This window comes from Caballeronia humi, from assembly GCF_001544475.1.
In the GTDB taxonomy this organism is placed as follows: domain Bacteria; phylum Pseudomonadota; class Gammaproteobacteria; order Burkholderiales; family Burkholderiaceae; genus Caballeronia; species Caballeronia humi.
In genome coordinates, this window is sequence record NZ_FCNW02000002.1 from 223221 (window position 1) to 279101 (window position 55881).

Genomic DNA, 55881 nt, shown 5'->3' on the forward strand with positions numbered 1-55881 from the left:
ATCGTCGATACATCCGCGACCCAACTTGCCGCCGACGATAGCCCATTCGAATGGGACGGTCCTCCTGCGCCGGACGAAAAAGCGCTGACGGTCCACGTGTGGACGCCTGTCGGCTCGGCTCGGACGCAGGCGCAGCGCTCGCTGATCGTCGACCGCTACATCGCGGCCGTCGATGCAAACGGCGTCATTTCGACCGGTCACGCCGCGCTGGAATCTCCGGAGGGCGTCTACATCAGCCTCTATCCGGGCGTGGAAATCGACCGCTCGCCCGACGAATTCGGCCGTATCCTGCGCGCGACCCGCGAAAACGACGTGCCCGGCGTGTTCCAGCGGGACTACGCGACGGAATCGAAAGCGTGGTGCGAATCGACGACGAAAGTCCGCATCCGTAACTACAGTCCCGAGCGTTTGGGCGAATTCTGGGGCGCGTATCGGCAGAACCTGACGTACAACCTGACGTATCGCAACTGTTCGAGCACGGTGTCGAACGCGCTCGAAGCCGCGCTGGAAGGCGCGGTCGGCCGATTTCACGGACGCGATACCGGCTGGCGCGCATTCTGGCGCCTGCTCGTCACGCCCGAGCTGTGGGTCGCGGCGCAAATCCGCAAGCGCGCCGCGACGATGGCCTGGACGCCCGGCCTCACGCTCGACTATGCGCGGGCGCTCAGCATGCTCGCCGACCCGCGCCCGTTCGGCTGGCTCAAGATGGCGCGGCTCGCGCTGCGCCGGATGATGCGCTCGCGGCGCGGCTGGCGGCAGGAAGCCGTCGATGCGGCGGATGCGCGGGCGGGGCGGGTTTAGGCGCTTCGAGCTACGCAGCGCCGCGCGCCGGCCGGCCGCGGCGCGCGTACGCCGCAGCTACGCGCGCAGAGGGCGGTTTGGCTGCCACCAGACCTGACGTTGCACCGAAATCACGGGTGCGAGCGGCCGTGAGCACCCGTCCACCGCTTACGCCAGATCCAGCGCCCCCGTCAAATCCCCCAACGGCGCTTCCCCATTTGCCGCAAACGCCCGATCCCGCGCGACGACACCATCGAGCGGCGGCAAATCATGCACCCGCGAGATAAACCGCAGGATCGAGTTCGTGTCGTACACCGTGTGATCGACGTAACCCTTCTTCGCGAGCGGCGAGATCACGAGCGCGGGAATCCGCGAGCCCGGCCCCCAGCGATCGCCCTTCGGCGGCGAGACGTGATCCCACCAGCCGCCGTTTTCATCGACGGTGACGACCACGACCGTGTTCTCCCACTGCGGCCCGCGCTGAATCCGCTCGATCACGTTCGCGATGTGCCGGTCGCCCGATTCAACGTCCGCGTACCCGGCGTGCATGTTCAGGTTGCCCTGCGGCTTGTAGAACGTGACGGCGGGCAGGCGCCCCGCGTCGATGTCGGCCATCAGCTTGTTGGTCGACGGATCGTCTCCGAGGCCGGCGTCGCGCAGATGCTGCGCCCGCGCCTGCGTGCCCGGCGCGAAGCTGCGGAAATAGTTGAACGGCTGATGGTGATACTGGAAATCGGGGACCATGCCCGTATCAGCGTGTTCGAGCGCGTACTGCCACGCCCCGCTATACCACGCCCAGTCGACGCCCTTCGCCGAGAGCCTGTCTCCGATCGTCGCGTAATCCTGCGGCGGAAGCACGCGCGGATTCGACAGGTCCGCGAGCGACGGATCGCCATGCTCGGCAGGGCGCACGTTGCTCGGCTGATAGGGCGGCGCCATTGTGTTGACCGCGTAACCGTCGGCGGTGAGCGCGCCGTCGCGCACGAACTTGGGCGGCCCTTCCAGCGCCGATTTCGGCGAATCCGGCGCGAGTTTCAGGCGCGTGCCAGTGAGGTCGTCGCCTTCCACGACCGACGTGAGCTTCGCCGCCGGCCCGCTGCTCACGTTCGGATAGAACGGCGCCTGCGCGGAAATCAGGAAGATGTGATTCAGCCACGAGCCGCCGAACGCCGACATGAAGAAGTTGTCGCAAAGCGTGTACTGGCTCGCGAGACCCCAGAGACGCAGCGTATCGGCGGAATTGCGGTAGTGCCCCATCACGAGGCCGCCCGAGTCGCCCCACGCGGCGAACTGGTTGTTGCGCCCCGCATTGATCTGCATCTGGTTCTGATAAAAACGGTGCACGAGATCGCGCGTGATGACGCCGTTCGGCAGCGGCTGGCCCTGCGCGTCTGTCAGGCGGAACGGCGTGTTTGCGAGGCCGGTGATCTGGTTCTCGGCAATGGCATAGCGTTTGCCGTTCACTTCCTGCGCCTGCGGCACGAGCCCGCCCCAGATGGCGGGCAACTTGGCGAGCTGCGTGTTGCCGTCGCGATCGAGCTGAAGATAGCGCGACGCCGGCACGGAATCGAGCGGATACTGGACCCCGGGAAAATTGCCGTACAAATTGGTGAAGCTGCGGTTTTCCGCGTAGATCACTACGATGCGCTTGATTTTTGCCTGCAGCGTGCGGTCAAGCGCGAGATCGGCGGCGGTCTTGGGTGTCGCGGATTTCTGATCGAACAGGTTGCAGCCGCCGAGCGACAGGCCCGCGAGACCGACGCCCGCAGCGAGCAGACGCCGCCGGGCGGGATCGGTTGGCGCATCGCTTGCGGAAGAAGTGGGAAGGTCGTCACGCGGATCGTCGGTCTGGCTCATCGCTCTGGCTCCTTTGGGTCGCTTAGCGGCTTACTCTGGTCCGATGCTTCGATGCGCGGCGGCGCGCGCCAAGCATTATCGTCAATGACGTGGCGCGCGCCAACCTTTCGGAACCGGGGGCTTACCCGCGTCGCGCGCCGCTCTTCGAGTGCATCGGAACTGCATGTTGCCTGCAACGGAACGTCGCGAGAAGTCGGCCGAATGGCATAGGCCTAACTCACAATCGGGCAAAAACGCGCACGCCTGTGCGAAAGCCCTATGCCTTTTGGCTGACTGGAATCCATCACGGCGCGCGACTACTATCAACGCATCGACAGTCAGCTCAGGACCAGCTTGATGCCTACGAGGACGAGGGTAGCCGCGAGCAGGTTGCGCAGGAGCGCCTCCGGTGCCTTGGCCGACAGCATGCTGCCGAGCACGATGCCCGGCAGCGAGCCGACGAGCAGCGAGACGAGCAGCGACCAGTCGACCGAGCCGAGGAGCCAGTGGCCCGTCCCGGCGATCAGCGTGAGCGGCACGGCGTGGGCGATGTCCGAGCCGACGATGCGCGCGGTCGCGAGCCGCGGGTAGAGCAAAAGCAGGACAGTCACGCCGATCGCGCCCGCGCCGACCGAAGTGATCGAAACGAGCGTGCCGAGGATCGCGCCGGTGAGTACGGTCCACAAGACAGTGCGCTGCGGATTGTCCGGCCGGTTGCGCCCTTTGTTATAGGCGAGCCGCGCGAGCTGAGGCCGGAATACGAGCGAAACTGCCGTGATCAGGAGGGCCGAGCCGAGAATCATCTGGATCAGTCTGGCCGTGCCCGGCGCGTGCAGGCCGTAGCGGTTGAGCAGCACGAGCGTGACCGCGGCCGCCGGCACGCTGCCCAAGGCGAGCCGCCCGGTGATGCGCCAGTCGACGGAGCCCTTGATCCCGTGGACGAGCGTTCCGGCCGTCTTGGTTGCGGCGGCGTAGAGCAGGTCGGTGCCGACGGCGGTCGCCGGATGGATGCCGAACAGGAGCACGAGCAGCGGCGTCATGAGGGACCCGCCGCCGACGCCCGTCAGGCCCACGAGGAAGCCGACGGCCAGTCCGGATGCAGAATAAAGTAAGTCGATATGCGGAAATGACATTCGCGCGGAGAACCCGTTAGGCGTGAGACGGTCGAAAAACCGTCGATGATAGCCGGTCGGCGGCGCTGCCGTCCTGCTGGCTTCTTTTGCCCCAGCCATCGCGAGGCCGGAGGCGCGCATGCGGCGCGGTGAAAACCGTCAGCATGCACGACCCGGCGCTCACTCAAGTCAATCCAGGAAGGTGCAAATGGAAACGAAGCAACCGAAACCCCCGCGCCCCGACGACGCATTCATCCCGAACGAGCACGCGAACATCGCGAGCGAGCAGCAGTTCGTGCTCAAGTCCGGCAACACGTTCGCCGTCAACGACGCGAACGGGGACATTCGCGGCCACGACGACGGCCTCTTCGTCAACGATACGCGCGTGCTCTCCGAACTGGTGCTGACCTTCGGCGGCCGGGCGCCGTCGCTCCTGTCGGGCAGCGTGTCGAGCGATAACGCCGTCTTTACGGCCCACCTGACCAACAAGCCGCTGCCGCCGATCGGCGGGGCGCGCACGCCCGAGGGCGTGATCCACGTCGAGCGCAAACGCGTGCTGTCGGGTCATGTGCTGCACGAAAGTATCGTGCTCACCAATTACGGGACGGAACCGGCCACTGTGCCGCTGTCGATTTCGTTCGCCGCCGACTTCCTCGACATGTTCGAAGTGCGCGGCAGCACGCGCGCAAAGCGGGGCACGATGCGCCCGCCAATGGTGGAAAACGGCGAAGTCGTGCTGCGCTACACCGGTCTCGACGAAGTGGAGCGCACGGCGCGCATCCAGTTCACGCCCGCGCCCGATTCGCTCACGCCGAGCCGCGCTGATTACGCGCTCAACATCCAGTCGGAAACGGCGATTTCGATCTACCTGTCGGTCACGGCCACGACGCACGCCCTGAGCGACGCGAGCGAGCAGAGCAAGCGCGATGCGTCCGAAGCGGCCGAATGCGCGCCCGAATCGGGGCGCCCGGCGATCCGCGAGGCGCTCGTGGAAGCGCACCGGCGCATGCGCGAGCGGCGCCGCGCGACGGCGCGCGTGCGTTCGAGCAATCCGCTGTTCAGCGAATGGATCGACCGCTCGCTCGCTGATCTGGGCCTGCTCACCACCGATCTCGAAACCGGCCCGTATCCGTACGCCGGCATTCCGTGGTTCTCCACGGCGTTCGGCCGCGACGCCATCATCACGTCGCTTCAGATGCTGTGGCTGCAGCCGACGCTCGCGCGCGGCGTGCTGCGCTTTCTCGCGGCGCATCAGGCGCGCGAGGATTCGGCGTTCCGCGACGCCGAGGTCGGCAAGATCATGCACGAGACGCGCAAGAGCGAAATGGCCGCCACCGGAGAAGTCCCGTTCGCGATGTACTACGGCGGCGTGGACAGCACGCCGCTCTTCGTCGTGCTCGCGGGCGCCTACGTGGAACGCACCGGCGACCGCGCGCTGATCGACGAACTGTGGCCGAACCTGCAACTCGCCACGCAATGGATCGCGCGTCATTGCGACAAGAACGCCTGGGGCCTGCTCGACTATCAGCGCGCGTCCGAGCACGGCCTCGCCAATCAAGGCTGGAAGGACAGCCAGGACTCCGTGTTCCACGCGGACGGCCGCTTCCCCGACGGCCCGATCGCGCTCGTCGAAGTGCAGGCGTACGCATCGACGGCATTCGCGACAATGGCGCGCCTCGCCCGCAAGCGCGGCGCGAAGGAAGAGGCGCTCGATTACGAACGGCGCGCGCAGAACATCCGCGACCGCGTCGAGGCGATGTTCTGGATGCCGGATTCGGAGTTCTACGGCATAGCGCTCGACGGCCACGGCGCGTTGTGCAGCGTGCTCGCGTCGAATGCGGGGCATCTGCTCGCGTTCGATCTCGTCGAGCGGGAGCGCGGCGAAGCGGTCGCGCGGCAACTCGAATCCACGCTCTTTCACACCGGCTGGGGCGTGCGCACGCTCGCGGCGGGGCAGCCGCGCTTCAATCCGATGTCGTATCACAACGGCTCGGTGTGGCCGCACGACACCGCGATGTGCGCGCGCGGCCTTGCGCGCTACGGCGATCGCGGCGGTGCGGTGCGTCTGTTACAGGCGCTGTTCGAGGCGGCCGTGACTTTCGACATGCGTTTGCCGGAGCTGTTCTGCGGCTTCACGCGGCAGCGCGGCGAAAAGCCGATCGCGTATCCGGTCGCGTGTCTGCCGCAAGCGTGGGCGGCGGGGGCGCCGTTCATGATTCTGGAAGCGTGTCTCGGCGTCACGATCGATGCCGAGCGCGACGAAGTGCGGATCGACCGGCCGCAGTTGCCGGATGGTATCGACTGGCTGGAGATCGGCGATTTGCGGGTCGGCCAGCAGAGCGTGTCGATTACGTTCCGGCGTGTCGGCGGGCAGGTGGTGCCGTCGGTGGAAGGGGACGTGCGTGTAGTGGCGGTGCTGTAGGTTCGGATGGCTCCGGCAGTCAGTAGATAGCGACGCGGAAAGCCGCAAAAAAGAAAAGGTCCAATCGGCGCAAGCCGAATTGGACCGTTCCGGTCAGTCTGATTTCAACGCCAGGCGAGAGCCTCGCGTCGAGGCGAAGCTCAAACCGCGACGCTCCCCACATAGTTCTCCGCAAGCGCCGTCGCGGCGGCGCGCGAAGTCGTCACGTGTTCAAGTTCCGCGACCTGCAGGCGCTGCTCGAACGGCGAGGTGTCGTCGAGCTTGTGCAGCATGCGCGTCATCCACCATGAGAAGTGCTCCGCGCGCCAGACGCGCTTGAGCGCCGTCTCGGTGTAGCTCGCGAGCTTGTCGTTCGCGCCTTCCTTATAGAACGCGGTGAGCGCGGCCGTCAGCACCTTCACGTCCGATACCGCGAGGTTCAGTCCCTTCGCGCCGGTCGGCGGCACGATGTGCGCGGCGTCGCCGGCCAGGAAGAGCTTGCCGCACTGCATCGGCGTGGACACGAAGCTGCGCATCCCGACGATGTTCTTCTGGAAGATCTTGCCTTCGGTGATCTGCCAGCCGTCGGCGGTATCGACGCGGGCGTGCAGTTCAGCCCAGATGCGGTCGTCGGACCATGCATCGGCGGTGTCTTTCGGGTCGCACTGGAAGTACATGCGCTGGACGCCCGGCGAGCGCGTGCTGATCAGCGCGAAGCCGCGATCGTGGCGCGCGTAGATGAGTTCGTCCGACGAGGGCGGCGCCTCGACCAGGATGCCGAACCAGCCGAACGGATAGACCTTCTGGTAATCCTGGCGCAGCGCCGCCGGAATCGAGCCGCGCGCAACGCCCTGCGAGCCGTCGCAGCCGATGATGAAGTCGCATTCCAGCTCTTCGTCGCGGTCTTCATGGCGGTACTTGATGCGCGGCTTCGCGTCGGCGGAGGCGTCGAAGTCGTGCAGGGAGACGTTCGAGACGTCGAACTTCAGCGCGCCGTCGGCGGCGATGCGCGCCGCGACCAGATCCTTGATCACTTCGTGCTGGGCGTAGACGGTAATCGCATGGCCGGTCAGCTCGGTGAGCGCGATGCGGCGGCGCTGGCCTTCGAACGCCAGCTCGAAGCCGTGGTGCAGCGCGCCTTCGGCCTGCATCCGCGCGCCCAGACCAGCTTCGTTCAAGAGGTCCATCGTGCCCTGTTCGAGCACGCCGGCGCGGATCGTCGATTCGATGTCGTTCTGGCTGCGCGCTTCGAGCACGACCGAGTCGATGCCACGCAGATGAAGGAGGTGGGAAAGCAGAAGGCCAGCCGGGCCCGCGCCAATGATGCCGACTTGAGTACGCATGATGTCTCCGTGAAAGCGTTGATGTTGTGGAAACAGTGTCGTGCTGAGCCGCCTTATCGCGCAACGCGATACGACGGATAGCGCGTATGCATTATCGAGATAGAGGCGAATGTGCCGAGATGAAACGAATCATCGGATCGAGCGGCGGGAATTCGGCCGTTCCTTCATGCGCATGGGTTTCGAGGCGGTCCGCGCGATGCGCGTGCAGTTCCAGCAGGTCGATATGGGAGGCGGCGCTGCCATCGTCGTCCGGGAAATCCCTGATCGCGAGGAGCGGGCAGCGCAAGCCGTGCAACTCGCCTTCGATTGTCCATTCGTGGTGCGCCGCATGGCAGGCGAAGCGCTCGCGGAGCTTGGCCGGTTCGAAGGCCGCACGCGCGCGTAGCAGATGCGCTACCTGCGGCGACTGCGAAAACATCCGGGGCGCGATCAAGATAGCGCCCGCCAGGCCGCGCGGATGCTCAGCAGCGTAGAGCAGCGCAATCGTCGCGCCCTCGCGATAACCGACGATCCACATGCGGGGATCGATGTCGAGCGCTTCGAACAGGGCGGGCAGGATGTCGCGCGCCTGATCGCGCAAGGACAAACCGCCGGCTAGTCCGCAGACCAGCCCGCGAAGACCAAGCGTGCGCACGAGCCTCGCCGGCCAGTCGCTGGACGGATCGATCGTGCCCTTCGCGAGAAACACGATCGCCGGCGCACCGCCGCATTTGCCGCCGAGCCACTCGCATTCGAGCGCGACGGCGCCGCGCGACGCGTTCGCACAAAGCGTGACGATTTCGATCATGCGTCGAGTCCGAACGATGTCCGCTGATCGAAGTCTAGGCGTTCCGTGCGCGCGACGGGTCCGTCGCTTGCTGCGAAAGCGAATCGATCCAGCCAGCGGAGAACCCACATGACGCAAATTTCGTATCCGAAGCCGCCGTTCCCCGATCAGCAGCAGGACCGCCAGCCCGGCCTGACCGCGCCGCTCGATCCGCAGCCGGACCACGGCGAGAAAAGCTACAAGGGCAGCGGACGCCTCGCGGGCAAGGTCGCGCTGATCACCGGCGGCGACAGCGGCATCGGTCGGGCGGTCGCGATCGCGTATGCGCGCGAGGGCGCGGACGTCGCGATCTCCTATCTCGACGAGGACGAAGACGCACAGGAAACCGCGCGCTGGGTCGAGGAAGCGGGCCGCCGTCCGCTGCTCCTGCCCGGCGACATCACTGACCGCGCGCATTGCCGCGAACTGGTCGCGAAAACGGTCGATATGTTCGGGCGCATCGACGTGATCGTGAACAACGCGGCCTACCAGATGACCTACGACGGCCTGGACGACATCAGCGACGACGAGTGGGACAAGACCTTCTCAACGAACATCGGCGCGATGTTCCGCATCGTCAAGGCGGCGCTGCCGCACATGAAACCCGGCAGCGCGATCGTCAACACGAGTTCGGTGAACGCCGACGCGCCGAATCCGGGCCTGATCGCGTACGCGACCACCAAAGGCGCGATCCAGAATTTCACTGGCGGTCTGGCGCAATTGCTGGCGGAAAAGGGCATTCGCGCGAATTGCGTCGCGCCGGGGCCGATCTGGACGCCCCTGATTCCCTCGACGATGCCGCCCGAAAAGGTCAAGAATTTTGGCTCGCAAGTGCCGATGAAGCGCGCCGGCCAGCCTGCGGAACTCGCCTCGGCCTACGTGATGCTCGCCTCGGACGAATCGAGCTACACGTCGGGCGCGACCATCGCGGTGACGGGTGGCATGCCGATCATCTAGCGGGATATGATGATCGGCTCGATTTCCCGATACCGCTCACCATGCAAATCCTCGTCGATGCCGACGCCTGCCCCGCCATAGTCAAGGACATCCTGTTTCGGGCGGGGCCGCGCGTCGAAGTCTGCGTGACGCTCGTCGCGAACCAGTACCTGCGCACGCCGCCGTCGCCGTTCATCAAATCGGTGCAGGTGCCGGCGGGCTTCGATGTCGCCGACGCACGCATCGTCGAACTGGCCGTGGCGGGCGACCTGATCATCACGGCAGACATTCCGCTCGCGGCGGGCGTGCTGAAGAAGGGCGCGCATGCGCTCGATCCGCGCGGAGAGTGGTTCAGCGCGGAAAACATCGAGGAGCGGCTGACGATCCGCTCGATGATGGATCAGTTGCGCAGCACGGGCGTCGATACGGGCGGGCCGTCGCCGTATAGCCCTCGCGATGGCAAGAACTTCGCCGCGCAACTGGACCGGTTTCTGGCCAAATACCGCGCGTCGAGGACGAAATGAACGTGCGCCGACTCACGACCGCCGACGCCACCGACTATCGTGACATTCGTCTGGAAGGATTGCGTCTACATCCAGACGGCTTCGGGGCGTCCTATGAAGACGAAAAATCCGAGCCGCTCGCGTGGTTCGAAACGCGCATCGCGAACCACGCGGTGTTCGGCGGCTGGCTCGCCGACGGCACGCTCGGCGGCGTCGCGGGCCTTCTCGTTCCCATCGGCGCTAAGCTGAAACACAAAGGCGTGCTCTGGGGCATGTACGTGCGGCCGGCCGCGCGCGGCACGGGGCTCGCCGCCGCGCTCGTCGAAAAGGTGCTGGACCACGCGCGCGGCGTCGTCGAGGAAGTGCAGCTCGTCGTCGCGCCGGACAACGAGGCGGCGATCCGCCTCTATCGCGCGGCGGGCTTCGAGCAGTTCGCCCGCGAGCCGCGCGCGCTCAAGATCGACGGTGTCTATCACGACTCGCTCTTGATGACGAAGCCGCTTCAGTAATCCGCCGCTTCCTTCAACTGCTTGCGACGATATTCGCCTACGCGCGCGAGCATCCACCCTGGATATTCGGCCGGCAACTGGCTGACTTCATCGAGTGCGGCGAGCTCGTCGTCGTTCAGGCGCACGTTGGTCGCGGCGATGTTGTCGTCGAGCTGCTCGACGCGCTTCGCCCCGATGATCACGCTCGTCACCGGTTTCTGGTGCAGGAGCCACGCGAGCGCGATCTGCGCGACCGAGACGCCCTTCGCTTCGGCCATGCTGCGCATCGCGTCGATGCAGTCGTACGCGCGCTCGACGTTCACCGGCGGGAAATCGAACTTCGTGCGGCGGCTGCCTTCTTCCTTGCCGCCTTCGCGCGTGTATTTACCGGACAGCAACCCGCCCGCGAGCGGACTCCACACCAGCAAGCCGACGTTCTCGCTCTGCAACAGCGGCACGAGTTCGCGCTCCAGATCGCGCCCTGCGATCGTGTAATACGCCTGCAGCGACTCGAAGCGCGCGAGCCCGAGCCGCTCGGAAATCCCGAGCGCCTTCGCGATCTGCCACGCCGCCCAGTTCGACACACCGATATAGCGCACGTGGCCGTGCTGAACGAGGGTGTCGAGCGCGCGCAGCGTCTCTTCGATCGGCGTCGCGGGGTCGAAACCGTGGATCTGGTACAGATCGACGTGATCGAGTTGCAGGCGCTTCAAACTCGCCTTCACGCCGTCGATGATGTGAAAGCGCGAACCACCGCGCGAATTCACGCTTTTCGTGCCCGTTTCGCCGTGAATCTTCGTTGCGACGACAACGTTCTCGCGCGGCACCTTCAGGTTTTTCAGCGCCTGCCCAGTGATGATTTCCGACTGGCCGTCGGCGTAGACGTCGGCGGTGTCGATGAAATTGATGCCCGCTTCCAGCGAGCGGCCCACGAGCCGGTCGGCGTCCGCCTGTTGCAGCGTGCCGATGTTGTCCCAGATACCGCCGCCCCCGCCGCCGAACGTCATCGTGCCGAGACAGAGTTCCGAGACGAACAGGCCGGTATTGCCGAATTTTCTGTAGCGCATTGATTGCTCCTTCAAAGCGTGGCAGTTGCAGTCCGGCCATGAACGCCGCCCGCCAAGGTGCGAGTAAGCGCAGGCCGTGCTGCTGCTCGTGCAGTATCTTCCCGGCCGCTCTGCGACCCATAGCCTGATCCTGTCGAATCATTGCCCGTTCCTGCAAACGGCGCGGGGTGCCATGAGCGAATTCGCGTGCGCGCGAGTAAGCTAGGTGCACTCCCTTTCTGAAGTGAAATCATGGCCCTGAACGAGACGGCGGACTCCGCCAACGACTTCTCGCATGTTCCGAACGACCCGCCGCGCACGCCCGATCCTTCGCTCGATGGTGCGCGGCTCGACCTCGTGGCGCTCCTCGACCGCTTCACCATCGGCTGCGAGGGCACCATCGAAACACCCGTGCCCGGCTTCTACCTGCATCGCGTGATGAATCCCGGCGGACCGAAGCACGGCATCCAGACGCCCGCGCTCGCCTTGATCGCGCAGGGCTCGAAACGCGTGATGGTCGGCGACGATGTGTATGTCTACGATCCACTGCATTACCTCGTTTCGTCGGTGGATTTGCCGGTGATGGGGCAGGTGACGGTCGCAAGCGAAACCGAGCCGTATCTCGGGCTGCGGCTCGATCTCGACGTGGAAGCGATCACCGAGCTGATCCGCGACGAAAAGCTGCCGCCCGCCACGCATTCGGACGCCGCGCGCGGACTCTACGTGAACCGGCTCGGCGCGCCGATGCTCGACGCCGTGCTGCGCCTGCTTCGTCTGATCGATACGCCCGAGGACATTCCGATCCTCGCGCCGCTGGTCAAGCGCGAGATTCTGTATCGGCTGCTGATGAACGGGCCGGGCGCGCGGCTGCGCCAGATCGCGCTCACCGACAGCCAGACGCAGCGCATCGCGAAGGCGATCCTGCTTCTGCGACAGAACTTCGACCAGCCGCTGCGCGTCGAGGCGATCGCGCGCGACGTGCACATGAGCGTGTCGTCGCTGCATCATCACTTCAAAGCCGTCACCGCGATGAGCCCGCTGCAATACCAGAAGCAGTTGCGCCTGCAGGAAGCGCGCCGGCTGATGCTGCTCGATATCGCCGATGCCGCGACCGCCGCGCATCGCGTAGGGTATGAGAGCGCGTCGCAGTTTAGCCGCGAGTACAGCCGCCTGTTCGGCGCGCCGCCGTTGCGCGACACGAGGCGCTGGCGCGAAGAAGCAGGCGCGTGAGTCACGCTTCGATGTCAAACAACTGAAAGCACGAACTGCGACCCAATCCGGCGAAGCATCTTTTTTTTCGTCACTCGCGGAATAGTTTGGCGCCGCCAATCGTTCTACGGGTACTTCACAGGAGGAGATGAAATGAAGAAGCAATTCCTGATGGCCGCAGCCGCTGGCTTGCTGTGCGCGTCGGTGAGCGTGCTGGCGGCGCCACCGAAGGTCGCGAACGGCATGGCCGTCGACGAGAACGGCATGACGCTCTATACGTTCGACAAGGACACGGCGGGCAGTCCGAGCGCCTGCACGGGTGGCTGCGCGCAAGCGTGGCCCGCCGCGGCGGCGACCGACGCCGACCAGCCCTCCGGCGCATGGACCACGGTCGCGGCCGAAGGCGGCAAGCAGTGGGCCTACAACGGCAAGCGGGTCTACCGCTTCGCCAAGGACACCAAGCCGGGCGACAAGAACGGCGACAACTTCCGCGACGTCTGGCACGTCGTGAAGCCCTGAGGCGGTGAACCGGACATGCTGCCGCCATCGAGCGTCCTTGCGCGGCGCCATCGGCGGCAGGCTCCGATCAACGACTTGATCAACCACGCTTCAATCGGCGACGCGCCTTGACCTTCGAGACCGAACTGCTCACGCACCTGCCGCAGTTGCGCCGTTATGCGCGCGCACTGACGGGCGACCGTGCCTGGGCCGACGACCTCGTCCAGGACGCGACCGAGCGCGCGCTCGGCCGCTCGAAGGCGTATCAGGCTGGCAGCAACCTGCGCGCGTGGCTGTTCACGATCATGCGCAATCTTTATATCGATCAATTGCGCGGCCGCCGCGACATCGCCGTCGACGACGAAACCGCGCCATGGCGGCAAATGGCGGCGCCGGTCGGCGAAGTCGACGGGCTCGTGCTGCGCGACGTCCAGCGGGCGCTTTATTGCCTGCCGGTCGAACAGCGCGAAGTGATGCTGCTCGTGTGCGTCGAGGAAATGAGTTATCAGGAGGCATCCGTGGTGCTGAACGTGCCGGCCGGGACCGTGATGTCGCGCCTCTCGCGAGCGCGCGAACACATGCGGGTCCTGCTCGGTGAAGAGCCGGGACGCAAGGCGTCGGCGTCGTCGCTGAAAGTGGTGAACCGCACATGACGCATCCTGACCGTCCCGATCAAGCGCACGACCCGCGCGATCCCCGTGATCCACGCGACCCGCCGGATGTGCAGTCGCTATCGGCGTATGTCGACGACGAACTTGGCGATGCGGAGCGCGCGGTCACCGCCGATCGCATCGCGCGCGATCCCGCGAGCGCCGCGACCGTGGCCGCGTACCACGCGCAGGACAACGCCCTGCGCGCGCTCTTCGCAGCGGAGGCCGAACCGCAGGTCGTGGTGATGCGTCCGCGTGCCCGCGAGCGATATCTGATGGCGGCGTGCTGGCTCGTTGTCGGCGTGGCTTGCGGCTATTTGTTACACATGCTCGTGCCTGCGCTCGGCAACAACCGGCCGCCGTTCGCCGAGCGTGCCGACATCGCGTACGCGGTCTATGCGCCCGAGCAGCGACATGCGGTGGAAGTAGCGGCGGCGCAGCAGGATCATCTCGTCAACTGGCTGTCGAAGCGGCTGAACCGCACGCTGACGATTCCGTCGCTCGCGGAGTACGGGTTCCAGTTGGTGGGCGGGAGACTCTTGCCGGGCGAAGAAGGACCGGCCGCGCAGTTCATGTATCAGAACGCCGCGGGCGAGCGCCTCACGCTCTACACGACGACGGTCACGCGCGCGCAAGGCAAGATCCGCATGCTGCGCGATGGGCCGCGCACCACGTATTACTGGGCGGGGAATGGCGCGGGCTATGCGCTTTCAGGGCAAATCGGCGAGGAGAAGCTGCAGGCGATCGCCTACGACACCTGCAAGGAACTCGGCGGCGATCCGAAGAGCTGGTAGCGGCGCTTCGTCTGACAAAAAAAGCCGGGACGTGTCCCGGCTTTTCGATGCATTGGATGAGTATCAGTAGTAGTGATGCACCGGCGGCGCGTGATGGTACTTCACCGGATGACGGCGTTCCCATTCGCTGCGCGCCCAGTACCTATGGCCGTCGTAATAGCGGTCGCCGTGCCAGCCCCGTTCTACGGTGTGAACGTATTGCGGACGATGATCGTCAGCCGATGCGACGTTCATCAGGCCCATGCCGAGCGAGGCAGCGAGTGATACGAGCAGCAGTGTCTTCTTGGTCTTGTTCATGATCGTGTTTCTCCGATAGCGGTAGTCGTGCAGGTCTTGGTGCAAGCAAGTGGTTCAGTACCGGTAGTAGTCGCGGTGATGGTGGTATCCCCCGTCGCCCGGGACGATGATGCAGCCGCCGAGCGACGTGCCCAGCAAGGCAGCCAGGGCTGCGAGGATCGCTATTTTTTTCATCGGTTTCTCCGTGTGAATCCGTGAAATCAATTTAGCGAATCGGCAAATGACAAGCCGTATGCGTTTGTAAGTAAAAGTTTGGTTTGAAATATATGGATCGTCGGCTTGGACGGTCTGCTTGTTCGTTGCGATTGATTCCAAGCGATTCATACGGAGTGAACATGTCGCACATCAGCACGGGCGTGGAGTACGCGTTGCACTGCATGCTCTATTTGACGGAACAGCCGCACGGCGTACGCGATGCAAGCGTGCGCGATCTTTCGGACCTGCAGGGCGTGCCGGTCGATTACGTCGCGAAGCTCTTCACGAAGCTGCACAAGGCGGGGCTCGTCGTTGCCACTGAAGGCGCGAAGGGCGGCTTTGCGCTCGCGCGTCCGCCGGAGCAGATCAGCGTGCTCGATGTGGTCGATGCGATCGACGGCGAAAAGCCGATCTTCGAATGTAGAGAGATTCGCTCGCGCTGCGCGGTGTTCGACGCGGACCCGCCACCGTGGTCGACGAGCGGCGTGTGCGCGGTCCACGCCGTCATGCGCAACGCGGAGAAGCGCATGCGGGAGGCATTGGCCGGCGATTGCCTTGCCGATCTCGCTGCGCGTGTAGTGGCGAAGGCGCCGCGTGGTTACGGGCCGCAAGTGGTGAAGTGGCTCGACGATCGCACGACGAACCGGCGCGTCGCGCGCGCCGAGCGGCATGAAGAGGAACCCTCGGAGTCGTGACGCTTATCGAACGATGGCTGGCTTTATATTCGGCGTCAGCGAAACCCCCACGACATTCCCATCGCGCACGCCGCACTTGCTGTCGACGCGCGTCCATTGCGACTTGCCGCGCGACTTCGCGAACGCACGCATTACGATGATCTTGTCGACGGGAATCGGGTTGCCGACGCTGAAGATCGGCGAATCGCTCTCGATCTTCGCGGAGAGCACACGCCGATCCGGCACGATGAACGTGTCGTACTTCGGCGCAAGCTCGACGAAGTGATCGAACGCGGCTACGCATTTGATGACGGTGCTCGGTACGTGCATGCGCGTCAGGTAGTCATAATCCTTCGAGGGATCGGGCGTTTCCTGCGCGTGTACTATCTGGTACACGCAGCCCGTGAACAGCAGCGCGATGAGCGCGAAGGGAGCTTTCATGCGATGGGAGGGATCGTGTGAATGAAGCGTGACTCGGATGTGAAGTATACAGTGTGATCATTACGACTGACACGCTCTCTTCGAAATAGTGCCTGTTTCAAGGCACTTTTCTTCTTCGCTTGAAGTGTGGCGTTCGCGAGTTGTATGCTTAAAGCTAACGTAAAGGCGAGGCGCGCGATGAGGCCGGTGCGATGGACGTCGGAGGAACACGGAGGTCTCGAACACCTCGAACTGGATGCAAGCGATCAGGGCGTGGTCGCCGAAAGCGTGCTGATCGGTGGCGAGGGCGGCTTTATGTATCGCATCGAATGCGACTCGCACTGGCGCGTCACGCGCGTGGCGATCCGGCGGGCGGGTGGCGCTACGCTCGATCTGCTGAGCAATGCGCAAGGCAACTGGACCGATGCAAGCGGCCGGTCGCGTATCGATCTCGAAGGCTGCATCGATATCGATATATCGGCGACGCCTTTCACCAATACGCTGCCCATCCGGCGACTCAAGCTAAAGCAGGACGAGCGGCGCATCATTCGCGTCGTCTATATCGCGTTGCCCGAGATGACCGCAGAGCCTGTCGAGCAGGCGTATAAGCGTCTCGAAGAGCGCACGTTTCGCTACGAGGGCATCACGTCGCACTACACGGCGGAGTTGCCCGTCGATGATGACGGTCTCGTGATCGACTATCCGGAACTGTTCCGGCGCGTGCAAAGCGGATAGAAGACGGCGCGACGCGCGAGCGGCCATAATACGGCACTAACCGCAACGAGCCGAACGCACCACGATGACCGACACCACGCGAAACTCCGCATCCACTCCACGCTTGACGAGCCTGTCGCATGGCGGCGGCTGCGGCTGCAAGATCGCGCCGGGCGTGCTCGCCGATCTCCTGAAGCGCAGCGTCCCTTTGCCGGCGTTCCCGAACCTCCTGGTCGGCAACGACACCGCCGACGACGCCGCCGTCTATCAACTCAACGACGAGCAGGCGATCGTTGCAACGACCGACTTCTTCATGCCGATCGTCGACGACCCGTTCGACTTCGGCCGCATCGCCGCGACCAATGCGCTCTCCGACGTCTACGCGATGGGCGGCAAGCCGATCCTGGCCCTCGCGCTCGTCGGCATGCCGATCAACGTGCTTCCTCATGAAGTGATTGCAGAGATCCTGAAGGGCGGCGAGTCGGTGTGCGCGGAGGCCGGCATTCCGGTCGCGGGCGGCCATTCGATCGATTCGGTCGAACCGATCTACGGGCTTGCCGCGCTCGGCATCGTGCATCCGAAACTGGTGAAGCGCAATGCGGCCGCGCGCGCGGGCGATGTGCTGATCCTCGGCAAGCCGCTCGGTGTGGGCGTGCTGTCGGCGGCGCTGAAGAAAGAGAAACTCGATGCCGCCGGCTACGCCGCGATGATCGCGGCAACGACCAAACTCAATCGCCCGGGCGCGGACCTCGCGCAACTCGACGGCGTCCACGCGCTGACCGACGTGACCGGCTTCGGCCTCCTCGGCCACACGCTCGAACTGAGCCGCGGCGCGGGGCTTACGGCACGCATCCGCTATGCGGCGTTGCCGTGGCTGCCGGGCGTCGAGGCGTTTGCGAAGGCCGGCGTGTTCACGGGTGCGTCGGGCCGCAACTGGAGCGCTTACGGCACCGATACCGCGCTCGCCGCCACGCTCGACGACGTGGCACGCGTCCTGCTGACCGACCCGCAGACATCAGGCGGTCTGCTGGTTTCGTGCGCGCCAGAAGCGGTCGATGACGTCCTCGCGATCTTCCGCGCCGACGGCTTCGCGGACGCTGCGGTCATCGGCGAAATGGTTGATGGTGCGAGCCGCGTCGAGGTGTCCTGAGCCTTTCAGCCCTTTCTAATAAAACGATATGAACGAAGAATCGCCGAAGGCCATCTTTTATGCGCTTGCCGCCAACTTCGGCATCGCGGTGTGCAAGTTCGGCGCGGCCGCGTACACCGGCTCCGGCTCGATGTTCGCCGAGGCGATTCATTCCACCGCCGACTGCGGTAACCAGCTTCTGCTGCTATTCGGCATGAAGCGCGCGCAGCAACCGGCCAATGCGTTGCATCCGCTCGGCTCGGGGCGCGAGATCTATTTCTATGCACTGATTGTGGCGCTGCTGCTGTTTTTCGTCGGCGGCGCGTTCTCGGTGTACGAGGGCGTGCATCGCATGTTGCATCACGAGCCGTTGAGCAACCCGGTCGTCGCTCTCGTGATTCTCGGGATCTCGGTCGTGCTCGAAGCGTTTTCGCTCTGGGGCGCGTTGCGCGAGATTCGCAAGGGCGCGCCCAACAAGACGCTCTGGCGATGGTTTCGCGAGACGCGCGAGTCGGAGCTGCTGGTCGTCGCGGGCGAGGATGTGGCAGCGCTCGCAGGTCTTGCCATCGCGTTCTGCGCCGTGCTGATGACGATGCTTACCGGCAATCCGATGTGGGACGCGGGCGGTTCGATCGGCGTGGGTGTTTTGCTGATGGTGGTCGCATATGTCGTGGCGCGCGAGGTGAAGTCGATGATCGTCGGCGAATCGGCGAGCCCGGAAGTGCGCAAGGCGATCGACGCGCATCTGCGCGCACGGCCCGAAATCCTGCGCATCATCAGCCTGATTACGCTGCAGTGGGGCAAGCATGTGGTCGTCGCCGTGCAGGCCGAGATGATCGATTACGCGAGCGGCCGCGCGCTGATCGACGCGATCAATATCGTCGAGGACGACTTGCAGCGCACATTTCCGCAAGTCCGCTGGGTCTTTTTCGAGCCCGATATCGCGCGCGACAAGGCGCAGCCGGAGCAAATGTACTGAGTTTCGTGCCGCTTCGTTCCTGCGGGCGGGCGCGAGATGTGCTACCAATGAGCGTTCACGGTTTCGTGCCGTGCACCGACGCAAGAACCCGTACCTGTCCATCGTCGATCGAAGCCGGTTAGCACGATCCGTTCCGGCGCGCATCGATCGACACCTTACGTCGAGTCCCTGAATCCCTCAGTTCCTCAACGGCCTATGTGTAAATTCCTGCTCGTTTTTCTTCTGTTTGCCCTAAGCGCGGTCGCGAGTGCCGCGTCTCCGAATCCCGCCCCGGTCTCTCTCACGCCGCAGCAAGCCCGCGATGCCCTCGCGGTCCTGAACGATCCCGCGCGCCGCGCGCAAGTCGCGGACACGCTGCGCGCCGTCGCGGCTGCGGGCGCGCTCGCGACGCCGCCGCAAAGCGCATCGGCAACGGCGGCGGCGTCGGGTGCTTCGTCTGCGGCGGCTGCAAGCGGTGCATCGAGCGTGCTCGCGAAATCGCTGACGAGCAACGGCCTCGCTTCGCAGATTTCGCATCAGGCCGGCCACTGGCTCGTGCTGATTGGCGCGGGGCTGCGCCATTCGATGTCGGCGCTGCTCGACTACGGCTCGGTGCTCGAATGGTGGCGTGAACGCACTTCGACGGATGCGGGGCGTCAGTTGATCGAGCACGTCGGCATGACGGTGCTGCTGTCGCTCGTGCCCGCGCTTCTGCTCGAATTCCTGTGTGCTCGATTGTTGCGCCGTCCGCGCGCGAAGATCGCGGCGCGCGGCATCGTCGATGTCGACGAGACCCAGCCGGAACTCGCACGTGAGGAACGCGCGGCGGTTCGCAACGAGGCTGTGGCCGAACGCAGCGGCGACGAAACCGCGCTGCACGTCGCGGAGAAAAAGACCGACACGGTGCGCGGCAAACGTCACGCGGCGCGTCACTGGACGCTGCTGCAACGTCTGCCGAGCGCGTTGCTCTATACGTTCTTGTCGGCCGTGCCGCTCGCCGTCTTCATCGCGGCGGCGACGCTCCTCATGTCGATCTTCATCGACGACAACACGACCGAAGCCCACGTCGCGGGCGCATTGATCGACGTGTATCTGGTATGCCGCCTGATCCAGATCGTGAGCGGCTTTTTCCTCGCGCCAGAAGCGGCCGGTCTGCGTCTGCTGCAAATGCGCGATGCTTACGCTACGTTCACGTATACATGGGTGCTGCGCATAGTCTGCGTGGCGGGCGCGGGCGTGGCGCTGGCGAACGGCGCGGAGCCGCTGGGCCTCTCCGATGACGCGCGCATCGCGATCCTGAAGGCGGTCACGTTCGTCGTGCATGTGATGATCTGCTACGTGATCTTCGCGTGCAGAACGCCGGTTGCCGATCGTATCCGCGAAGGCGCAGAAGGGCATCGCTCGGTGACGCTCGTCGGCAACTGGGTGGCCGATGTCTGGGCGGCCGTCGCGATCTTCTTCGTGCTCGCGCTGTGGTTCGTCTGGGCGCTCGACGTGCAGAACGGCTACCGGACGCTGTTCCATCTCGGCGGCGTCTCGGTGGTCGTGCTAATCGCCGCGCGCGTGGCTGCGATTGTCGCGTTCGGTGCGCTCGGCCGCATCTTCAGCAGCGAAGCGGAAGACGACCTCGCTAGCCAGTCGATCGTGCATCGTCATGCGTATCGCTACTATCCGGCGCTGCGGCGCATCGTGCAGACGGTGATCGTCATCGCGACGGTCATCGCGTTGTTCGAAGTGTGGGGCGTGCACATCCTCGCGTTCTTCACATCGGGCGGTGTTGGCAACCGGCTCGCGTCGGCGCTGCTGACGATCGCGGTCGCGGCCGCGTTCGCGGTGGTCGTGTGGGAAGCGGCGAACGTAATGGTGGAACAGCGCCTCGAAGAGTGGACGACGACCGGTGAGCGCTTGCGCGCGGCGCGCCTGCGCACGCTCCTGCCGATGATGCGCTCCGCGCTTTTCATCGTGATCGCGATGGTGGTCGTGCTGACGGGCTTGAGCCAGATTGGCGTGAACACGGCGCCGCTGCTCGCGAGCGCGAGCATCTTCGGCGTGGCGCTCGGTTTCGGTTCGCAAAAGCTCGTGCAGGATTTGATCACCGGCATCTTCCTCTTGATGGAGAACGCGATGCAGGTCGGCGACTGGGTGACGCTCGCGGGCGTATCGGGCACGGTGGAGTATTTGTCGATCCGCACGGTGCGCCTGCGTGCTGGCGACGGGTCGCTGCACACCGTGCCGTTCAGTTCGGTATCGACGGTGAACAACACGAATCGCGGCATCGGCAACGCGGCGGTGCGCGTGAGCATTGCACTGGGTCAGGACGTGGATCTCGCGATTTCGACGCTGAAGGAAATCGGCGCGGCGCTGCGCGAAGACGATGCGTTCAAGGACGGCATCCTGTCGGACTTCAGCTTCTGGGGCGTCGATGCGGTCGATGGTTCGACGGTGACGCTCGCGGGCCAGATCCAGTGCCGCGACAGCGCGCGCTGGCCGGTGCAGCGCGAGATGAACCGGCGCATTCTGAACGAGTTCACCGCACGCGGGATCGAGATCGCGAATCCGCAGCGTAATTTCGTGGTGGTCAGTAATGGGGAGCCGGCTGTGCGCGATGAAGCGCAGACGTCGGCGGAACAGCGCGCGGAGCCTTCGAAGGCTGCGCAGCATCCGGCGGCTTGATCAGCGCGGCGAGCGCACGAGCACCGGCGAGCCTTCGAACTCGCCGCCGCTGCGCTCGAAGCCGAGGCGCTCGTAAAACGCTTCGAGTGCGGCGGCATCGGGCTTGTGCCGGTCTACCGGGCCTTCGCCTTTTGGTTCGAGCGGGCGCGGCACTAAAGTAAGCAGCACGCGATGCCGGTCCGCGAGACCGATGAGCCGCTCCATCGCAATACGCGCATGGCCGCGATGGTGCGCGCCTTCCGACCAGATCGCTTCGAGCGCGACCGCGCAGTCGCCGGTTTCTTCCAGCCACATCTCGACTTGCTGTTCGTCCTCGATGCGCGTGCGATGAAACGCGTCGATCATCGCAGCCGCGGCGGTGGTGAGAGTTGTCATCGATAAGCCCCGCAGGCGTCAATCCGCACTATATCCGCTTTAGCGATTTCGATTGGACAATCGCTTCGTAGACCATTGACGATTCGCCTTCTATGATGGCCTTCACTTGAATTGGCAGCCATGTTGCTTGGGACGTGAAGGCGGTGAATCGTCTGCATTCGCGCTGTCGGCGTTCGTCCGGCAGCTAGCTGTTTTCTTCATCTTTCCGCTTCACTCGCGCGTTGTCGAAATGCGCGCGCTCATCGTTTTCCTTTGAACGAGTCGATCATGACCTTTATCAAATCCGCACTCGGCGGCGTGCGCGCCGCTGCGCTTTTTCTCGTAACCGCCGCGTCGCTTTCTTATGCGTCCACCTCGTTCGCCGATAACGCGACGCTGAAAATCGGCACAGCGACGAGCCCGCAAATCGATGCCCTGAAAGTCGCCGTGCGCGAGGCCAAAGAACAAGGCCTGGACGTCAAGCTGATCGAATTCACCGACTGGAATACACCCAACGCCGCGCTCGCGAACAAGGACATCGACGTCAATTACTTCCAGCACATACCGTTCCTCGAAAACGCGAAAAAACAGGGCGGCTACAACTTCGTGGCCATCGCGCCGGGCACGATCATGAAAATCGGCCTCTATTCGAAGAAAGTGAAGAGCTTCGACCAGTTGAAGGACGGCGCGACGGTCGCGATCGCAAACGATCCGGTGAACGGCGGCCGCGGCCTCTTGCTCCTGCAACGCGCGGGGCTCATCAAGCTAAAACCCGGCGCGGACTATCGCGCGACGACGCTCGATATCGTCGACAACCCGAAGCACCTGAAGATCGTGCAGCTCGAAGCATCGCAACTCGCGCGCTCGCTCGATGATGTAGATCTCGCGCAAGGCTATCCGAGCTTCATCAAGCTCGCGGGCACGGCCGATCCGAATAGCGCGCTGTTATTCGACGGCGTCGAGAACAAGCTCTTTGCGATCCAGTGGGTTGTGCGTCCGGAGAGCGTGAACGATCCGCGCATCCGCAAGTTCATCACGATCTACCAGCAGTCGCCCGCCGTGCGCGCCGCGCTCGACAAGGCGTTCGGCACGCTCTACGCGGTCGCGTGGTAACTCTCGACATCGAGCGGAGGCTGCATCATGGCGGACCTGATCATCGATGAACCGCGCTTGAGCGACACGAGTCTCGCCGCCGATCGCAACGATGCGAAGAGCGTCGTATTCGAGGGCATCGGCAAGCTGTTCGGTGACGCGGCGGCGCTGAAAAACGTCGATTTGTCGGTGGCGCGCGGCGAAGTGTTCGGCATCATCGGGCGTAGTGGGGCGGGCAAGTCCACGCTGTTGCGGCTCGTGAACGGCCTCGAAAAGCCGTCGAGCGGGGAAGTGCGCGTGAATGGCGTTTCCGTCGGCGGGCTTGACGAACGCGGGCTCGTCGCGTTGCGGCGGCGTATCGGCATGGTGTTTCAGCATTTCAACCTGCTCTCGGCGAAGACGGTGCGCGAGAACATCGCATTGCCGCTGAAGATCGCTGGCGTGAACAAGCGTGACATCGACGCGAAGGTCGATGCGCTGCTCGAACTCGTCGGCTTGTCGGCGAAACGCGATGCGTATCCGCGCAGTCTCTCGGGCGGACAGAAGCAGCGCGTGGGCATCGCGCGGGCGCTGGTTCACGACCCCGATCTGCTGCTTTGCGACGAAGCGACTTCCGCACTCGACCCCGAAACCACGCAGCAAATCCTTGCGCTGTTACGCGACATCAATCGTCGGCTTGGGCTGACGGTTCTGCTCATCACGCACGAAATGGCCGTGATTCGCGAGGTCTGCGATTCGGTCGCGGTGATCGAGGCGGGCGAGGTCGTGGAGACGGGGCCCGTGTGGCGCGTGTTCGGCGATCCGCATCATGCAGCGACGCAGGCGCTTTTGCGCACGCCCGTGCACGATTTGCCCCCCGATCTTGCGGCCAGGCTCGCTGCCGCGCCGCAAGACAACGCGGACGTGCTGCTCGACGTGCGCTACACCGGCGAGTCGAAGCAGGAGCCGGATCTCGGCGCGCTCGCGGTGGCACTCGGCGCGCTGGGCGGGCGCGTGAACTTCGTGCACGGCGGCATCGACCGGATACAGGGCCATGCGCAAGGGCGGCTCGTCGTCTCGGCGCAATTGCGTGCGAGCGGCTCGAACGGGGCTGGTTTGCGCGCGCACGTCGAGGCGCTCGTCGCGGGCGCGCGCCGTCACGCGGACAAAGTGGAGGTGCTCGGCTATGTTTGAAATCTGGCTACCCGAATTCATCGACGCCATCCGCGATACCGTCGTGATGGTCGGCGTCTCGGCGCTCGTCGCGCTGCTCGCCGGCATTCCGCTTGCGCTCGTGCTCGTCACGACGACGCGCGGCGGCATCTTCGAGCGTCCCGCCGTCAACTCGACGCTCGGCTCGCTCGTCAACGTGTTCCGCTCGACGCCGTTCATCATCCTGCTCGTCGCGCTTCTGCCGTTGACGCGTCTCATCGTCGGCACGACGATCGGCGTGTGGGCCGCGATCGTGCCGCTGTCGATCGCCGCGATCCCGTTCTTCGCGCGCATCGCGGAGGTGAGCCTGCGCGAAGTCGATCGCGGGCTGATCGAAGCGGCGCAGGCGATGGGCGCCGAGCGACGGCATATCATCTGGCATGTGCTCTTGCCTGAAGCCCTGCCCGGCATCCTGGGTGGCTTCACGATCACGGTCGTCGCGATGATCGGGTCGTCGGCGATGGCGGGCGCGGTTGGTGCGGGCGGCTTGGGCGATCTCGCGATACGCTATGGTTATCAGCGCTTCGACACGACCGTGATGGTCACCGTGATCGTGCTCTTGATCGTGCTCGTCAGCGCCGTGCAATGGGGCGGCGACCGTCTCGTGCGCCGCATCACGCAACGCACCGGATAAAACAACAGATGTATCGTATCGACATCGGAGAACGCATGAACGCGCCTCACCAGCCCGCGAAACTCGAATTGGCCGACGTGGTCGCGGCGTTGCGCGAAACCGCCGAACAGCGCGATCGCGAAGGCGGACACGCGGCGCGCGAGAAACAACTGATCGCCGATGCGGGGCTCTTGACGATCGCCGTTCCGCGCGAATACGGCGGCGAGGGCGCGCGCTGGCCTGACGTGTATGAAACGATCCGCGCGATCGCCCGCGTCGACAGTGCGCTCGCGCATCTGCTCGGCTTCACCTGCCTGCAGGTGGTGAGCGTGACGGTGTGGGGAAACGAGGCGCAGCGCGAGCGTTATCTGCGCGGGACGGTCGAGAACCGCTGGTGGTGGGGCAACGCGGTGAATCCGCTTGATACGCGCCTGATTGCGCACGCCACGGGCGACGGCGGCTATTGCCTGAGCGGACAGAAGGGCTTTTGCTCCGGCACGCGCGGCTCGCAGATGATGACGCTCTCCGCGCACGATCCGGCGACGGGCAAGCCGATTTTCGCGGTTGTGCCGACGACGCGCGCGGGCATCACCGTGCACGAGGACTGGGACCCGATCGGTCAGCGTCAGACCGACAGTGGCAGCGTCTCTTTCGACGATGTCGAGTTGCGGGCGGAGGAAGTGCTGCATCGGTCGGAGGTATTGCCGGCGCCGCGCGCGACGCTGCGCACGCTCGTGTCGCAACTGGTGCTGACCAATCTGTTCGTCGGGATTGCGGAAGGGGCATTGCAGGAGGCGCGCGAGTACGTCGCGCAACACGGGCGGCCGTGGATACACTCGAACGTAGCGAACGCCGCCGACGATCCGTATCAACTGCATCGCTTTGCTGAGATGCGGCTCAAGGCGATCGGCGCCGAAGCGCTCGCGACGCGCGCGGCGCATGCGCTTGATCAGGCGTGGCAACGCGGCGATGCGCTGGAAGCCGAGGAACGCGCGCGCGTTGCGCTGTCGGTAGCGGAGGCGAAGGTGCTTGCGCATCGAGCGGCGCTCGACGTGAGCGAAGCGTTGTTCGATGCGTGCGGCGCACGCTCGACGCACGCGCCGCGCGCGCTCGACCGATTCTGGCGAAATGCACGCGTGCACACGCTGCATGATCCGCTGGATTACAAGCTGCGCGATATTGGGCGGTTTGCGATTTCGGGTGCGTTGCCTGAACCGAACTTGTACAGCTAGACCGATATTGCACTGGTTATAAGCTCGACACTTCTACGGACCTTGTTGTCATGGGCCGACCAATATTGCGCGTCGGGCGCACCCAACGTCTGAGCGCGTAGCGCGAGGACGGATGTATGACTGCTGCACCTGTCTGTTGTACTGCGAGTTGACACATTGGGTCCGCGAGCCAAGCCCGGTTCTGCCGTGAGGGCGACACTTACTCTCCAGCGCCAATCCCAATCAAACGCTAGTGGTGGATTGTTAGTTTTGGCGGTGGGAAGCTGCTTTCTTTGCTTACTTTCTTTGCAGCAGCAAAGAAAGTGAGTCCCGCCCCGGACAGGGGCAGAGCAAATAGACCGCAAAGAAAGCAAGTTCCTTAGAGGCACTAGCGCATCGAACGGTGTCGAACAACTCCGCAAGCGCGAGCAAAACTTCAACCGCCGATTAACCCGATCGTCTGCAAGACCAACCAAAGATTCGCCGCGCTGATCACGCCGAACAGCATCCAAACGATGCCCTTCGTCAGCGCGCGATTCGCAAAATTGCCCATCAGCGCGCGGTCGCTCGTCATGCGGATCAGCGGATACAGCGCGAACGGCAATTGCAGGCTCAGCACGACCTGGCTCGCGACCAGCAGCTTGCCGACAGCGCCGTTACCCATCATGCCGACCCCGATCAGCGCCGGAATCAGCGCGAGCGCGCGCGTGATGAAGCGCCGCTGGTAACAGGGAATCTTGAGGTTGAGGAAGCCTTCCATGATCACCTGACCTGCGATCGTGCCGGTGAACGTCGAGCTTTGGCCCGACGCGAGCAGCGTCACGGCGAAGAGGATCGCCGCGAGCCCGGTCCCGACGATCGGCGCGAGCAGGCGGTACGCGTCCTCGATTTCGGTCACTTGTGTGTGGCCGGTCGCATGAAATGCCGACGCCGCGAGAATCAGGATCGCCGCGTTGATCAGCAGCGCGAGACAGAGCGAGGCGATCGTATCGATACGCGAGAGCCGGATCGCCGACGCAAGGCTCGACGGCGTGCGCGCCACGACCCGCGTCTGCACGATCGACGAATGCAGATACAGGTTGTGCGGCATCACGGTGGCACCGAGGATGCCGATCGCGAGATAGAGCGGCTCGCGCCCGGCCACCGCCTGCCACGACGGGACAAGACCTGCCATCACCGCCGGCCAGTGCGGCTTCACGAGCACCAGTTCGACGACATAGCCGAGCCCGATCGTCGCGATCAGGCCGAGCATGATCGCTTCCAGATCGCGGAAGTTCTTGCCCTTGAGGCCGAGCACGATCAGCGTATCGAACGCGGTGAAGATCACGCCCCACATCAGCGAACAGCCGAACAGCAAATGAAACGCGAGCGCGCCGCCGAGCACTTCGGCCAGATCGCACGCGATGATCGATATTTCCGCGAGCGCCCACTGCACGCGCGCAACCGGCTTCGAATAGCGGTCCCGCGAGAGCTGCGCGAGATCGCGGCCGGTGACGATGCCGAGCCGCATCGCGAGACATTGCAGCGCCATTGCGGCGAGGCTCGACAGGACGACCACGAACAGCAGGCTGTAGCCGTAGCGCGAGCCGGCTTCGATGTCGGTTGCCCAGTTGCCTGGGTCCATGTACCCGATCGAGACAAGCAGGCCCGGTCCCGCGAATTGCGCGATTTTTTTCCAGAACGGCGCGCCTTCGGGGACATCGACGGAACCCCTGACTTCGGAAGGGCAGAACGGCGCGGTGGCGGTGGTCGGCAGCTTGAACGGCAAGGGTGAGGTCCCGAGGGGCTATGGCAGCACCCGATGATGCCCGAGCGCGACGCCAAGCGCAAAAATGCAAAAAGCCCGCCGATCCTCTGGCGGGCCTTCAAAAGTCAAGAAGAAGGAAAACGGTAGCGGCAAGCGGGTTGCCCCCCGTCCGAAGACGGTCCTCGAGGACGGCCCGCGCCGCTACCGTTCAAGCGGCCTGTGCGACCAGGCCTTGTGTACGCGGCGAGAATCTCGCCGCGTTGTCGAGTACCGGTTCGTGCGGCACTTCATTGTTGCTCACCACCTCCAGAGCGGCTTCTTCGGTCGCCTGACGGGCGGCCGCCGCTTTCTTGGTCTTCCCCGCGCGTGACGGCGGCTGGCAGGCCCCGCACACCACGTTGTTCTGCAAATCATGTTTGTGCGCCACGAACTTTCCGGTGCAGCGGCAGCAGCGCGTCATCTGCAACATGTCGGCGTCGAAAAAGCGCACAAGAGTCCAGGCCCGCGTCAAATCGAGTACCGCCTCGACACCGCTATGGTTGCAGTGTTCGAGATACAGCCGATACCCCTTGGTCAAAGCATCGAGGTGCGAGCAGCCTGCCTCGTTCTTCAGAAACACATAGGTGTTGTAGAACAGCGATGCGTGGATGTTTGCAAGCCACGTCATGTACCAGTCTGCCGAGAAAGGCAGCATGCCTTTCGGCGGCGATACGCCCTTCACTTCGCGATAAAGACGGATCATGCGATCACGCGACAGCGTCAGTTCGCTTTCCAGGACCTGCATCCGCGCCCCGAGTTCGATCAAGGCGATCGCGCGGAATACTTCCTGTGCGTCTTCGGTCAGGCTTTTCTTCAGCATCGTGGTCATGGCTCGCCTCGTCTCTCAAGCGAACTGTGCGACTGGTTGGCCAGCCAGCAGGATTGCTGCGTGCGTCGGCGCAATGCCCGCGTTCTTCGCGGGCTGCGTCAATGCCGAAAGCATCGTGTAATCGTTGAAGCGGAAAAAGCACAGCAGCTGGTCGGACGACGCGAGCTTCACGACTTGCGGAAGCGTCAGGCCGGCGAGCAGGTCCGCGAGTTCGGACGAAAGCCCGAGGCGGAACATGCCGATTGCCTTGTCTTCGCGCAACATGCGCTGAGCGAGCATGATGTACGACAGGTTTATTTCGCGAATCGAGTCAAGCGTTTCACGACCGTTCATGTTGCTGCTTCCAGTAAAACCCCGATCTTGCCGGCATTTTTTGCCGATATCTTTTTTTGTGCTCACCGAGCGTCGTTTTGCCCGATTTCGTAATCTTTGATACAGCGTGTTACAACTTGTAACAACACTGTGAAACGGATTGTAAGTACCGTCTGGCGGGAAAGCAAGAACATCTCAATAATAATTTTCAAGAAAACAACACGCAATATCGGTAACTTTTTCGAGTGTTTGTAACAGGCAAGATTAACCTGTCCCTTTATCGTTTTTTCAGTGATTTCGCGGGTTTTCGAGATTTCCTCATACGAGAAATGACGCGCGTCTCGCGTGATTTGTAACGAAATGCACGGCGCTGCCGTTGACACGCTTCTCGATTGATAAGGAAGCAATCGGGGCGCGACTTTCGAGATAAGTAGACGACTCGTTTTCGTCTCAAAAAGAGAATATTCGTACGGAAGTGCGTTTCCGGGAATTAATTAAGGAGACGCCGGGTTATGCGTGTGAGTTATCAGTACGCGCGCCGTCAGATGATTCGTCCGCGTGTGCGGGCCCAAAATCTGCATTCCGTTGGTATCTTCAGCCGGGGAGCGCGCACAATCGCGTTAATCCACAGAACCACAAAAGCGGCAAAGCCCAAACAGGACACAAACAGGACACGTAGTGAGCGAAAGCACTACTACCCCGGCATCCTCCGCCGATGCGACCGGCACGGATGCCGCCGATAATCCGTTCACCAGAAGCGCGCTCGATTTCCCCGTCGTGGGGCTGGGCGCGTCGGCGGGCGGATTGCAGGCGCTCCTGCGCTTCTTCGAGAACGCGCCGGCTGACATGGACATGGCGTTCGCGGTCGTCCTGCATCTTTCGCCAAGGCACATCAGCACCGCCGACCAGATCCTCCAGCGCGCAACGCGCATGCGCGTGGTCCAGGTGGATAAGCCCCTGCCAATCGAGCGCAATCATGTGTACGTGATCGCGCCCGGCAAGAGCCTGACGATGGACGACGGCCATCTGACCGTGAGCGACGCGGCACCCGCGGGCAGCCGACCCGTCACGATCGACCTGTTTTTCCGCAGTCTCGCCGATGCGCACGGCCCGAACGCGATGAGCATCGTGCTCTCGGGCACGGGCAGCGACGGCGCCGTGGGTCTCGCGCGCGTGAAGGAAGTCGGCGGCGTGACCTTTGCCCAGGAGCCCGACGACGCCGAATACGGCGAGATGCCGCAAAGCGCGATCGCGACGGGACAGGTCGATCTCGTGCTGCCGGTCGTCGAGATGCCGCAGAAACTGCTCGAACTCTGGCAGAACGTGAAGCGCATCAGCCTGCCCGGGCTCAATGTGCGCACGTCTAAGCAGCCGGTCGAACCCGAAGCCGGCACGGACGCCGAATCGGCGCTGCAGGACATCCTGACGAGCCTGCGCGCCCGCACCGGTCACGATTTCCGCCATTACAAGCGCGCGACGATGCTGCGCCGGATCGAGCGGCGCCTGCAGGTGAACGCATTGCCCGACCTCGTCACGTACCGCAACTTCCTGCAGGACAATCCGCGCGAGACGAGCGCGCTGCTCGCCGACATGCTGATCGGCGTCACGCATTTCTTCCGCGACCGCGAGGCGTTCGATACCCTCGCGCGCGACGTGCTGCCCGAGATCTTCGAGCGCAAGCACGGGCAGGATCAGGTGCGCGCGTGGGTGGCCGGTTGCTCGTCGGGCGAGGAGGCGTACACGATCGCCATGCTGTTCGCCGCGCACCAGAGCGACGCGCGCTCGCCGGTCGCGCTGCAAGTCTTCGCGACTGACATCGACGAAAGCGCCGTCGCGAAGGCGCGCGCGGGCGTCTATCCGGATTCGATTTCGGTCGATGTGCCGCCGGACACTCTCCTCCAGTTCTTCACGAAGACCGCGAGCCGCTATGAAATCGCGAAGCCGGTGCGAGAGAAGATCTTGTTCGCGTTGCACAACGTGCTGCGCGATCCGCCGTTCTCGCGCCTCGATCTCGTCTCCTGCCGCAATCTCCTGATTTATCTCAACCGCACCGTGCAGCGCCAGGTGCTCGAAATGTTCCACTTCGCGCTGCATCCCAACGGTTACCTCATGCTCGGCAGTTCCGAATCGGCGGAGTCGGCGGAGGATCTTTTCAGCGTGGTCGACAGGAAGCATCGCATTTATCGCGCGAAGGCCGTCGCGAAGCCGCGCGGAGCAACGATCATCGCTCAGGCGTTGGGCGGCGCGAACACGCAGCCGGCAGCCGCAGACAACGGTTCTGCACTGCCTCCCGCGCGCCGCAATTTTTCGTTCGGCGCGCTGCACCAGCGCATGCTCGAACAGTACGCGCCGCCGAGCATCGTCGTGAACCGTGATTCGAAGATCGTGCATATGTCGGACAACGCCGGACGATTTCTGCGCTATGTGGGCGGCGAGCCGTCGAGCAACGTGATTGCGCTCGTCCTGCCCGAATTGCGGCTCGACCTGCGCACCGCGCTTTTTCAGGCGCAGCAGACCGGCCACAGCGTCGATGCGCGACGCGTGCGGCTCGAGCGCGACGGACGCCAGGCACACGTGACGATGACCGTGCGTCCGTTCCACGCCGCCGAAGCCGATGCCGATTTCGTCCTTGTGCTCTTCGACGAAGTGCCGGAAGCGATATCTGACGGCACATTCCACATCGGGGACGCGAATGCCGATTCCGTCCTGATGCAACTCGAACGCGAGCTGCAGCGCAGCAAGGAGCAGTTGCAGCGGACGATCGAGCAGTACGAGACGTCGACGGAGGAACTGAAGGCGTCGAACGAGGAATTGCAGGCGATCAACGAGGAACTGCGCTCGGCCACCGAGGAGCTCGAAACGAGCAAGGAAGAAGTGCAATCGGTGAACGAGGAACTGATCACGGTCAACAACGAACTGCAGTTGAAGATCGAGGAGGCCGGCAAGGCCAACGACGATCTGCAGAACCTGATCGCATCGAGCGATATCGCGACCATCTTCGTCGATCGCACCATGCGCGTGAAGCGCTACACGCCGAGCGCGACGAGCGTGTTCAACCTGATCGGCGCGGACGTGGGCCGCTCGCTCTTCGACATCACGCACCGGCTCGACTACCCCGAACTCGCGGACGACGTTGCGGCTACGTTCCAGTCGCTGCGGCTGATCGAGCGTGAGGTGTCGAGCAACGACGCGCGTCGTTTCTTCGCGCGGCTTCTGCCGTACCGCACGGTCGACGATCGCATCGACGGCGCGGTGCTCACGCTCGTCGATATCACCGCGCTCAGGCGCGCCGAGGGCGAAGCGCGCGCGGGCGAGGCGCGGCTGCGGCTCACGGTGCAGACGACCAATGACTACGTGATCATCGTGCAGGACCCCAAGGGCGTGATCCAGAGCTGGAACGCGGGCGCCGAACGCGTGTTCGGGTATGCGCAGAGCGAGGCGGTCGGCAGGAACATCGAGATGCTCTTCACCGCCGAGGATCGCGCCTTGACCATGCCCGAACACGAGCGCTCGGCGGCGTTACGCGAGGGTCGCTTCGAGGACGAGCGCTGGCACGTCGCGAAGAACGGAAAGCGCGTGTTTTGCAGCGGCGTGATGACGCCGCTGTCAGAGGCTCAGTTCACCGGCTTCGCGAAGATCGCGCGCGATCTGACCAGTCGCAAGACGCTCGAAGACATGCGGCAGTTGCAACTCTCGCAGGAACGCTCGGTGCGCGAGCGCGCGGAGGCCGCGAACCGCCTTAAGGACGACTTTCTCGCGGTGCTCTCGCATGAACTGAAGCATCCGCTCAACCTCATCAACGTCAAGGCGGAGATGTTGCCGCGCCTGCCCGAGGCGCGCGGCGTGCCGACGATCGTCGAGGCCGCCGATGCGATCCGCCGCGCGGTGCACGGCCAGGCGCGGATCATCGACGACCTGCTCGACCTCTCGCGCGTGCGTACCGGCAAGCTCGCGCTGAACCTCGCGCGCACCGATCTCTGCGCGACGATCGCCACGATCTGCGACGCGATGGAAAGCGATGCCGCCGCGCACGGCATCGCCCTGACGACGACGCTCCCGCCCGAGCCGGCGACGGCCAAGGTCGATCCGGTGCGCTTCGATCAGATCGTCTGGAACCTGCTCACCAACGCGCTCAAGTTCACGCCTGCGGGCGGCAAAGTGCGCATCGACTTGACGCGCGACGGGGAGTATCTGCGCATCGACGTGGCCGATACCGGCGAGGGCATCGAGCCGCATTTCCTGCCGTATATCTTCGACATGTTCTCGCAGGCGAACGAGGCGCGGCGAAAATCGGGCGTGGGGCTCGGAATCGGGCTTGCGTTAGTGAAGCAACTGGCGGAGATGCATGCGGGGCGTGTGGCGGCGACTTCGGAAGGCGTCGGCAAGGGCAGTTGCATCACGGTGTGGCTGCCGCCGTCGGGCGACGATATCGTGATTCCCGGCGTGCTGCCGGGTGAATCGAGCGTGCTTGCAGGGCTGTCGATTCTCGTCATCGACGACGATCGCGAGACGGGGCACGCGCTGGCGTCGCTGCTAAGGCTGGAAGGCGCGAGCGTGCAGACGGGCGAGAGCGGGGCGGATGCGCTCGTCGCGTTGACGAGTACTCACGTGGACCTGCTGTTGTGCGACGTCGGAATGCCGGTGATGGACGGGTATCAGTTGTTGCATGCGCTGCGTTCAATGCCGGAGTTCGCAGCGCTGCCCGCGATCGCGCTGACGGGATATAGCGGCGCGGCGCAGGAGCGCAAGACGCTCGAAGCAGGCTTTGACGTGCATTTGACCAAGCCGGTTTCGCTCGCGACGCTGGTCGCCGCGGTGGAACGGACGATTTTCAAAGGGCACTCCGGTTAGCGTTTCAGCGCAGCGGACGCGCCTTGACGAGCGGATTGAAAGCCGCGCTTTTGCGAGCCGGCGCCTTGCGCTCTTGCGTTCGCGGCTTCTTCGTGGCGCTGGAGAGTTGCGTCAGGAGTTCGTCGTCTGGCTCGGGTTCTTCCGCTTCAACGGCTGGCTGATCGCCCATCCAATGCTCGATAACCGACAGAAAATCCTTCCTGGCGTTGCGTGATGCATGCCCCGGTATCATCGTGAGTACGACCACTTCATGCAGCGATCGATCGTCGACGGTGCGCGCTCTCGCGTCATCATTCCAATCGACGTCGAGCCCCGCGTACGCAGCAATCACGTGATGCAGCACCGCAGGCGAAAGCACGCCCGCGTCGTACAGACCAAGGACCTGTCGCTCGACAAGCGAGAACAGCCCGTTCGATTTCTTCGACGCGCGCGTGGCCATCTATTGCTTTGCGGGCGCGACCCGCCACACCGCGTTGCCGACATCGTCTGCGACAAGCAGCCCGCCGGAATGATCGACGACGACACCGACCGGCCGCCCATAAGCATGGCCATCGGGTGAAAGAAATCCGGTGAGGATATCCTCCGGCGGCCCGGAAGGCGTGCCATCCGCGAATGGCACGAAAATCACCTTGTACCCGCTGTGCGGCTTGCGATTCCACGAACCGTGCTGTCCGATGAACGCGCCGTTCCAGTACCGCTGCGGGAACGCCTTCGCGTCGTAGAACGTCAGTCCAAGCGATGCCGTGTGCGAACCCAACGCATAGTCAGGCGGTATTGCCGATTGCACGAGGTCCGCGCGCTGCGGCTTGACCCGGTTGTCGACGTTCTGCCCGTAGTAGCTGTAAGGCCAGCCATAGAACGCGCCGTCTTTCACCGAGGTCATGTAATCGGGCACGAGATCGTTGCCCAGTTCGTCTCGCTCGTTGACGACCGTCCACAAAGCGCCGCTTTGCGGCTGCCACGACATGCCGTTGGGATTGCGCAGACCCGTCGCGAAGAGACGCGACTGTCCGCTCGCGATATCGACTTCCATGATCGCGGCGCGGCCACGCTCGGCATCGATACCGTTTTCCGCGACGTTGCTGTTCGAACCGACCGTCACGTAGAGATGCTTGCCGTCGGGACTCGCAATCAGATTTTTCGTCCAGTGATGATTGATCGGGCCCGCCGGGAGATCGATGAATTTTTCGCCGGGCTCGGTGATGTTCGTATCGCCCGCGTGATACTTGAAGCGCATGATCGCATCGGTATCGGCGACGTAGAGCTCGTCGCCGACCAGCGCCATGCCGAACGGCGAATGGAGCTTGTCGATGAAGACGGTCTTCGTCTCGGCGATGCCGTCGCCGTCCGCATCACGCAAGAGCATGATGCGGTCGGGGCTCGGCACGCCGGCACCTGCACGCTTCATGACCTTCTTCATCACCCAGCCCTTCACGCCCGCGTTCTCATCATGCTGCGCGGGCGCGTTGCTTTCTGCGACGAGCACGTCGCCGTCGGGCAAAGTCGCGAGCCAGCGCGGATGATCGAGCCCGGTTGCAAAAGCGGTGACGTCGAAGCCAGCGGGCGCCGTCGGCTTCGTGCCATCGGGACGCGACGCGGCAGGCGCGATGTTCACCGTCGGCAACAGCGACTTTTTCTGCGGCGGAGGCAGTTCGGGATCGGGACCGAAGCCGATCGCATTTTGATCGGCTGCGTACGCGCACGCAATCGACGCCGCCAATAGCGATGCCGCAGCGAGTCTGGTGTGAAAGCGACCCATAAGCTCAGCCTCCGCCGATTCCCTGCACCACCTTGCCAGTGCCGCCGCATGCTTCGCACTTCGCGCCGTCGTTCGTGCCGCTGCCGTCGCAAACAGGGCACACGTCTTCACCGCTTCCAGGGGTGCCGGGTTCGGCTTCGTCGCCGGGATTAAGAGGTTCTTGCGCCATCAATTGCTCCTTGCGTGTTGGTGGGCTTCTGGTAAGCATGAGAGCAAACGGCGTTCCTCATCGTGCGCGGAGTCAAGGCTTGCGCCCGAACGCTTCACGCAGTCGCTTCTCGGCCCGATCGAGTGTGGCGCGGCGCGTCTTTGGCAGATTGCGCCCGGCGCGATTGATGTAGAAGTTGTGCATCGACATCGCCCGATTGAAACGGCGTGCGCTTGCGCCGCTTGCTGCGCTCCGACGAGTGCTTAAGCGAATCTGCGATCTCCTGCGCGCTGCCTTCCTTGAAGATATCGCGTTCGATATCCATTGCGTCGCTGGTTTCCAGGCTTGCCCTGCAGGTCTTCCTGATCGCCGGGCTGTTCACCCACGATCATCAGCGGCGCGTGACGCGGCCCCGCACCGGGCACCGCTTGCGTCGCGTCCTTCCATAGCGGGCAGCGTCGGCATTCATCGAGCGATGCGGGTTCCTGATCGAGATCGAAGCCCGGCTGTTGTCGGGTCGCCATGACTTGCGTCACATGTTTGCGACTTCGCGCGCCGCTTCGACCGTCAACGGTTCGCGCATCGCTTCAGCGAGCCGCGCGGTCTCATCCTCGCGCTCGCACGCGACGACTGCGCCGACCTTGCCGTCCTTCATCAGGTACGCGATGAACTGCTGCGTGTCGAGATCGCCGTCGATGACGACGTAGTCGGGTTCGCTCGTGTGGCCGAGGTAGTCGAAGCGTCTTTCGAAGTGATAGGTCCAGAAATAGGGCACGCCGTCGTACTCGCGGCTCGCGCCGGCCATGTTGAAAGCGGCGACGCGCGCGTGCTGTTGCGCGACGCGCCAGTGTTCGATACGCAGCTTGCTATCCGAGCGCGGCAGCGGGAAACGCGCGATATCGCCTGCTGCGTACAGACCGGGCGCGGCTCGCATGCCCGCGTCGACGTCGATGCCGCCATCGTCGGCGAGCGTAATGCCGCTGACGAACGACGTCGCCGGCTTGACCCCCGTGCCGACGATCACCACATCGGCCGGAATGCGTTCGCCGTTGTCGAGTTCGACTTCGTTCGCTTCGATCGCCTTGACGTTGCGCGTCATGCGAAACGACACGCCGTTCTTCTCATGAAGCCGCATGAACATCTCACCGATGCGTTCGCCGAACTGCTTCGCAAACGGCACTTTGTCGGGCGAAATGACGGTGGTGTCGATCTTGCGCTTGCGCAGGCACGAAGCCACTTCGAGTCCGATGAAGCTCGCCCCGACGATCACCGCGCGCTTCGCTGTATCGAGTGTGGCGACGATCGCGACGGCGTCGTCGCGATTGCGCAGTATGTGCACATGGGGGAGCTTCGCGCCGGGAACGTCCATCGGTTTCGGCAGACCGCCCGTGCAGACGAGCGCCGCGTTGTAGTCGATCACCGTGCCGTTCGCGAGTTCGACTTGACGCGTCGCTGCATCGAGCCGCACCGCTTCCGATTCAATGCGCTCGATGTTCTGATCGGTGAAGAAAGAAGGATCGAGCAGCGGCGGGATCTCGTCCGCCGGCATGTCGCCCGCGACGACGAATTTGCTCAGCGCGGTGCGGTCGTACGGCATCGGCGCGTCCTTGCCCGCGAGAACGATGCGACCGTCGAAGCCCGCTTCGCGCAGCGCCGCGCAAGCGGCCGCGCCCGCTGCCCCGGCGCCTGCGATGAACATCGTGGATTCATCGGCGCCACGGCTTCGCGCCTGCGATTCGACCGGTTCAGGCGACACGTACACGTCGCCGCCATCGACCAAAGCGTCGTAACGCGTCAGCCCTTTAAGCGCGGGCGGCTCGACGAGCGAACCATCGCTGATTTCGAACGTGCCCTTGTGCCACGGACAGATGATGCGTCGATTGCAGATGCCACCCTTTTCGAGCGGTGCGCCCGCATGCGGGCAATCGGCCGTGTATGCGTGAACGGTGTTGGCTTCGCGCACCAAGAGGATCGGCGTCTCGCCGATCTTCACGCGTGTGCCGCGCGTCTCGGGCAAGTCCGCGAGTCGGGCGACCTTCTGCATCGACGAGTGCATCGCATTCTCCTGTTAATCGCAATACACATCGCAAAAAGCGGACCGCGTTAATCGCCTCCGAAGCGCTATTCGAGGCACGGGTATGTCGGTTGCTGCATCGCGTTGACACTCACGACGATGGAGCACGCGATGGCCACCAGCGAACAGATAAAGAGCACCGACAAGCCGCTAGGCGATGCAGGCAGCGGTGCGAGCGGCGGGGGATCGATCGGCAATCTGCCGGGCCCGGGCGCGCCGACGGGCGCAGACCCGAAGCAGGGCGTGCGCGCGCCGAACGCGGGGGAAGTCGAGCCGGAATCGCGTCGACTCGATCAGCATCCGGAACAAACGGCGGAAGTGCCTTACGGCTCGGGTGACAGACCGGACCCGGCGGGCGCGGGTGGCCTCGATGCGCAGAACGCGGATCTCAAAGATCCGAACGCTCCCAGGCCTTGAAAAGAAAAGCGGCCTCTGATCGAGGCCGCCTTTGACTTCAGCGCGTGGCGATATACATCGTGATCTCAAAGCCAAAGCGCATGTCGGTGAAACTAGGGGTTTCCCACTTCATATAGCCTCCTTTTGCTTTTGGCCGGCCACGCCGAATGCATGACCGTTGCGCGGTTTCGTTCGATCAAAGCTGCAAGCGCCTTACAGGCCGCGTTTCGTTTCTTCCCGACGCATCCTTATCCTAACTCTTCTTCGCAAAACGCATCACTGGGTAAATCGTAACGACGGTTTACAGGGCGGCGCGTTTAAGGGTTTCCGCTATGAGGAATTACCCGATGCCTTGAATCGGGCGCGTTTGATGCGCAGACACTCTGAGTCAAGCCCAGGACAAGGGACCGTCATGACCGTCACCGCACAGCGCATTTCCGATACCGAAGTAAAAGTCGATCAGGCGATCTACGCGTTCGAATCGAAAGATAAAGCGGACGCCTTCCAGCACGGCCTCGGCACCGATTCCGTCGATGCCTGCACACGCAGTCACCCGCCGCTTTCGACGCGCGTCGCCCAGACCGACGCAGGTCCCGCCGAAGGCGAGCCGGGCAGCATCATCTCGCCGTCGCTGGGCGGGATGACCTGAGCACCGCAGACAGCGCCGAGCCGCCGCCGCGCGCGAGGCGCTGTGCGAGCGGCGAGCGCATCAGGGCGTCGAGCGGCATCGGCTTGGCGAAGAAATAGCCTTGCGCCTGCTCCGCGCCCATGTCGCGCAGCACGCTGAGCGTCTCGGCATCCTCTACGCCTTCCGCGACCAGCGTCAGATCGAGCGATTCGGCCATCCGCACGATCGCCCGCACAATCGCGCGGCTGCGTGAGCTCGCTGTCAGTTCGAGGATGAAGGACTTGTCGATCTTCAGGCCGCTGAAGCGGTACTGATGCACGTAACTCAGCGACGAAAAGCCCGCGCCGAAATCATCGAGGACAACGGACATGCCGTTGTCCGCGAGACGCTGCATCGTGCGGCGCGCGAGATCCGGTTCCGCGACGAGGGCGCCCTCGGTCAGCTCCAGGCACACGCGCGACGGCGCCACGCCGTGCCTATGCAGGAGCGCGAGGACGTCGTCGGCGAACTCGGGGCGCGTCATGCTGTAGCTCGAACAGTTCACGTGCACCGGCGGCCAGTTCGCGTGCCGTGCGTCCGAAAGGATCACGGCGACGCGCGTGAGCATGTACAAATCGAGCCGCCCGATGATCCGCAGTCCCTCGACGGCCGGCAAAAATTCTCCCGGCCCGACGATGCGCCCGTCCGGCTTGCGCCAGCGGACCAGCGCTTCGAGCGCGACGACGTCGCCGGTCGTCACGTCGACGATCGGCTGGAAAAACGGCAGCAGTTCGTCGTCGCGCTTGAGCGCGTTGCGCAGCGCGCCTTCGCGCTCCACCTGGTCCGACACTTCTCGCCGAAGTTCGTGATTGAAGACGACGTAACTGTCGCGGCCCGCGTTCTTCACGCGATACATCGCCGTATCGGCGTCGCGCAGCAGGTCGGCGGGCTCGGTATGGAACTGACTGTCCGCGTTCACGATCCCGATGCTGCACGACGAAAACACGACGTGATCGTCGATGTGAAACGGCAAGTCGAACGCGGCGAGAATCCGTTCGGCGATAGCGACCGCATCGTTTTGCGGCGCATTCGGCGAGAGCACCGCGAATTCGTCTCCGCCGAGCCGCGCGAGCAGGTCGCTCGTACGCAGGCACGCGCGCAACCGTTCGGCCGCCTGCACGAGCAGCAGGTCGCCGTAATGGTGACCCAGGCTGTCGTTCACGACCTTGAAGCGGTCCAGGTCGATGAACATCACCGTCACCTGCCGCCCAAACTCGCGATACGCCCGCCATTCGGCCTGCAAGCGCTGCAGCAAGTGGCTGCGATTCGGCAGGCCGGTCAGCGCGTCGTGCGAATTTTCGTGGACGAGCCGCGCGTTGGCGTTGTCGAGTTCGCGCGTGCGGATCTGCACGCGCGCTTCGAGCTCGGCGTTCGCCGCGTGCAGCGCCTCGGCGGCGCGGCGCCGGGAAAGCGCGGTATCGATATGGCGCGAGACGAAGGTCAGCAATTCCTGGTCGCGCAGCGAATAGCGCACGAGCGGCGCGTAGCTTTGCACGGCGAGCACGCCGCGCACATCGTCGCCGTCGAAAAGCGGGATGCCGAGCCATGAACGCAGCCGCACGTTCTCGTTACCCGTATCGATCGTGCGTTCGGCGATCAGGCGGCGCGCGTCGGCCGCATCGATCAGGCACGGGCGGCGCTGACGGATCACGTATTCGGTCAGGCCGCGCTGCCCGCGACGCGGCAGCGGCGGCTCATGGACGATCTCATCGACGTAATAAGGAAACGAGACTTCCCGCGTATCGGTATCGAAGAGCGCGATGTAAAAATTGCGCGCATAAAGCAGCTCACCGACGATGTCGTGCAGGCTGCGGAAGAATTCGACCATGTCGCCCGGACGGCTCGACAGTTCCGCGATCTGGAAGAGCGCCGCCTGCAGATGCTCGGCGCGCTCGCGCTCGGCGATGCCTTCGCGCAACGCCGCGTTCACGCGCGAAAGTTCCGACGTGCGGCGCGCGACCTGCTCTTCGAGGTCGGCGCGGTGCAGGATCCGGTCGAGCGCCATCGCGACGTGCCGCGCGACCACGAGAAAGAGCGCGCGGTCCTCGGCGCTGTAGACGCGCGAGACGTCGTAGACCTGCATCGCCAGCATGCCGAACACTTCGTCCGATGCGTTTTTCAGCGGCGCGCCCATCCAGAACTCGGGACGGTCGCCGATGCAGTAATAGCTGCCTTCGCGCTCGGCGGCGCGGATCATCGCGGCATCGACGAGGAGCGGCTGGCCGGTCGTCAGCACGCGCGCGGTCAGCGAAAGGCGATCGGGATTCAAGAGGTCGTAGTTCTCCGCCGCGACGACTTCCGTATCGATCACGTCGACGTAGTACGGATAGGTTATCTTGCCGCTCTTGCGGTCGTAGAGCGCGAGGTAGAAGTTCTCGGCGTCGATCAGCGTGCCGAGCCGTTCGTGAATGCGCTGCAAAAATGCGGCGCGATCGGGCACCGAACTCGCGAGATACGCGATTTCGTACAGCACGCGCTGAGTGTTCTGCGCGTGGGCGAGGGCGTCGGTCTGCACGCGTTCGCCGAGGCGTCGCGCGAGGTCGCGCAAGGATTCGTCGGCGGCGAATTCGGCGGGCGCGACGAGCCAGCCCAGCACGCTTTCGCCACGGCCGGTCGGCCAGCGATGCCAGCCGCGCGCCGCGCAAAGCGCCGCAAAACGGTCTTCGGCGATGCCCTGCGGCCAGTCGAGCGGTGCATCGCCCCGGCCCGCGAGGTGCAACTGCTCGCCCGCGCGATACCACGCCCAGGCGCACGGCCGGCCACAACCGGGCGCCGAGCGCAACAGGGCATCGATCGACGGCGCAGCGGTGGCGGCGCTTAACGCATCGTTCGAGTCGGGCGAGGTGTCGATCATGGGGAAAACACTCATCGGCAGTGCAGGGCCAGGAAGCCAGTCCTTTTCGTGTGATTCGAACGGAGAACGCAACGATTTGGGCCGTTCCGTGGATCGGTCTATTCGTGCTAACGGCACGCGCGCTCGGGGCTTGAGATGTTTCTGAAAGCCGTCGCGCGCCGTGCTGATTGTGTATGAAGAATAAGGCCGCGCCCGGGCAAAAGCAAAACGGCCAATAAGTGAGGAATTCTGGCGAGCGGTGGTCGGGAGGCCAGATTGCCGAGAAGCCGTCGTCGGTGCACGCGTTGAGTGCCATCGGTTCGATGGACTACCTTCCGCCGCCGGGGTCCCGGCAGGTGCACGGGTGCACGGCGCGTGAACACCGATGGAGCACGGTCACGGCATCATGACAACGACGCGAACCGCTCCCGGTAAGCCTGCGGTGTCACGCCGAGCGCGCGCAGGAAGCCGCGCCGCATCGTTTCCTCGGAGCCGAAGCCGCAACGCGCGGCGATCCGCTTGACCGGCAGCGCCGTATCGCCGAGCAGGCGCCGCGCCGCTTCGAGCCGCAGTTGTTCGATCGATCGCGCGGGCGTGAGGCCGGTCTGCGCGTGATAGTGGCGCACGAAACTGCGCTCGCTCATGCCGGCGCGCGTCGCGAGCGCGCCCAGCGACAAATCCGCCGACAAATTCTCCACGATCCACGCGTGCAGTTCGCCGAATCGATCGCCCGCTTTTTGCAGCGAGAGCGCCGCGCTGAACTGCGCCTGGCCGCCGGGGCGCTTGAGAAACACGACCAGATGTCGCGCGACATCGAGCGCGAGCGCGCGGCCGAGATCGTCTTCGATCAGCGCGAGCGCCAGGTCGATGCCCGCCGTCACGCCCGCCGAGGTCCAGACATCGCCGTCGCGGATGAAGATTGGATCTGGCTCGACGCGCACGGCGGGGTAGCGCTCGGAAAGCTCGGCGCAGCGCGTCCAGTGCGTGACGGCGCGGCGTTCGTCGAGGAGGCCCGCCGCCGCGAGCAGGAACGCACCCGTGCACACCGACGCCACGCGCCGCGCCAGCGAAGCCTGCTGGCGCACCCACGCGACGAGCACCGGATCGCGCGACGCCTCGTACACGCCCCAGCCGCCCGCGACGATGAGCGTATCGGACGGTTCGCCCTCGCCCGGCAGCGGATGCACGACGAGGCCGAGCCCGGCGGAGGTCGATACGGTGCCGCCATCACCCGCCGCGACGACGCGCGGCAAGTACGGCGGGGCATCGCCGCGCGCGCAGGCCAGCTCATTCGCCGACGCGAACGCCTGAAGCGGCCCGGCGACGTCGAGCAACTGGACGTTGGCGAAGGCGAGCACATCGATACGTCGCGTATTTCGCTGATTCATGGCAGTTGGCGTGAAACGTGGGCTAAGTGTCATTCACGCCATAGCGTAGCGGCGTACGATTTCCCCGTCCACCCCTCAACTCGAAAAGGAACTGTCATGACGCTCCATATCGGCCTGCTGTTGTTCCCGCGCGTCCAGCAACTCGACCTGACCGGCCCGCACGATGTCTTCGCGCAAATCCCCGGCGCGGCTGTCCATCTGGTCTGGAAGACCTGTGAGGCGCTGGAATCGTCGAGCGGGATGGTGCTCACGCCCGACACCACGTTCGACGGCAGCCCGCCGCTCGACGTCATCTGCATTCCGGGCGGCTCGGGCGTCGGCGCCCTGATGGAGGACGATGAGACGCTCGACTTCATCCGGACGCAGGCGCGCGGCGCGCGTTTCGTGACATCGGTGTGCACGGGCGCGCTCGTGCTGGGCGCGGCGGGCCTCCTGCGCAGCCGGCGCGCGACGACGCACTGGGCGTACCACTCGCTGCTCGCCGATCTGGGCGCGATTCCCGTGCGCGAACGCGTCGTGCGCGACGGCAATCTGCTGACGGGCGGCGGGGTCACCGCGGGCATCGACTTCGCGTTGACGTTGGCTGAGGAACTCGTCGGCGCGGAGGAGGCGCAGGCGATTCAGCTCCAACTCGAATACGCGCCCGCGCCGCCGTTCGACGCGGGGTCGCCGGAGAGTGCGCCGCGTGCAGTCGTAGAAACGCTGAAGGAGCGCTCGGCGGCGAATCTGGCGGCGCGGGGGAAGATTGTCGAGCGGGCGGCGGCGCGGCTCGGGCTGGGGCGGTGAGGGAGCGCGTGCGGTTCTTGGGCGGTCGCATCGGGCGCGCTGAGGCGACACGCGCGGTACTGGGCTGAATGTGCCACCGTGCCGGAAGCGCCGGAAGCGCCGGAAGCGCCGGAAGCGCCGGAAGCGCCGGAAGCGCCGGAAGCGCCGGAAGCGCCGGAAGCGCAGCCGCGTCAGCCAAGCGAACCGCGGCGCCACATCGCGCTACGTGCTCGCCACCTCGAACCGCTTCTGCATGAAAAACCGCGTGCTGCCCGCGAAAAAATCCGGCAATTGGCCGAACACGACGAATCCGCATCGCTCGTAGAGGCGTTTGGCGTCCGGATTCAGCGTATCGAGCCACGCGGCGCGGCAGCCGCGTTTCACCGCTTCCCGCTCCGCCGCTTCAACCGCGCGCGCAGCAAGCCCCTGACCGCGCGCGTCCTCGCGAATCCACAGCCATTTGACGAATAGCCAGTCCCAGGCGGTGAACCCTGCCAACCCGCCGACGAGTTCATCGTCTGCAAAAACCGACACCGCCAAATCCAACTGCCGCGAAGGTCCAAGCGCCTCAGCATTGAACGACGCGAGGCCGCCGCTGACGTCTGCGGCAAAATCCTCGTCGATCCAGTCGGCGACTTCGATCGTGACGTTCATCGCGTGCGGCAGAACTCAGAGATCGCTGGCAGGCGCCACCGACGCGCCCTTCACGCCATGCCGCGCCAGCGACGCCGCGACGAACCCGTCGCGTTTCATCTCCTCGACGAACGCCTTTAGATGCGCCGCCGCCGCTTCGCCGCGGCTTTTCGGCGTGCCCATCGCCTGCTGGATGACCATGAAGCGCTCGCCCAGCAGCCGCAGTCCGGGCTTGCCGGCGCTATCGGCTTCGAGTTGCTGCTTCACGCCCGCCGCCACCTCGATGCCATCGGCGAGAAACGTCTCGACTACCGCCTGCGACGATGCCGCCCGCACGATCTGCGCGCGCTTCAGCTCGCGCGTGAGAAACAGGTCGTACGCGCTGCCCTTGCCGACGACGACGCGGTTCGTCTCCTGATCGACGTCCTCGTTGCTCTGGACGGGCGAATCGTCGCGCACGAGATAGAAGCCCTCGATCAGCACGTAAGGCGCCGTGAACGCGATACCCGCGCCGCGCACCGGATCGATCGCGAAAAAGCCGATGTCGGCGGCTTCGGTCGTGACGGCATCGACCGATTTCGACGCCGTATCGAACACGACGAGTTCCGCTTCCACGCCGAGGCGCGCCGCGAACTCCCGCGCGAGATCGACGGAAATGCCGCCGACTTCGCCCGTCGGGGCGTTGCGGTTGGCGAGCAGCGGATTGCCGAGGTTGATCGAGGCGCGCAGCTTGCCCGTGGGCGCGAAGGCGTTCAGCAGGGAAGGATCGAGGGTCATGAGGAAGTCGCGGTCGGTGAGGGATGGACATTATTTAACAGAAATGCGCCCCGCGTGACCGCGATGCAGAATAGCGGCTTCCCTTGCCGCGCCCTATGCCAATGCCTGACATCGACAAAGACGAACTGATCCGCCGCTTCGGCTTGCAGCCGCATCCGGAGGGCGGCTATTTCCGCGAGACCTACCGCTCGACGGCGCGTGTGACGCGTGACGGCGCAGAAGAGACGCGCTCGGCATCGACGGCGATCTACTTCCTGCTCTGCGACGGCGCGCATTCCGCGTGGCACCGCATCCAGTCCGACGAGGTCTGGCATTTCTACGCGGGCGAGCCGATCGACGTCCATGTCATCGATGCGCACGGCGCGCTCTTCACGCTCAGGCTCGGCAATGCGCTGACGCATCCGGACGCCGAGTTCCAGGCGGTGGTCACGGCAGGCGACTGGTTCGCGGCCGAGTGCGCGGCGCCCGCTGGCGTAGGGCTCGTCGGCTGCACGGTCGCGCCCGGCTTCGAGTTCAGCGAATTCGAGATGGCGGATGCGGATGCGCTCGCGGCGGCGCATCCGCAGCATCGCGCGCTGATCGAACGGCTGGCTTAGCGGTATCATCCCGCCCATTCTCAAAACAAAAAAAGGGCCACGGATGACCGGAGCGCGGCGCGGGATTCAGTCGATCGAAGTAGGCGGCGCGCTCCTGCGCGCGCTCGTGGACCACGGCGGCCCGATGCTGCTCGGCGATCTTGCGAAGAAAGCGGGAATGTCGTCGGCGAAGGCGCACCCGTATCTCGTGAGCTACGGCAACCTCGGACTGATCCAGCAGGACGCCGCCACCGGCCGCTACGAACTCGGCCCGTTCGCGCTGCAAATGGGGTTGATCAGCCTGCAACGCGTCGATCCCGTGCGGCTCGCGATTCCCGAAATCACCGAGATCGCCGGGCAGATCCAGCACACCGTCGCGCTTGCGACCGCCGGCACCTACGGCCCGACGATCGTCCACATCAACGAGGCGACCGTGCCGATTCACGTCACGATGCGCACCGGCACCGTGATGTCGCTTTTGCAAACCGCCACCGGACGGGCGTTCGCAGCCTATCTGCCGCCACTGACCGTCGATGCGCTCGTGGCTGTGGAGGAGGCGGGGGGCATGCAGATCGGCGCCGCGCGGCGCAAGTTCACCCGAGCGCAAATCGACGCGCTGCTCGCCGAAGTGCGCGAGCACGGCATCGCGCGGACCATCGACGAACCGGTCGCCGGCATCAGCGCGATGAGCGCGCCGGTCTTCGATCACACCCGCACCATCGTGCTCGCGATCACCGCGATCGGCCCGAGCGGTTCCTTCGACGGCGCCTGGGACGGCCCGCTCGCCGCCACTTTGCGCGCGTGCGCCGCACGGGTTTCCTCGCGCCTCGGCTTCTCCGCGGCCTAATCTTCCCCTTGGATGCGTGCGTTTTCCGCGAATCCGCTTCGCGGCGCCTTCGCACGTCGGTCGTCCGCGTGCTTAGGGTAAACTCAGATTCAACAATAAAGAATGATTTGTACAATGCGTAATCAACAGGTATGGATTAACGCATTCGTTGACCGCGCCTGATCGAACATGAGGATGGAGACGCCATGCAGATCGACTTTCAAACGCTGCGGTTCGACTATGAGCGAGCCGCCGAACACGACGCCGCGACGCCGGCGCTTTACCCGGTGGTGGTCGTCGGAGCGGGGCCGGTCGGGCTCGCGACCGCGATCGACCTGGCGCAGCAGGGCGTGCGCACGGTGCTCGTCGACAACGACGACAAGCTCTCCGACGGCTCGCGCGCGATCTGTTTCGCGAAGCGTACGCTCGAAATTTTCGATCGCCTGGGCTGCGGAGCGCCGATGGTCGAGAAAGGCGTGAGCTGGAGCGTCGGCAAGGTGTTCTTGCAGGACGAACTCGTCTACACGTTCGATTTGCTGCCCGAAACCGGCCACGCGCGGCCCGCGTTCATCAACTTGCAGCAGTATTACGTCGAGGGCTATCTGGCCGAGCGCGCGCGCCGCACGGACAACCTGCAGATGCGCTGGAAAAGCAACGTCACGGGCGTGACGCAGCACGACGATTACGTCGAATTGCAGGTCGAAACGCCGGATGGGGCGTATCCGCTGCGCGCGCAATACGTCGTTGCCGCCGACGGCTCGCGCTCGCCGATGCGAAAGGCGCTCGGCCTCGACAGCCACGGCCGTACGTTCAAGGACCGTTTCCTGATCGCCGACGTCAAGATGAAGGCGCCGTTTCCCGCCGAGCGCTGGTTCTGGTTCGATCCGCCGTTTCACCGCAACCAGTCGGTGCTGCTGCACCGCCAGCCGGACGATGTATGGCGCATCGATTTCCAACTCGGCTGGGACGCCGATCCCGTCGCGGAAAAAGCGCCCGAGCGCGTGATTCCGCGCGTGAAGGCGCTGCTCGGCGAGGACGTCGAATTCGAACTGGAGTGGGTGAGCGTCTACACGTTCTCGTGCTTGCGGATGGGCGAGTTTCGCCACGGCCGCGTGCTGTTCGCGGGCGATTCGGCGCATGGCGTGTCGCCGTTCGGCGCGCGCGGCGCGAACAGCGGTGTGCAGGATGCCGACAACCTCGCGTGGAAGCTGCGCCTCGTGCTGAACGGCGACGCGCCGCAGACCTTGCTCGACACCTACGCGTCCGAGCGCGAATTCGCGGCCGACGAAAACATCCGCAATTCAACCCGCGCGACCGATTTCATCACGCCGAAGAGCGCGGTTTCGCGTCTTTTCCGCGACGCCACGCTCAAGCTCGCGAAAGACTGCCCGTTCGCGCGGCGGATGGCGAACAGCGGGCGCCTCTCGGTGCCGGCCGTGCTGCGCGATTCGCCGCTCAACACAGCCGATCGTCCGGGTGACGCGTTCTCCTGCGCGATGGTGCCCGGCGCGACGAGCACGGATGCGCCGGTGCGCGTCGCGGGCGAGGCGGCGTGGTTTCTCGCGCAGACGGGCGGCGGCGTGTTCACGGGCGTCTATTTCTGCGCATCGGCGGCTGACGCAGAGCAGTTGTCGGCGTTGGCACGATCTCCAATTCCGATGCGCACTTTGATCGTCGTGCCACGCGGCGCTACGAGTGAAGCGCTGCCGCCAGGCATGCAGGTGATCGAAGACGCGGAAGGCATCGTCGCGCAACGCTTCGATGCGCAGCCCGGCACGTTCTATCTGCTGCGTCCGGACCAGCATGTGTGCGCGCGCTGGCGCGCTTTCGATGCCGCGGCGGTCGCGGCAGCCATCAATCGCGCGACCTGCAACGGGTGAACGGCCATGAAACTGACTATCGAAACGAATATCGCGGACTACGACGGCTTTTATGAGCGTCTGATCGATGCCCACAACGGTCTCACCGACGAACAGAGCCAGATGATGAACGCCAAGCTCGTGCTGCTGCTGGCGAACCACATCGGCGATAGCGAGGTGCTCGACGAGGCGCTTTCGCTTGCGCGCAAGGGCGTCGCGGGCGAGGCCGCCGCGCCGCAGTAAGCAAAGGCCAGCTTACATGCCGAGCGTCTTCAGGATGAACGCGCCGATGCTGTCGATGTCGTTCAGTGGCAGCACCGGCAGCGTCGTTGAGATTGATGCGGGGTCGTCGGAGGCGATCGCGAGGATCGCCGCATCGGTCTTGTAGAGCGGCTCGGTCGAAACTGCCGTGCGCACGACTTCGAGGCGCGGCAGCTTCTCTCGCGTAAAGCCCTCGACGATCGTGATATCCGCCGGCGACATCCTGCTCACGAGGTCGGCCAAAGGCGGTTCGCCCTCATCATGCAATTCGCGCATGATCGCGTAGCGGTACGGCGACGCGACCAGCACTTCACCTGCGCCGGCCTCGCGAAAGCGTGCGCTGTCCTTCTGCGGCGGTTCGAGCTGGATCGAATGGTGGCTGTGCTTGACGACATTCACGATCAGGCCACGCACGCGAAACCACGGCAGCAACGCTTCGATCAGCGTGGTTTTTCCCTGTCCCGAGCGGCCGGAGATGCCGAAGATCGGCGTCGATGAATTCATGCGGTTTCGAGTTTTATTGGGCAATCCGTGCGGGTGCGCGGGCCTTCGTGAAACTTCAGCAGTTTAGCCGAACGCCCTGACCCATCCCGGGGCCGCATCCCCTTCCAAAAATCAAGCCGACGCGTGGCGTGCCCCGCTCAATCGCGCTATCGTCTGGGATCGTCTTTTCGGAAGGGCGCTTCCCATTTGCTGAAGCGCCCGCGTGTTTCAAGAGGATCAGACATGGCAGAAGACAATCTCAGCACCCCCGTTGCACCGCAACAGTTTTCCATCGACGTGATGCTCGAGAAGTACGCGAAGGGCGACGAGAGCCGCATCGAGGACATCTATCGGCGCGTCGCGCGGGGCGTGTCGCTTGCCGAGCCGGAAGCGCTCAGAAAGAAGGTCGAGAACGATTTCGTCGACAACTTCAGGCGCGGTGCGCTGGGCGCCGGCCGCATCATGAGCGCGGCGGGCACGGGCATCGAGGCGACACTCATCAACTGCTTCGTGCAACCGGTCGGCGATGCGATTCAGGGCGTCGATGAAACAAATTTGCCGGGCATCTACGTGGCGCTGTTGCAAGCGGCCGAGACGATGCGGCGCGGGGGCGGTGTCGGGTATAACTTCTCCGCGATCCGGCCGAAGGGCGCGCGCGTGCATTCGACGGGTTCCTCGGCGTCGGGGCCGTGCAGCTACATGGACGTATTCGATGCGTCGTGCCGTACCGTCGAAAGTGCCGGTTCGCGGCGCGGCGCGCAAATGGGCATCCTCGATTGCACGCACCCCGACCTGCTCGAATTCATCACGGCCAAGCATACCAAGGGGCGCTGGAACAACTTCAACGTGTCGGTGGCGGTATCGGACGAATTCATGCAGGCCGTCGCCGACGATGCCGCGTGGGAGCTCGTGCATCGCGCGGAACCATCGCCCGCGCTGCGCGCATCGGCCGATCTGCGTCAGCGCGACGACGGGCTGTGGGTCTATCGCGAGGTGCGGGCGCGTGAAGTGTGGGACGTGATCATGCGCTCGACATACGACGTGGCCGAGCCGGGCATCGTATTCATGTCGCGCATGAACGACGACAACAACCTGCGCGCGATCGAAACGATCCGCGCGACGAATCCCTGTGGCGAGCAGCCGTTGCCCGCTTACGGCTGCTGCAATCTCGGGCCGCTCAATCTCACGCGTTTCGTGCGCGATCCGTTCGCGCAACGACACGGCGGCACACCGACGTTCGACTGGGACGCGCTCGCGAAGACCACGCGCATCCAGGTGCGTTTCCTCGACGACGTGCTCGACGTCACGCTCTGGCCGCTGCCCGAGCAGGCGCGTGAAGCGCAGGCGAAGCGGCGCATCGGCGTGGGCTTCACGGGTCTCGGCGATACGCTCGTGATGCTCGGCATCCGCTACGACGCACCCGAAGGCCGCGAGTTCGCGACGCGCGTCGCGCGCACGATGCGCGACGAGGCGTATCGCGCGTCGGTGGAACTCGCGCGCGAGCGCGGTGCGTTTCCGCTCTTCAACGCGAAGCAGTATCTGGAGGACGGCACGTTCGCATCGCGCTTGCCCGAGGACATCAAGGAAGATATTCGCAAGAGCGGCATCCGCAACAGCCATCTGCTATCCATTGCGCCGACGGGCACCGTGAGCCTCGCGTTCGCGGACAACGCATCGAACGGCATCGAGCCCGCCTTCTCGTGGACGTACACGCGCACGAAACGCATGGCCGATGGCGGGCGTCAGTCGTTCGCGGTGGAGGATCACGCGTACCGGCTGTATCGCGAACTCGGCGGCGACGTGAAGACGCTGCCCGATTACTTCGTGAGTGCGCTCGAAATGTCCGCGCACGATCACCTCGAGATGATGGCGGCGGTGCAGCCGTTCGTTGATACGTCGATCTCGAAGACGGTCAACGTCCCCGCCGATTATCCGTTCGACGCGTTCCAGGATCTGTATTTTGAAGCGTGGCGGCGCGGGCTGAAAGGGCTCGCGACGTATCGGCCGAACGAGACGCTCGGCGCGGTGCTTTCGGTGACGCCCGAAGCCACGCCCGCCGATTCGCCCGATCCCGATCTCGAACAGGACCCGCTGCGTATCGCAATCGATCATCGGCCGCGCGGCGAGTTGCCCGCCATCATCGAGAAGGTCGAGTATCTGACGCAGGCCGGCAAGAAGTCGCTTTACGTGGCGGTGTCGTTCATCGAGGTGACAGGAAGGCTCGGCGGCGACGACGTGACGATCGAGCGGCCGATCGAGTTCTTCATTCCGACCGGGCAGCGCGACGAATCGCAGCAATGGATCACGGCGACGATGCGTTCGCTTTCGCTCGCGGCGCGCGGCGGGTTCGTCGCGCGGAATCTGCAGGATATGCGCAAGGTGTCGTGGGATCGCGGACAGGTGCGGCTCGGCGATGTCGAGCGGCTCGACGGTCATCGCAGTCCGCGCTGGCACGATTCCGAAGTCGCGGCGCTTGCTTACGCGATCCAGCAGATTCTCTTCCGGCGCGGCTTCCTCGATGCCGAGGGCGATCAGGTTCCGTCGCGCACGTTGGCGCAAAAGCGCAGTCATGCCACGTTGGCGCAGCCGGTTCTCGACACTGCCGGTGAAGAGGACCTCACGCAACTCGATTCATCGTCAGGCGACGGTCATTCGCTGATGCGCATGCACGGCCAAAAGTGCTCGACGTGCGGCGCCAACGCGGTGATCCGCAAGGACGGCTGCGATTTTTGCACGGCGTGCGGGGAAATCGGCGCTTGCGGGTGATGGCTTAATCGGACGCGCTCGCGACCGTATTCGTCGCGGGTGTAGCTGTCTGCGACACGACCCGCTCGACTTGCGAGCGGGCTGCATCGGAAACGACTTGCGGCCCTGCGATCGTCGCGATCACGAAGACCACCGCGACGATTACCGCACCCACGCGGCTTCTCCTGCCTGACTATCTGTCGTGCTTTCAGCTTTGGGCACATAAGGACGCCATACCGGTTGCGCGGGCGCCCAGTCATCGAGTGCAGAGAACTGCTCGAGTGGTGTGTTGTCGTTCATGATGCATTCCCTCTTGTAACTTCAGTGTGCAGCAATGCCGCTTTGCGTTGCCGAGCCGTTCGCATACTCGACGATCTCGCGATTGCGCTGTTCAGCAAGCGCGGCGCGCCGTGCGGACTGTTCGGCAATCGCAACACCCGTCAGGCTCTTGTCCGGATATGAATTGCGATTCAGGTTGGGCAACGTCCCATTCGAATACGCGGTGGCGATTTCCGCTTTCACTTCCGCACGTGTCTTCGTGGTTTGCACGGTGTTCGTGTCCGCTTGATACGTGCCGGCACGCCCGATGCCGCCGTCGGCGAACGCCGTGGTCGAAATGACTGCGGAGATGGCGACAAACGAGAGACCTGCGATCAGTCGGCTTTTCATGATGACGCTCCTGTCGGTGCAACTTGTGTGAGAGCAGCGTCATCGAGAACGCTGCGACAGGACGAAATGTAGTCAAGCGAGGGCCGCGGATAAATGCGCAAGAGGCGAAAAGATTAATCGATTTCGACGAACAATCGCGGCACGCCTTATGGAGCGGGCGATTCGGGGAATCGCGCACAGCCATTCGCGCTGAATAAAAGCGAATAGGCTTGGATAACGAAGGGAATTAAAACGAAACGGGCGCCCGAAAGAGCGCCCGCATTAAACGTGCGAACCGTTAGCTATGCAACCACATCGACGGTCCCCGCGACTTCCGGTACGCCGCGCTTGACGACCATCGAAGCAGGCGTGCTGGTCGGCAGGCAGCGGCCTTCCGAGTCTTCCTGACCCGACAGCAGCGGGCAGCGCTCGAACAACTCCGCCGCCCAGTCGACGAACACGCGCACCTTCTGCGACAGATGGCGGTTATGCGGATAAACCGCCGAAATCGGCATGGGCAAAGGCTTCCACTGCGGCAGCACCTCGACGAGTTCGCCCGATTGCAGATACGGCAGCGCCATGAAACGCGGTGGCTGAATCAGGCCGGCGCCTTTCACGCCGCAGCTCAGATACGCCTCGGCATCGTTCACGGCGATCGCGCCCCGCATTTTCACTTCGATCGTTTTGTCATCGACAACGAAGTCCATGTCGATCACGCGGCCCGTGCGGCTCGAAAAATAATTGACGGCCGTGTGCTGCTCCAGATCTTCGATGGTCTGCGGTGCGCCATTGCGTTCGATGTAGCCAGGGCTCGCGGCGGTCAGGCCCTGAAACACGCCGATACGCCGCGCGACGAGACTCGAATCCTGCAGCGTGCCCACGCGAATCACGCAATCGACGCCTTCCTGGATCAGATCGACGGGCTTGTCGCCGAAGCCGACCATCAGCTCGATATCCGGATAGCGCGAGTGGAATTCGCACATCGCGGGCATCACGATCATGCGTCCGATCGCGCCCGGCATATCGACGCGCAGCTTGCCGCGCGGACCTTTCGCGCTGCTCGCGAACGAGCTCTCCGTTTCCTCGATATCCGCGAGGATGCGCACGCACCGCTCGTAATACGCGGCGCCGTCGGGCGTGAGGTTGAGGCGCCGTGTCGTGCGTTGCAGGAGCCGCACGTTAAGGAAAGCCTCGAGGTTCTGAATGATCGTCGTCACCGATGCGCGCGGCAGGTTGAGCGTGTCCGCTGCGCGCGAAAAGCTGTTGGTGTCGACAACTCGTGTAAAGACCTGCATTGCCTGTAGCCGATCCATTTCTCTCACCGTCAATTGCTTATAGCCGCGCGGAATAAAGGGAATTAAGCGCGCTGCTAAGAAGTGAATAAGGATGACGAGCCGCGATTGTTCAGTGCGACCGAATTGTGTTGCCGGATTATAGGCATTTATCTAAAAACCTGCGGGCACCAGAATTCGTTCCATCGCAACTCAGGTGGGATGGCGCGAACACGCCGCAATAACCATGGCAACAACGCTGGATCAGGGGCTCGCTCCGAGGCTTTGCATCGAAGAAGTCCGTATCGCGGGACACTCGCAGCCAATCATGCTGCGCAGCTATCGCCCCGCGCCGGACGGCACCGTCCTGCCGATTGTCCTTTATTTTCATGGCGGCGGCTTTACGCACGGCACGCTCGACGACGCCGAGATCGCCGCCGCGACCATCGCCCGCGACACGCAGGCGTGGGTCATTTCGGTCGATTATTCGCTCGCGCCGGCGTTTCCGTTTCCCGCCGCGCCCGAAGACGCGTACCGCGCGGCACAGTGGGCGGTCGCGAATGCACGGGCACAGCGCGCGGACCCGCACCGAATTGGTGTGGCGGGGCACGACGCAGGCGGCAATCTTGCGACTTGCCTTGCCGCCATTGCTCGCGATCGGGGCGATATCGAGATTTCGGCGCAGGCCTTGCTTGCACCGCTGCTCGACCCCAGCATGACGCGCCTTGCCGACGAACGTAAGGTCACTGGCTCCGACATGGGCATGTGCGAATGCGCGCGTTCGTACCGCGCGTATCTGCCGAACGCATCGCAAAGGCTGCATCCGTATGCGGCGCCGCTCGAATCACGGCGCCTGGCTGGCTTGCCGCCCGCGCTCATCGCGAGCGCCGAGCACGACCTGCTGCATATCGAGGCGGAAAAGTACGCGGGCGAGCTGATCGCCGCGGGCGTCCCCACAGAAGTGACGCGTCACTGCAAGGCGTCGCACAAGGGCCTCGCGACGCACCCGGGCGCGCTCGCGGATGTCGTCACTTTTTTCAGAAAACGTCTCGCGCTCGTCAGGCCGTCCGGCGCGCGCGGCAATAAAAATCTCAACGACTAATCGGAGTTCGACATGTTCTTCACTCGCAAACGCATTTACGCATCGCTTGGAGCCGCGCTCGTCGTGGCGGCAGTCGGCGGCTATACCGCATGGCGCGGTCACGGCGATGCGCCCGTGAATAGCGCCGAGGCCGCGGCCCACAGCGCGACGGCGACCGAAGTGGACGTCGCGACGGTCGTCTCGAAGACGATCACCGACTGGCAGAACTACTCGGGCCGCCTCGAAGCGGTCGACAAGGTCGATATCCGGCCGCTCGTGCCGGGGACGATCGTCGCGGTGCATTTCAAGGACGGTGCGCTCGTCAAGAAGGGCGATCCGCTTTTCACGATCGATCCGCGTCCGTACGTCGCCGAAGTCGATCGCGCAGCGGCGCAAGTGGCATCGGCGCAAGCGCGTAACGGCTATACGTCGACGGATGCGGCGCGCGCCGAGCGCCTGCTCGCCGACAACGCCATCGCCAAGCGCGATTACGACGAGAAGCAGAACGCATCGCGTGAGGCGATCGCGGGCCTGAAGGCCGCGCAGGCGGCGCTCGAGACCGCGAAGATCAACCTCACCTATACGAACATTGTCGCGCCCGTGTCGGGCCGCGTGTCGCGCGCGGAGATGACGGTGGGCAACATCGTCTCGACGGGTGCGAACGCGCCGCTCCTCACGACGCTCGTCTCGGTCTCGCCGATCTACGCCTCGTTCGACATGGACGAGCAAACGTACCTGCGTTATCTGAGCCGGGATACGAAGGCCACGGTGCCGGTCTCGCTCGGCCTCGCCAACGAGGACGGCTATTCGCGCGAAGGCACGGTGGCCTCGGTCGACAACCGGATCGATACGAACTCGGGCACGATCCGCGTGCGGGCACGCTTCGACAACGCGGACGGCACGCTGTTGCCCGGCCTCTACGCGCGCATCAAGGTGGGCGGCGGCGCGCCGCATCCGGCCGTGCTCGTCGACGATGCCGCCATCGGCACCGA

General features: G+C 64.4%; 54 protein-coding genes and 2 pseudogenes (2 of these 56 running past the window's edge). 29 read left to right on the forward strand and 27 right to left on the reverse strand.

Annotated features, from left to right (window positions below):
* Positions 1–801: the 3' portion of an HdeD family acid-resistance protein gene (locus AWB65_RS03940; protein ID WP_087665889.1), read on the forward strand. 615 nt of this gene lie to the left of the window's left edge; the window shows 801 of its 1416 coding nt (coding positions 616–1416); the start codon falls outside the window, past its left edge; the stop codon is at positions 799–801.
* Positions 802–948: 147 nt separating this feature from the next.
* On the opposite strand, the gene AWB65_RS03945 is transcribed toward AWB65_RS03940, so the two are convergent.
* Together AWB65_RS03945 and AWB65_RS03950 are read right to left on the reverse strand one after the other, a co-directional pair.
* Positions 949–2637, reverse strand: coding sequence for an acid phosphatase (locus tag AWB65_RS03945; RefSeq protein ID WP_087665890.1), 1689 nt, complete (start codon positions 2635–2637; stop codon positions 949–951).
* Between the two features lie 317 nt (positions 2638–2954).
* Positions 2955–3749, reverse strand: coding sequence for a sulfite exporter TauE/SafE family protein (locus AWB65_RS03950; protein WP_087666038.1), 795 nt, complete (start codon positions 3747–3749; stop codon positions 2955–2957).
* 187 nt (positions 3750–3936) lie between these two features.
* Between AWB65_RS03950 and AWB65_RS03955 the strand changes: the two genes are divergently transcribed.
* Complete coding sequence (locus tag AWB65_RS03955; RefSeq protein ID WP_200821657.1) at positions 3937–6150, forward strand: amylo-alpha-1,6-glucosidase; 2214 nt, start codon at positions 3937–3939, stop codon at positions 6148–6150.
* Positions 6151–6290: 140 nt separating this feature from the next.
* Here the strand turns inward: AWB65_RS03955 and AWB65_RS03960 are convergent, their stop codons facing one another.
* Positions 6291–7472, reverse strand: a complete 1182-nt coding sequence (locus AWB65_RS03960; protein ID WP_087665892.1) for a 4-hydroxybenzoate 3-monooxygenase — start codon at positions 7470–7472, stop codon at positions 6291–6293.
* A gap of 91 nt (positions 7473–7563) precedes the next feature.
* The gene (locus AWB65_RS03965; protein WP_087665893.1) at positions 7564–8259 is read right to left on the reverse strand and encodes an alpha/beta fold hydrolase; all 696 of its coding nucleotides are present in this window, start codon (positions 8257–8259) and stop codon (positions 7564–7566) included.
* Between the two features lie 108 nt (positions 8260–8367).
* Here AWB65_RS03965 and AWB65_RS03970 point away from each other — a divergent pair, with 108 nt between their 5' ends.
* From AWB65_RS03970 to AWB65_RS03980, 3 genes are read left to right on the forward strand one after another with little or no spacing between them, the layout of a single operon-like run.
* Complete coding sequence (locus tag AWB65_RS03970; protein ID WP_087665894.1) at positions 8368–9234, forward strand: SDR family oxidoreductase; 867 nt, start codon at positions 8368–8370, stop codon at positions 9232–9234.
* 41 nt (positions 9235–9275) lie between these two features.
* Positions 9276–9737 (forward strand): YaiI/YqxD family protein, encoded by a 462-nt coding sequence (locus tag AWB65_RS03975; protein WP_087665895.1) that lies wholly within the window; start codon positions 9276–9278, stop codon positions 9735–9737.
* The gene (locus AWB65_RS03980; protein ID WP_087665896.1) at positions 9734–10225 is read left to right on the forward strand and encodes a GNAT family N-acetyltransferase; all 492 of its coding nucleotides are present in this window, start codon (positions 9734–9736) and stop codon (positions 10223–10225) included. Before AWB65_RS03975 ends, AWB65_RS03980 begins: the two co-directional genes overlap by 4 nt.
* Here the strand turns inward: AWB65_RS03980 and AWB65_RS03985 are convergent.
* Positions 10219–11271, reverse strand: a complete 1053-nt coding sequence (locus tag AWB65_RS03985) for an aldo/keto reductase (RefSeq protein ID WP_087665897.1) — start codon at positions 11269–11271, stop codon at positions 10219–10221. The genes AWB65_RS03980 and AWB65_RS03985 overlap by 7 nt on opposite strands.
* Before the next feature lie 231 nt (positions 11272–11502).
* On the opposite strand from AWB65_RS03985, the gene AWB65_RS03990 reads away from it, so the two are divergent.
* The 4 genes from AWB65_RS03990 (at position 11503) to AWB65_RS04005 (ending at position 14401) form a co-directional block, all read left to right on the forward strand.
* On the forward strand, positions 11503–12480 hold the full coding sequence (locus tag AWB65_RS03990; protein ID WP_087665898.1) for an AraC family transcriptional regulator: 978 nt from the start codon (positions 11503–11505) through the stop codon (positions 12478–12480).
* Between the two features lie 132 nt (positions 12481–12612).
* Positions 12613–12978, forward strand: a complete 366-nt coding sequence (locus AWB65_RS03995) for a COG4315 family predicted lipoprotein (protein WP_087665899.1) — start codon at positions 12613–12615, stop codon at positions 12976–12978.
* 107 nt (positions 12979–13085) lie between these two features.
* Complete coding sequence (locus tag AWB65_RS04000) at positions 13086–13610, forward strand: RNA polymerase sigma factor (RefSeq protein ID WP_087654302.1); 525 nt, start codon at positions 13086–13088, stop codon at positions 13608–13610.
* Positions 13607–14401 carry an anti-sigma factor family protein gene (locus tag AWB65_RS04005; protein WP_087665900.1) on the forward strand — a complete coding sequence of 265 codons (795 nt, stop codon included), beginning with the start codon at positions 13607–13609 and terminating at the stop codon, positions 14399–14401. The genes AWB65_RS04000 and AWB65_RS04005 overlap by 4 nt, the downstream gene beginning before the upstream one ends.
* A gap of 63 nt (positions 14402–14464) precedes the next feature.
* Here the strand turns inward: AWB65_RS04005 and AWB65_RS04010 are convergent, their stop codons facing one another.
* Positions 14465–14698 (reverse strand): hypothetical protein, encoded by a 234-nt coding sequence (locus tag AWB65_RS04010; RefSeq protein WP_087665901.1) that lies wholly within the window; start codon positions 14696–14698, stop codon positions 14465–14467.
* 335 nt (positions 14699–15033) lie between these two features.
* Here AWB65_RS04010 and AWB65_RS04020 point away from each other — a divergent pair, with 335 nt between their 5' ends.
* Positions 15034–15588, forward strand: a complete 555-nt coding sequence (locus tag AWB65_RS04020; RefSeq protein ID WP_087665903.1) for an RrF2 family transcriptional regulator — start codon at positions 15034–15036, stop codon at positions 15586–15588.
* Positions 15589–15591: 3 nt separating this feature from the next.
* Here AWB65_RS04020 and AWB65_RS04025 read toward each other — a convergent pair whose 3' ends face one another.
* Positions 15592–16008 (reverse strand): BspC domain-containing protein, encoded by a 417-nt coding sequence (locus tag AWB65_RS04025; protein ID WP_125474063.1) that lies wholly within the window; start codon positions 16006–16008, stop codon positions 15592–15594.
* Positions 16009–16185: 177 nt separating this feature from the next.
* Here AWB65_RS04025 and AWB65_RS04030 point away from each other — a divergent pair, with 177 nt between their 5' ends.
* The 4 genes from AWB65_RS04030 to AWB65_RS04045 all read left to right on the forward strand — a co-directional run bounded on the left by AWB65_RS04030 (position 16186) and on the right by AWB65_RS04045 (position 21461).
* Positions 16186–16722: a putative glycolipid-binding domain-containing protein gene (locus tag AWB65_RS04030; protein ID WP_087665904.1), complete on the forward strand. Its 537-nt coding sequence runs from the start codon at positions 16186–16188 to the stop codon at positions 16720–16722.
* Between the two features lie 64 nt (positions 16723–16786).
* On the forward strand, positions 16787–17851 hold the full coding sequence (gene selD / locus AWB65_RS04035; RefSeq protein ID WP_087665905.1) for a selenide, water dikinase SelD: 1065 nt from the start codon (positions 16787–16789) through the stop codon (positions 17849–17851).
* Positions 17852–17879: 28 nt separating this feature from the next.
* Complete coding sequence (locus AWB65_RS04040; protein WP_087665906.1) at positions 17880–18809, forward strand: cation diffusion facilitator family transporter; 930 nt, start codon at positions 17880–17882, stop codon at positions 18807–18809.
* A 195-nt stretch (positions 18810–19004) separates the two neighbouring features.
* Positions 19005–21461: a mechanosensitive ion channel domain-containing protein gene (locus tag AWB65_RS04045; RefSeq protein ID WP_087665907.1), complete on the forward strand. Its 2457-nt coding sequence runs from the start codon at positions 19005–19007 to the stop codon at positions 21459–21461.
* On the opposite strand, the gene AWB65_RS04050 is transcribed toward AWB65_RS04045, so the two are convergent.
* Positions 21462–21836: a hypothetical protein gene (locus tag AWB65_RS04050; protein ID WP_125474064.1), complete on the reverse strand. Its 375-nt coding sequence runs from the start codon at positions 21834–21836 to the stop codon at positions 21462–21464.
* A gap of 267 nt (positions 21837–22103) precedes the next feature.
* On the opposite strand from AWB65_RS04050, the gene AWB65_RS04055 reads away from it, so the two are divergent.
* From AWB65_RS04055 to AWB65_RS04070, 4 genes are read left to right on the forward strand one after another with little or no spacing between them, the layout of a single operon-like run.
* Positions 22104–22928, forward strand: coding sequence for a MetQ/NlpA family ABC transporter substrate-binding protein (locus AWB65_RS04055; RefSeq protein ID WP_087665909.1), 825 nt, complete (start codon positions 22104–22106; stop codon positions 22926–22928).
* Between the two features lie 27 nt (positions 22929–22955).
* A complete protein-coding gene (locus tag AWB65_RS04060) occupies positions 22956–24080 on the forward strand; it encodes a methionine ABC transporter ATP-binding protein (protein WP_087665910.1) in 1125 nt (374 codons plus the stop codon).
* Positions 24073–24732 (forward strand): methionine ABC transporter permease, encoded by a 660-nt coding sequence (locus AWB65_RS04065; RefSeq protein ID WP_087665911.1) that lies wholly within the window; start codon positions 24073–24075, stop codon positions 24730–24732. The genes AWB65_RS04060 and AWB65_RS04065 overlap by 8 nt, the downstream gene beginning before the upstream one ends.
* 35 nt (positions 24733–24767) lie before the next feature.
* Positions 24768–25943 carry an acyl-CoA dehydrogenase family protein gene (locus AWB65_RS04070; RefSeq protein WP_235007495.1) on the forward strand — a complete coding sequence of 392 codons (1176 nt, stop codon included), beginning with the start codon at positions 24768–24770 and terminating at the stop codon, positions 25941–25943.
* Between the two features lie 415 nt (positions 25944–26358).
* Here the strand turns inward: AWB65_RS04070 and AWB65_RS04075 are convergent, their stop codons facing one another.
* The 3 genes from AWB65_RS04075 to flhD form a co-directional block, all read right to left on the reverse strand.
* Complete coding sequence (locus AWB65_RS04075) at positions 26359–27690, reverse strand: Nramp family divalent metal transporter (protein ID WP_087665913.1); 1332 nt, start codon at positions 27688–27690, stop codon at positions 26359–26361.
* Between the two features lie 187 nt (positions 27691–27877).
* Positions 27878–28528, reverse strand: a complete 651-nt coding sequence (gene flhC / locus AWB65_RS04080) for a flagellar transcriptional regulator FlhC (protein WP_087666040.1) — start codon at positions 28526–28528, stop codon at positions 27878–27880.
* 24 nt (positions 28529–28552) lie between these two features.
* A complete protein-coding gene (gene flhD / locus AWB65_RS04085; RefSeq protein WP_087665914.1) occupies positions 28553–28870 on the reverse strand; it encodes a flagellar transcriptional regulator FlhD in 318 nt (105 codons plus the stop codon).
* 756 nt (positions 28871–29626) lie between these two features.
* On the opposite strand from flhD, the gene AWB65_RS04090 reads away from it, so the two are divergent.
* Positions 29627–33700: a CheR family methyltransferase gene (locus AWB65_RS04090; protein ID WP_235007504.1), complete on the forward strand. Its 4074-nt coding sequence runs from the start codon at positions 29627–29629 to the stop codon at positions 33698–33700.
* Positions 33701–33704: 4 nt separating this feature from the next.
* Here the strand turns inward: AWB65_RS04090 and AWB65_RS04095 are convergent, their stop codons facing one another.
* From AWB65_RS04095 to AWB65_RS04115, 6 genes and pseudogenes are all read right to left on the reverse strand, one after another.
* The gene (locus AWB65_RS04095; protein WP_087665916.1) at positions 33705–34139 is read right to left on the reverse strand and encodes a hypothetical protein; all 435 of its coding nucleotides are present in this window, start codon (positions 34137–34139) and stop codon (positions 33705–33707) included.
* Positions 34140–35459 (reverse strand): PQQ-dependent sugar dehydrogenase, encoded by a 1320-nt coding sequence (locus AWB65_RS04100; RefSeq protein WP_087665917.1) that lies wholly within the window; start codon positions 35457–35459, stop codon positions 34140–34142.
* A gap of 4 nt (positions 35460–35463) precedes the next feature.
* Positions 35464–35628, reverse strand: coding sequence for a hypothetical protein (locus AWB65_RS36625; RefSeq protein ID WP_200821658.1), 165 nt, complete (start codon positions 35626–35628; stop codon positions 35464–35466).
* Between the two features lie 72 nt (positions 35629–35700).
* Positions 35701–35947: pseudogene (locus AWB65_RS04105) on the reverse strand (DUF3175 domain-containing protein); the annotation flags it as partial.
* Between the two features lies 1 nt (position 35948).
* A pseudogene (locus AWB65_RS36825) lies at positions 35949–36131 on the reverse strand (uracil-DNA glycosylase); the annotation flags it as partial.
* A gap of 8 nt (positions 36132–36139) precedes the next feature.
* Positions 36140–37663 (reverse strand): FAD-dependent oxidoreductase, encoded by a 1524-nt coding sequence (locus tag AWB65_RS04115; protein WP_087665918.1) that lies wholly within the window; start codon positions 37661–37663, stop codon positions 36140–36142.
* A 129-nt stretch (positions 37664–37792) separates the two neighbouring features.
* On the opposite strand from AWB65_RS04115, the gene AWB65_RS04120 reads away from it, so the two are divergent.
* Positions 37793–38098 carry a hypothetical protein gene (locus AWB65_RS04120; RefSeq protein WP_087665919.1) on the forward strand — a complete coding sequence of 102 codons (306 nt, stop codon included), beginning with the start codon at positions 37793–37795 and terminating at the stop codon, positions 38096–38098.
* A 37-nt stretch (positions 38099–38135) separates the two neighbouring features.
* On the opposite strand, the gene pqqA is transcribed toward AWB65_RS04120, so the two are convergent.
* Positions 38136–38210 carry a pyrroloquinoline quinone precursor peptide PqqA gene (pqqA, locus tag AWB65_RS37610; RefSeq protein ID WP_008353049.1) on the reverse strand — a complete coding sequence of 25 codons (75 nt, stop codon included), beginning with the start codon at positions 38208–38210 and terminating at the stop codon, positions 38136–38138.
* A 279-nt stretch (positions 38211–38489) separates the two neighbouring features.
* On the opposite strand from pqqA, the gene AWB65_RS04130 reads away from it, so the two are divergent.
* The gene (locus tag AWB65_RS04130; RefSeq protein WP_087665920.1) at positions 38490–38726 is read left to right on the forward strand and encodes a hypothetical protein; all 237 of its coding nucleotides are present in this window, start codon (positions 38490–38492) and stop codon (positions 38724–38726) included.
* Here the strand turns inward: AWB65_RS04130 and AWB65_RS04135 are convergent.
* On the reverse strand, positions 38695–41613 hold the full coding sequence (locus tag AWB65_RS04135) for a bifunctional diguanylate cyclase/phosphodiesterase (RefSeq protein ID WP_087665921.1): 2919 nt from the start codon (positions 41611–41613) through the stop codon (positions 38695–38697). The genes AWB65_RS04130 and AWB65_RS04135 overlap by 32 nt on opposite strands.
* 368 nt (positions 41614–41981) lie before the next feature.
* Complete coding sequence (locus AWB65_RS04140) at positions 41982–42998, reverse strand: GlxA family transcriptional regulator (protein WP_327357227.1); 1017 nt, start codon at positions 42996–42998, stop codon at positions 41982–41984.
* 63 nt (positions 42999–43061) lie between these two features.
* Here AWB65_RS04140 and AWB65_RS04145 point away from each other — a divergent pair, with 63 nt between their 5' ends.
* Positions 43062–43751: a DJ-1/PfpI family protein gene (locus AWB65_RS04145; protein ID WP_087665923.1), complete on the forward strand. Its 690-nt coding sequence runs from the start codon at positions 43062–43064 to the stop codon at positions 43749–43751.
* Positions 43752–43952: 201 nt separating this feature from the next.
* Here AWB65_RS04145 and AWB65_RS04150 read toward each other — a convergent pair whose 3' ends face one another.
* Positions 43953–44384 carry a GNAT family N-acetyltransferase gene (locus tag AWB65_RS04150; RefSeq protein ID WP_087665924.1) on the reverse strand — a complete coding sequence of 144 codons (432 nt, stop codon included), beginning with the start codon at positions 44382–44384 and terminating at the stop codon, positions 43953–43955.
* A gap of 15 nt (positions 44385–44399) precedes the next feature.
* Positions 44400–45140, reverse strand: a complete 741-nt coding sequence (locus tag AWB65_RS04155) for an ABC transporter substrate-binding protein (RefSeq protein ID WP_087665925.1) — start codon at positions 45138–45140, stop codon at positions 44400–44402.
* A 95-nt stretch (positions 45141–45235) separates the two neighbouring features.
* Between AWB65_RS04155 and AWB65_RS04160 the strand changes: the two genes are divergently transcribed.
* From AWB65_RS04160 to AWB65_RS04175, 4 genes are all read left to right on the forward strand, one after another.
* Positions 45236–45736 carry a cupin domain-containing protein gene (locus AWB65_RS04160; RefSeq protein ID WP_087665926.1) on the forward strand — a complete coding sequence of 167 codons (501 nt, stop codon included), beginning with the start codon at positions 45236–45238 and terminating at the stop codon, positions 45734–45736.
* Positions 45737–45779: 43 nt separating this feature from the next.
* Positions 45780–46562, forward strand: a complete 783-nt coding sequence (locus tag AWB65_RS04165) for an IclR family transcriptional regulator (RefSeq protein WP_087665927.1) — start codon at positions 45780–45782, stop codon at positions 46560–46562.
* A gap of 185 nt (positions 46563–46747) precedes the next feature.
* On the forward strand, positions 46748–48421 hold the full coding sequence (locus tag AWB65_RS04170) for an FAD-dependent oxidoreductase (protein ID WP_087665928.1): 1674 nt from the start codon (positions 46748–46750) through the stop codon (positions 48419–48421).
* A 6-nt stretch (positions 48422–48427) separates the two neighbouring features.
* Entirely contained in the window at positions 48428–48643 is a 216-nt protein-coding gene (locus tag AWB65_RS04175; RefSeq protein ID WP_087665929.1) for a DUF2783 domain-containing protein, read from the forward strand.
* 12 nt (positions 48644–48655) lie between these two features.
* On the opposite strand, the gene mobB is transcribed toward AWB65_RS04175, so the two are convergent.
* Entirely contained in the window at positions 48656–49165 is a 510-nt protein-coding gene (gene mobB, locus AWB65_RS04180) for a molybdopterin-guanine dinucleotide biosynthesis protein B (protein WP_087665930.1), read from the reverse strand.
* A gap of 222 nt (positions 49166–49387) precedes the next feature.
* Between mobB and AWB65_RS04185 the strand changes: the two genes are divergently transcribed.
* Entirely contained in the window at positions 49388–51910 is a 2523-nt protein-coding gene (locus AWB65_RS04185) for an adenosylcobalamin-dependent ribonucleoside-diphosphate reductase (RefSeq protein WP_087665931.1), read from the forward strand.
* 4 nt (positions 51911–51914) lie between these two features.
* On the opposite strand, the gene AWB65_RS36250 is transcribed toward AWB65_RS04185, so the two are convergent.
* The 4 genes from AWB65_RS36250 to AWB65_RS04195 all read right to left on the reverse strand — a co-directional run bounded on the left by AWB65_RS36250 (position 51915) and on the right by AWB65_RS04195 (position 53850).
* Positions 51915–52064, reverse strand: a complete 150-nt coding sequence (locus AWB65_RS36250; protein WP_159907519.1) for a hypothetical protein — start codon at positions 52062–52064, stop codon at positions 51915–51917.
* Positions 52052–52189 carry a hypothetical protein gene (locus tag AWB65_RS36255; RefSeq protein ID WP_159907523.1) on the reverse strand — a complete coding sequence of 46 codons (138 nt, stop codon included), beginning with the start codon at positions 52187–52189 and terminating at the stop codon, positions 52052–52054. Before AWB65_RS36255 ends, AWB65_RS36250 begins: the two co-directional genes overlap by 13 nt.
* A 21-nt stretch (positions 52190–52210) precedes the next feature.
* The gene (locus AWB65_RS04190) at positions 52211–52558 is read right to left on the reverse strand and encodes a DUF4148 domain-containing protein (RefSeq protein ID WP_087665932.1); all 348 of its coding nucleotides are present in this window, start codon (positions 52556–52558) and stop codon (positions 52211–52213) included.
* 281 nt (positions 52559–52839) lie between these two features.
* Positions 52840–53850: a LysR family transcriptional regulator gene (locus AWB65_RS04195; RefSeq protein WP_087665933.1), complete on the reverse strand. Its 1011-nt coding sequence runs from the start codon at positions 53848–53850 to the stop codon at positions 52840–52842.
* 205 nt (positions 53851–54055) lie between these two features.
* Between AWB65_RS04195 and AWB65_RS04200 the strand changes: the two genes are divergently transcribed.
* Together AWB65_RS04200 and AWB65_RS04205 are read left to right on the forward strand one after the other, a co-directional pair.
* The gene (locus AWB65_RS04200; RefSeq protein ID WP_087665934.1) at positions 54056–54910 is read left to right on the forward strand and encodes an alpha/beta hydrolase; all 855 of its coding nucleotides are present in this window, start codon (positions 54056–54058) and stop codon (positions 54908–54910) included.
* Positions 54911–54922: 12 nt separating this feature from the next.
* A protein-coding gene (locus tag AWB65_RS04205; protein WP_087665935.1) for an efflux RND transporter periplasmic adaptor subunit crosses the window boundary here: on the forward strand, positions 54923–55881 show its 5' portion. The gene runs 226 nt beyond the window's last position; 959 of the gene's 1185 nt are visible here — the first part of the coding sequence; the start codon lies at positions 54923–54925; its stop codon lies beyond the right edge, outside the window.

Bases quoted from the DNA above. Each gene is read 5' to 3' on its own strand.
- AWB65_RS03955 (WP_200821657.1), top strand. From the start codon at position 3,937: ATGGAAACGAAGCAACCGAAACCCCCGCGCCCCGACGACGCATTCATC.
- AWB65_RS04190 (WP_087665932.1), bottom strand. From the start codon at position 52,558: ATGAAAAGCCGACTGATCGCAGGTCTCTCGTTTGTCGCCATCTCCGCA.
- AWB65_RS04200 (WP_087665934.1), top strand. From the start codon at position 54,056: ATGGCAACAACGCTGGATCAGGGGCTCGCTCCGAGGCTTTGCATCGAA.
- AWB65_RS03985 (WP_087665897.1), bottom strand. From the start codon at position 11,271: ATGCGCTACAGAAAATTCGGCAATACCGGCCTGTTCGTCTCGGAACTC.
- AWB65_RS04135 (WP_087665921.1), bottom strand. From the start codon at position 41,613: ATGAGTGTTTTCCCCATGATCGACACCTCGCCCGACTCGAACGATGCG.
- selD (WP_087665905.1), top strand. From the start codon at position 16,787: ATGACCGACACCACGCGAAACTCCGCATCCACTCCACGCTTGACGAGC.
- AWB65_RS04185 (WP_087665931.1), top strand. From the start codon at position 49,388: ATGGCAGAAGACAATCTCAGCACCCCCGTTGCACCGCAACAGTTTTCC.
- AWB65_RS04150 (WP_087665924.1), bottom strand. From the start codon at position 44,384: ATGAACGTCACGATCGAAGTCGCCGACTGGATCGACGAGGATTTTGCC.
- AWB65_RS04115 (WP_087665918.1), bottom strand. From the start codon at position 37,663: ATGCACTCGTCGATGCAGAAGGTCGCCCGACTCGCGGACTTGCCCGAG.
- AWB65_RS03965 (WP_087665893.1), bottom strand. From the start codon at position 8,259: ATGATCGAAATCGTCACGCTTTGTGCGAACGCGTCGCGCGGCGCCGTC.
- AWB65_RS04050 (WP_125474064.1), bottom strand. From the start codon at position 21,836: ATGACAACTCTCACCACCGCCGCGGCTGCGATGATCGACGCGTTTCAT.
- AWB65_RS04155 (WP_087665925.1), bottom strand. From the start codon at position 45,140: ATGACCCTCGATCCTTCCCTGCTGAACGCCTTCGCGCCCACGGGCAAG.
- AWB65_RS04040 (WP_087665906.1), top strand. From the start codon at position 17,880: ATGAACGAAGAATCGCCGAAGGCCATCTTTTATGCGCTTGCCGCCAAC.
- AWB65_RS04140 (WP_327357227.1), bottom strand. From the start codon at position 42,998: ATGACACTTAGCCCACGTTTCACGCCAACTGCCATGAATCAGCGAAAT.
- AWB65_RS04145 (WP_087665923.1), top strand. From the start codon at position 43,062: ATGACGCTCCATATCGGCCTGCTGTTGTTCCCGCGCGTCCAGCAACTC.
- AWB65_RS04120 (WP_087665919.1), top strand. From the start codon at position 37,793: ATGGCCACCAGCGAACAGATAAAGAGCACCGACAAGCCGCTAGGCGAT.
- AWB65_RS04160 (WP_087665926.1), top strand. From the start codon at position 45,236: ATGCCAATGCCTGACATCGACAAAGACGAACTGATCCGCCGCTTCGGC.
- AWB65_RS04195 (WP_087665933.1), bottom strand. From the start codon at position 53,850: ATGGATCGGCTACAGGCAATGCAGGTCTTTACACGAGTTGTCGACACC.
- AWB65_RS04130 (WP_087665920.1), top strand. From the start codon at position 38,490: ATGACCGTCACCGCACAGCGCATTTCCGATACCGAAGTAAAAGTCGAT.
- AWB65_RS04100 (WP_087665917.1), bottom strand. From the start codon at position 35,459: ATGGGTCGCTTTCACACCAGACTCGCTGCGGCATCGCTATTGGCGGCG.
- AWB65_RS36625 (WP_200821658.1), bottom strand. From the start codon at position 35,628: ATGGCGCAAGAACCTCTTAATCCCGGCGACGAAGCCGAACCCGGCACC.
- AWB65_RS04030 (WP_087665904.1), top strand. From the start codon at position 16,186: ATGAGGCCGGTGCGATGGACGTCGGAGGAACACGGAGGTCTCGAACAC.
- AWB65_RS04060 (WP_087665910.1), top strand. From the start codon at position 22,956: ATGGCGGACCTGATCATCGATGAACCGCGCTTGAGCGACACGAGTCTC.
- AWB65_RS04065 (WP_087665911.1), top strand. From the start codon at position 24,073: ATGTTTGAAATCTGGCTACCCGAATTCATCGACGCCATCCGCGATACC.
- AWB65_RS04175 (WP_087665929.1), top strand. From the start codon at position 48,428: ATGAAACTGACTATCGAAACGAATATCGCGGACTACGACGGCTTTTAT.
- AWB65_RS04165 (WP_087665927.1), top strand. From the start codon at position 45,780: ATGACCGGAGCGCGGCGCGGGATTCAGTCGATCGAAGTAGGCGGCGCG.
- AWB65_RS04020 (WP_087665903.1), top strand. From the start codon at position 15,034: ATGTCGCACATCAGCACGGGCGTGGAGTACGCGTTGCACTGCATGCTC.
- AWB65_RS03950 (WP_087666038.1), bottom strand. From the start codon at position 3,749: ATGTCATTTCCGCATATCGACTTACTTTATTCTGCATCCGGACTGGCC.
- AWB65_RS03975 (WP_087665895.1), top strand. From the start codon at position 9,276: ATGCAAATCCTCGTCGATGCCGACGCCTGCCCCGCCATAGTCAAGGAC.
- AWB65_RS04025 (WP_125474063.1), bottom strand. From the start codon at position 16,008: ATGAAAGCTCCCTTCGCGCTCATCGCGCTGCTGTTCACGGGCTGCGTG.
- AWB65_RS03945 (WP_087665890.1), bottom strand. From the start codon at position 2,637: ATGAGCCAGACCGACGATCCGCGTGACGACCTTCCCACTTCTTCCGCA.
- AWB65_RS04045 (WP_087665907.1), top strand. From the start codon at position 19,005: ATGTGTAAATTCCTGCTCGTTTTTCTTCTGTTTGCCCTAAGCGCGGTC.
- AWB65_RS36255 (WP_159907523.1), bottom strand. From the start codon at position 52,189: ATGAACGACAACACACCACTCGAGCAGTTCTCTGCACTCGATGACTGG.
- AWB65_RS04055 (WP_087665909.1), top strand. From the start codon at position 22,104: ATGACCTTTATCAAATCCGCACTCGGCGGCGTGCGCGCCGCTGCGCTT.
- AWB65_RS03990 (WP_087665898.1), top strand. From the start codon at position 11,503: ATGGCCCTGAACGAGACGGCGGACTCCGCCAACGACTTCTCGCATGTT.
- AWB65_RS04010 (WP_087665901.1), bottom strand. From the start codon at position 14,698: ATGAACAAGACCAAGAAGACACTGCTGCTCGTATCACTCGCTGCCTCG.
- AWB65_RS03980 (WP_087665896.1), top strand. From the start codon at position 9,734: ATGAACGTGCGCCGACTCACGACCGCCGACGCCACCGACTATCGTGAC.
- flhC (WP_087666040.1), bottom strand. From the start codon at position 28,528: ATGCTGAAGAAAAGCCTGACCGAAGACGCACAGGAAGTATTCCGCGCG.
- AWB65_RS03995 (WP_087665899.1), top strand. From the start codon at position 12,613: ATGAAGAAGCAATTCCTGATGGCCGCAGCCGCTGGCTTGCTGTGCGCG.
- flhD (WP_087665914.1), bottom strand. From the start codon at position 28,870: ATGAACGGTCGTGAAACGCTTGACTCGATTCGCGAAATAAACCTGTCG.
- mobB (WP_087665930.1), bottom strand. From the start codon at position 49,165: ATGAATTCATCGACGCCGATCTTCGGCATCTCCGGCCGCTCGGGACAG.
- AWB65_RS04170 (WP_087665928.1), top strand. From the start codon at position 46,748: ATGCAGATCGACTTTCAAACGCTGCGGTTCGACTATGAGCGAGCCGCC.
- AWB65_RS04070 (WP_235007495.1), top strand. From the start codon at position 24,768: ATGAACGCGCCTCACCAGCCCGCGAAACTCGAATTGGCCGACGTGGTC.
- AWB65_RS03970 (WP_087665894.1), top strand. From the start codon at position 8,368: ATGACGCAAATTTCGTATCCGAAGCCGCCGTTCCCCGATCAGCAGCAG.
- AWB65_RS04095 (WP_087665916.1), bottom strand. From the start codon at position 34,139: ATGGCCACGCGCGCGTCGAAGAAATCGAACGGGCTGTTCTCGCTTGTC.
- AWB65_RS03960 (WP_087665892.1), bottom strand. From the start codon at position 7,472: ATGCGTACTCAAGTCGGCATCATTGGCGCGGGCCCGGCTGGCCTTCTG.
- AWB65_RS04005 (WP_087665900.1), top strand. From the start codon at position 13,607: ATGACGCATCCTGACCGTCCCGATCAAGCGCACGACCCGCGCGATCCC.